The following is a 57,373-nucleotide window of genomic DNA, read 5'->3' as shown; positions in this document are numbered from 1 at the left end:
GCAAGGGCTACTTCGACAGCCAGTTCAATAAAAGCCAGCTGGGCATCGCGCTGGAGCGACGTCAGGCCTTCTGGGATATTGACTACGACAGCGGCGAACGCTACCGCTTTGGCGATGTAACGTTTGAGGGTTCGCAAATTCGTGAAGAGTATCTGCAAAACCTCGTGCCGTTTAAAAAAGGCGATTACTACCAGTCGAGCGATCTGGCGGAGCTGAACCGTCGCCTCTCCGCTACCGGCTGGTTTAACTCCGTGGTTGTCGCACCGGAATTTGATAAGTCTCGCAAAACCAAGGTGTTGCCGCTGCATGGCGTTGTCTCGCCGCGCACCGAGAACACCATTGAGACCGGTGTTGGCTACTCGACAGACGTCGGTCCGCGCGTGAAGACCTCCTGGAAAAAGCCGTGGATGAACTCCTACGGCCACAGCCTGACCACCAGCGCCAGCATTTCCGCGCCGGAACAGCAGCTTGATTTCAGCTATAAAATGCCGCTGCTGAAAAACCCGCTTGAGCAATATTATCTTTTGCAGGGCGGCTTTAAGCGTACCGATTTGAACGATACCGAGCAGGACTCGACAACGCTTGCGGTTTCACGCTTCTGGGATCTCTCCAGCGGCTGGCAGCGCGCCATTAACCTGCGCTGGAGCCTTGATCACTTTACCCAGGCAAACGTCACCAATACCACTATGCTGCTTTATCCGGGCGTGATGATCAGCCGCACCCGCTCGCGCGGCGGCCTGATGCCAACCTGGGGTGATTCACAGCGTTACTCTATCGACTACTCCAATACGATGTGGGGCTCTGACGTCGACTTCACGGTGGTGCAGGCGCAAAACGTCTGGATCCGCACGCTGTATGACAAACACCGCTTTGTGATGCGCGGCAATCTCGGCTGGATTGAGACGGGTGATTTCGAGCGCGTTCCGCCGGATCTGCGCTTCTTCGCCGGGGGCGACCGCAGCATTCGCGGGTATAAGTACAAATCGATCTCACCTGAAAACGAAAAAGGCCAGCTGACCGGGGCATCCAAACTGGCGACCGGATCGCTGGAGTATCAGTACAACGTCAGCGGCAAGTGGTGGGGCGCCATGTTTGTTGACGGTGGTGAAGCGGTGAACGATATCCGCCGCAGCGACTTTAAAACTGGTGCAGGCGTGGGCGTACGCTGGCAATCACCCGTCGGGCCCATCAAGCTCGATTTCGCCGTGCCGGTGGGCGACAAAGATGAACACGGATTACAGTTTTACATCGGTCTGGGGCCTGAATTATGAGTTTATGGAAGAAAATAAGCCTCGGGGTACTGATTTTTATCGTGCTGCTGCTCGGTACGGTGGCGTTTCTGGTGGGAACGACGACCGGGCTGCATCTGCTGTTTAACGCCGCGAACCGTTGGGTGCCGGGGCTGGAAATTGGTCAGGTAACGGGCGGCTGGCGCGACCTGCGTCTGAAGAACATCCGCTACGAGCAGCCGGGCGTGGTGGTCAACGCCGGGGAATTTCATCTCGCGGTGAAGCTGGGCTGCCTGCGGGACAGCAAGCTCTGCGTAAACGATCTGTCGCTAAAAGACGTCAACGTGGCGGTAGACTCAAAGAAAATGCCGAAGTCTGCGCCGGTTGAGGAAGAGGACAGCGGCCCGCTGAATCTCTCCACGCCGTACCCGATTGCGCTCTATCGGGTGGCGCTCGATAACGTCAATATCAAAATCGACGACACCACCGTTTCGGTGATGGATTTCACCTCCGGTCTGCGTTGGCAGGAGAAAAACCTCACCCTGACGCCAACCTCGCTGCAAGGGTTGCTGATTGCGCTGCCGAAAGTGGCGGACGTGGCGCAGGAAGAGATCGTCGAACCGAAGATCCAGAACCCGCAGCCGGAAGAGAAGCCGCTGGGCGAAACGCTGAAAGAACTCTTCTCGAAGCCTGTCCTGCCTGAAATGACCGACGTGCATCTGCCGCTGAACCTCAACATTGAGGAGTTCAAAGGCGAACAGCTGCGCCTGACCGGCGACACCGATCTGACGGTCTTTAACATGCTGCTGAAAGTCAGCAGCATTGACGGCAACATGAAGCTCGACGCGCTGGATATCGACACCAACCAGGGCTCGGTGAACGCGTCAGGCAACGCCCTGCTGCGCGACAGCTGGCCGGTGGATATCACCCTCAATAGCGCCCTGAATATCGACCCGCTGAAGGGCGAAAAAGTGAAGGTTAAAGTGGGCGGGGCGCTGCGCGAGAAGCTGGATATCGGGGTGAATCTCTCCGGCCCGGTAGACATGGCCCTGCGCGCGCAAACCCAGCTGGCGGAAGCCGGGCTGCCGCTCAATCTTGAGGTTGTCAGCAAGCAGCTTTACTGGCCGTTTACCGGCGAAAAACAGTATCAGGCCGACGATCTGAAGCTGAAGCTGAGCGGCAAAATGACCGACTACACGCTCTCGTTCCGCACTGCGGTGAAGGGGCAGGGCGTGCCGCCCGCGACCATCACGCTGGATGCAAAAGGCAACGAACAGCAGGTTAACCTCGACAAGCTGACCGTCGCGGCGCTGGAAGGCAAAACGGAACTGACCGCGCTGCTCGACTGGCAGCAGGCGATCAGCTGGCGCGGCGAGCTGAAGCTGACGGGAATTAACACCGCCAAAGAGGTGCCGGACTGGCCGTCGAAGCTGGACGGGCTGATCAAAACCCGCGGCAGCCTCTACGGCGGCACGTGGCAGATGGACGTGCCGGAAATCAAGCTCACCGGGAACGTGAAGCAGAACAAGGTGAACGTTGAAGGCTCGGTGAAGGGCAACAGCTACCTGCAGTGGATTATCCCGGGACTGCACGTGGCGCTGGGCCGCAACACGGCGGATATCAAAGGCGAGCTGGGGGTAAAAGATCTCAATCTTGACGCCACCATCGACGCGCCGAATCTGGATAACGCCCTGCCGGGTCTGGGCGGTACGGCGAAAGGACTCGTGAAAGTGCGCGGCACCGTGGACGCGCCGCAGCTGCTGGCAGATATCACCGCCAACAATCTGCGCTGGCAGGAGCTGAGCGTTGCCCGCGTCCGCGTGGAAGGGGATGTGAAATCCACCGATCAGATCGGCGGCAACCTGAACCTGCGCGTGGAGCGCATTTCCCAGCCGGACGTGAACATTAGCCTGGTGACTCTGGACGCCAAAGGGAACGAGAAGCAGCACGACCTCCAACTGCGCGTGCAGGGCGAGCCCGTCTCCGGCCAGCTTCACCTGACCGGCAGCTTTGACCGGAAGGAAACGCGCTGGAAAGGAACGCTGGACAACACTCGCTTCAACACCCCGGTGGGGCCGCTGGCGCTCTCGCGCTCCATTGCGCTGGACTACCGCAACGCCGAGCAGAAGATCAGCATCGGGCCTCACTGCTGGACCAACCCGAACGCGGAGCTGTGCGTGCCGCAGACCATTGATGCGGGGGCGGAAGGGCGCGCGCAGATCAACCTGAACCGCTTCGATCTGGCGATGCTGAAACCGTTTATGCCGGACACCACGCAGGCCAGCGGCGTCTTCAGCGGGAAAGCCGATGTCGCCTGGGACACCACCAAAGAGGGGCTTCCACAGGGCAGCGTCACGCTTTCCGGGCGCAACGTGAAGGTGACGCAGGAAGTCAACGACGCGCCGCTGCCGGTGGCCTTCGACACTCTGAACGTGAGTGCAGACCTGCATAACAACCGTGCGGAGCTGGGGTGGCTTATCCGTCTGACCAACAACGGCCAGATGGACGGGCAGATACAGATTACCGATCCGCAGGGGCGGCGCAATCTGGGCGGCAACGTCAATATTCGTAACTTCAACCTGGCGATGGTCAACCCGATCTTCGCCCGCGGGGAAAAAGCCGAGGGCATGGTAAATGCCAACCTGCGCCTGGCGGGCAACGCGCAAAGCCCTCAGCTGTTCGGCCAGCTGCGGCTCAGCGGTGTGGATATCGACGGTAACTTTATGCCATTCGATATGCAGCCCAGCCAGATTGCGATGAACTTCAACGGCATGAGCTCGACGCTGAACGGCTCGGTATTAACTCAGCAGGGGCAAATCAACCTGAGCGGCGACGCGGACTGGAGCCAGCTCGACAACTGGCGCGCCCGTATTGCCGCGAAAGGCAGTAAGGTGCGCATTACCGTACCGCCAATGGTGCGCCTGGACGTCTCGCCGGACGTGGTCTTTGAGGCGACGCCAAGCCTCTTCACCCTGGATGGCCGCGTGGACGTGCCGTGGGCGCGTATCGTGGTTCACGAGGTGCCGGAAAGCGCGGTCGGCGTCTCCAGTGATGAAGTTATGCTCAATGAAAATCTGAAACCTGTCGAACAGAAGAGCGCTGGCATACCGATTAATAGTAACCTTATCGTGCACGTGGGAAATAACGTGCGGTTGGATGCGTTTGGGCTGAAGGCGAGGCTCACGGGCGACCTGAAAGTGGCGCAGGATAAACAAGGGCTTGGCCTCAATGGGCAGATCAATATTCCTGAAGGGCGTTTCCATGCCTATGGTCAGGATCTGATTGTCCGTAAAGGCGAGCTGCTGTTCTCCGGCCCACCGGATCAACCGCTGTTGAACATCGAAGCGATTCGTAACCCGGAAGCGACGGAAAACGACGTCATTGCTGGCGTACGCGTCACCGGCTCTGCCGACGAACCGAAGGCGGAGATCTTCTCCGACCCGGCGATGTCGCAGCAGGAAGCCCTCTCTTATCTGCTGCGCGGACAAGGTCTGGACAGCGGACAAAGCGACAGTGCGGCGATGACCTCAATGTTGGTCGGTCTGGGGGTTGCACAAAGTGGGCAGGTTGTGGGTAAAATCGGCGAGACGTTCGGCGTAAGCAATCTGGCGCTGGACACCCAGGGCGTGGGTGACTCCTCGCAGGTGGTGGTCAGCGGCTATGTACTGCCGGGTCTGCAGGTAAAATATGGTGTGGGGATCTTTGACTCACTGGCAACACTCACGTTACGCTATCGCCTGATGCCTAAGCTATATCTGGAAGCAGTGTCCGGCGTAGACCAGGCACTTGATCTGCTCTATCAGTTTGAGTTTTAGCAATGCGAATATTTGTCTACGGCAGTTTACGAACCAGGCAAGGCAACAGTCACTGGATGACCAATGCCCAGCTACTGGGGAATTACAATATCGAGAACTACCAGTTGTACAGCCTGGGCCACTATCCAGGCGCGGTTCCCGGCGAAGGAACAGTACAGGGTGAAGTTTATCGTATTGATAATGCTACACTTGCCGAACTTGATGCCTTGCGCACCAGGGGCGGTGAATACGCTCGCCAGTTGATCCAGACACCGTACGGAAGCGCGTGGATGTATGTCTACCAGCGTCCGGTCGACGGGTTAACGCGGATTGTAAGCGGTAACTGGTTAGACAGAGACCAGTACTGAAAAACGACAACGCCACCGTGAGGTGGCGTTGTTTTTTGTGTCTGGCAGTAAGAATTACTTCTTAGCAGCGCGTTCGAAGGAGGCGATGATTTCTGCTTTCGCCGCTTCTGCGTTGTCCCAGCCGTCAACCTTAACCCATTTACCTTTTTCGAGGTCTTTGTAGTGCTCGAAGAAGTGGGCGATCTGCGCTTTCAGCAGCTCTGGCAGGTCATTCACATCTTTAATGTGATCGTACTCTTTGCTCAGCTTGGTGTGCGGTACCGCAACCAGCTTCGCATCTTCACCCGCTTCGTCAGTCATCTTCAGCACGCCAACAGGACGGCAGCGAATGACGGAGCCTGGCTGCAGTGGGTATGGCGTTGGAACCAGTACGTCAACCGGGTCACCGTCCAGAGACAGGGTGTGGTTGATGTAGCCGTAGTTGCACGGATAGAACATGGCGGTAGACATGAAACGGTCAACGAACAGCGCACCGGTGTCTTTGTCGATTTCGTATTTGATTGGATCTGCGTTGGCCGGGATTTCAATAACAACGTAGATGTCTTCTGGCAGTTCTTTACCCGCTGGGACGTTGAGTAAGCTCATGTCGGTGTCCTTTAAAATGGATGGTAAACAAGTGGCAGGTATTATAGCCAACTCACGCTGAATGTCTCCGCCTCTTTTCGCTTTCTCTCCCCGCAAGCCCCACTTTTCAGACCGTTTCCATGACAGGAAAATCCATAAACTCAGCCGCATTTTTAATGGTGAAATGAAAGCGATTACAAACTTGTGATTAACATTTTATTCACTTTCCTGAAGTGTGATGTAACGCAATTCGTTACATATTTCATTGGCTATAGTCATTTCGCAGAACATCTTTTAACCAACAATAAACACCCCTACGAGGACGCTCATATGTGGAAGCGCTTACTTCTTGTCACAGCAGTTTCGGCAGCCATGTCGTCTATGGCGATGGCCGCTCCCTTAACCGTAGGTTTTTCGCAAGTTGGCTCTGAATCCGGCTGGCGTGCGGCGGAAACCAACGTTGCGAAAAGCGAGGCTCAGAAACGCGGCATCACCCTGAAAATCGCCGATGGTCAGCAAAAGCAGGAAAACCAGATCAAAGCCGTGCGCTCGTTTATCGCCCAGGGCGTGGATGCCATCTTTATTGCGCCAGTGGTGGCGACCGGCTGGGAACCGGTTCTGAAGGAAGCGAAAGACGCTGAAATTCCGGTTTTCCTGCTCGACCGTTCCATCGATGTTAAAGACAAATCTCTCTATATGACCACCGTCACCGCTAATAACGTGCTTGAAGGGCAGTTAATTGGCGACTGGCTGATTAAACAGGTCGACGGCAAGCCGTGTAACGTCGTTGAACTGCAGGGCACCGTCGGCGCGAGCGTGGCCATCGACCGTAAGAAAGGCTTTGCTGAGGCCATTGCCAAAGCGCCAAACATCAAGATTATCCGCTCCCAGTCCGGCGACTTTACCCGCAGTAAGGGTAAAGAGGTCATGGAGAGCTTTATCAAGGCTGAAAACAACGGCAAGAATATCTGCATGGTTTACGCCCACAACGATGACATGGCGATCGGGGCGATTCAGGCGATTAAAGAAGCGGGCCTGAAGCCGGGCAAAGATATCCTCACCGGCTCTATCGACGGCGTGCCGGACATCTACAAAGCGATGATCGACGGTGAAGCCAATGCCAGCGTCGAGCTGACGCCGAACATGGCGGGCCCGGCATTCGACGCGCTGGAGAAATTCAAGAAAGACGGCACGATGCCTGAGAAGGTGACCGTCACCAAGTCCACGCTCTACCTGCCTGATACAGCGAAAGAAGAGTTAGAGAAGAAGAAAAATATGGGCTACTGATCCAGTGAAATTGCCGGGTGGCGCTGCGCTTACCCGGCCTACGGGAACGTGCCGGGGACGTGAATATGAAAACTGAACAACACCAGGAAATCCTCCGCACAGAGGGCTTGAGTAAATTCTTCCCCGGCGTAAAGGCGCTGGATAGCGTTGATTTCAGCCTGCGGCGCGGTGAGATCATGGCGCTGCTGGGCGAGAACGGCGCGGGAAAATCGACGCTGATCAAATCGCTGACCGGCGTTTATCACGCCGATCGCGGCACCATCTGGCTGGAAGGCAATGCCATTTCGCCAAAAAATACCGCCCACGCCCAGCAGTTGGGGATCGGGACGGTTTACCAGGAAGTGAACCTGCTGCCGAATATGTCGGTGGCAGACAACCTGTTTATTGGCCGCGAGCCACGCCGCTTTGGCCTGCTGCGCCGCAAAGAGATGGAGGCGCGCGCCACGAAGCTGATGGAGTCCTACGGCTTCTCCCTCGACGTCCGCGAGCCGCTGAACCGCTTTTCCGTGGCGATGCAGCAGATCGTCGCCATCTGTCGCGCGATCGATCTCTCTGCGAAGGTGCTGATCCTCGATGAACCCACCGCCAGCCTCGATACCCAGGAAGTGGAGATGCTCTTCACCCTGATGCGCCAGCTGCGCGATCAGGGCGTGAGCCTGATCTTCGTCACGCACTTTCTCGATCAGGTGTATGAGGTGAGCGACCGCATTACGGTGCTGCGCAACGGCAGCTTTGTCGGCTGCCGCGAAACCCGCGAGCTGCCGCAGATCGAGCTGGTGAAAATGATGCTGGGCCGCGAGCTGGAAACCAACGCGCTCCAGCGTGCGGGCCGCACGTTGCTGAGCGAAAAACCGGTTGCCGCGTTCAGCGATTACGGCAAGAAAGGCGTGATATCGCCGTTTAACCTTGAGGTGCGTCCCGGCGAAATTGTCGGGCTGGCGGGCCTGCTGGGCTCGGGCCGAACCGAAACCGCCGAGGTGATCTTCGGGATCAAGCCTGCCGACAGCGGCACCGCGCTGATCAAGGGCAAACCGCAAACCCTGCGATCGCCGCATCAGGCCTCCTGTCTGGGCGTTGGCTTCTGCCCGGAAGACCGGAAAACGGACGGCATCATTGCCGCCGCCTCGGTGCGGGAAAATATCATCCTGGCCCTGCAGGCCCAGCGCGGCTGGCTACGCCCGATCCCTCGTAAAGAACAAAACGCCATCGCCGAGCGCTTTATCCGCCAGCTCGGCATCCGCACCCCGAGCGCGGAACAGCCGATTGAATTTCTCTCCGGCGGTAACCAGCAGAAGGTGCTGCTCTCCCGCTGGCTGCTGACCAAACCGCAGTTCCTGATCCTTGACGAGCCGACGCGCGGTATCGACGTGGGCGCGCACGCCGAAATTATCCGGCTTATCGAAACGCTCTGTGCGGACGGGCTGGCCCTGCTGGTTATCTCATCCGAGCTGGAGGAGCTGGTGGGCTATGCCGATCGCGTCATCATCATGCGCGATCGCAAACAGGTGGCAGAGATCCCGCTGGATAAACTGTCCGTTCCGGCAATCATGAATGCCATCGCGGCGTAAGGAGTGAATCGTGATGTCCCGTTCGCTTTCGCAAACCGGTGAGTCAAAGCGCCGCTTTAGCTGGCCAACCGGCACGCCGCAAATTGCAGCGCTGCTGGTGGTGCTGCTGGTAGATAGCCTTGTCGCACCGCATTTCTTCCAGATTATTGTTCAGGATGGCCGCCTGTTTGGCAGCCCGATCGATATTTTAAACCGCGCCGCGCCCGTGGCGCTGCTGGCGATTGGAATGACGCTGGTGATCGCCACCGGCGGAATAGATCTCTCCGTCGGCGCGGTGATGGCTATCGCCGGGGCCACGGCAGCCTCCATGACCGTGGCCGGTCACAGCCTGCCGGTGGTACTGCTGGCGGCCTTAGGCACCGGCGTGCTGGCCGGACTATGGAACGGCATTCTGGTGGCGGTGCTTAAAATTCAGCCCTTTGTCGCTACGCTGATCCTGATGGTGGCCGGGCGCGGGGTCGCACAGCTGATCACCTCGGGGCAGATTGTTACCTTCAACTCTCCGAGCCTGGCATGGCTTGGCAGCGGCAACCTTCTGTTCTTCCCGACGCCGGTGATTATTGCCCTGGTCACCCTTGTTGTCTTTTGGCTCTTCACCCGCAAAACGGCGCTCGGGATGTTTATTGAGGCGGTGGGGATCAACATTCGCGCCGCGCGCAACGCCGGGGTCAACACCCGCCTGATGGTGATGCTGACCTACGTGCTGAGCGGCGTCTGCGCCGCCATTGCCGGTGTCATCGTCGCCGCCGATATTCGCGGGGCCGATGCCAATAACGCCGGACTCTGGCTGGAGCTGGATGCGATCCTCGCGGTGGTGATCGGCGGCGGATCGCTGATGGGCGGGCGCTTTAACCTGCTGCTCTCGGTGATCGGCGCGCTGATCATTCAGGGCATGAACACCGGGATCCTGCTGTCGGGATTCCAGCCGGAACTCAACCAGGTGGTAAAAGCGGTAGTTGTACTCTGCGTGCTGATCGTCCAGTCGCCGCGCTTTGTCAGCATCATTAAGGGGATCCGTGGCCATGATAAAACGTAATTTACCGTTAATGATCACGCTGGGCGTGTTTGTGCTGGGGTATCTCTACTGCCTCACGCAGTTCCCCGGTTTTGCCTCAACGCGCGTGATCTGCAACATTCTGACGGACAACGCCTTTTTAGGCATTATCGCCGTCGGCATGACCTTTGTGATCCTCTCCGGCGGGATCGATCTCTCCGTCGGCTCGGTGATCGCGTTCACGGGGGTATTCCTCGCGAAGGCGATCGGTTTCTGGGGCATCTCGCCGCTGGTGGCGTTTCCGCTGGTGCTGGTGATGGGCTGCGCGTTTGGCGCCTTTATGGGGCTTCTGATCGACGCGCTGAAAATTCCGGCCTTTATCATCACGCTGGCCGGGATGTTTTTCCTGCGCGGCGTAAGTTATCTGGTTTCTGAGGAGTCGATTCCGATTAACCATCCGGTGTATGACACGCTCTCCAGCCTGGCGTGGAAAATTCCCGGCGGCGGGCGTTTAAGTGCGATGGGGCTGCTGATGCTGGGGGTGGTGGTGATTGGTATTTTCCTTGCCCACCGAACCCGGTTTGGCAATCAGGTTTATGCTATTGGCGGCAACGCCACGTCGGCCAACCTGATGGGGATCTCAACCCGCAGCACCACCATCCGCATCTATATGCTCTCGACCGGCCTGGCAACGCTGGCGGGTATTGTCTTCTCAGTTTATACCCAGGCGGGCTATGCCCTTGCAGGCGTCGGCGTCGAGCTGGATGCGATTGCCTCGGTGGTTATCGGCGGCACGCTGCTCAGCGGCGGGGTAGGGACGGTGCTGGGGACGCTGTTCGGTGTCGCGATCCAGGGGCTGATACAAACCTATATCAACTTTGACGGCACGCTCAGTTCGTGGTGGACGAAGATCGCCATCGGCATTCTGCTGTTTATTTTTATTGCCCTGCAGCGCGGTCTGACGGTGCTTTGGGAGAATCGTCAGAGTTCGCCTGTAACACGTGTATAAATATTCTCCGGTAGCGGCCGATAATCTTCTTTTATGCCCAGAAATATCTCGCTACCGGAAATAATATCATGCTTAAAACGCTATCGATTCGTACCGGCTTGCTCTCTTTACTGGCCGTTATGACCCTTCTGCTGCTGATTGTCAGCGGCATCGGCATTTATGCCCTCACACAGAGTTCTTCCTCACTGCAGCGCATTAATCACCTTCAGGGTGAGCAGATGGTGCAGCTGAATACCGGCTATACGCTGATCCTGCGCGCGCGCAATGAGGCGGGTCAGGCCGTCCGCATGATGGAAATCGGCATGCTGGACGATGCGGCCAAAGCGGTAAAAAACATCAATCAGGAAGTCGCTCTGGCCCGGAAAACGTTAAAAGGCGTGATTGACGGCGGCGTGGCTGACGAACAGGGGCAGCAGCTCCTCGACAAAGTCGCGGCCAGCCTGGCGACATATAACCAGCAGGGGATCGGCCCGATGCTGAAAACCCTGAATGACCAGAGCGCAGACAGCTATTACGATCTGCTGGAGAACACGCTGATTCCGGTGGCGAAGCAGTTCGATAACGACATGCAGGCGTTTCAGAAATGGAGCGAAGCGCGAGGTCAGGCGGAAGTGAGCGCCGTGCAGGCGAGTAAAACCCGCGTGCTGATCCTGATTATTGTCGCCGCGCTGCTGACGGCGGGCATTATCGCGCTCGCCTGGCTGGCGCTGCGCCATATGCTGCTCAAGCCGCTCTCGGCGTCGATTGCTCAGCTGGAGAACGTGGCAGCGGGCGATTTAACCCACACGCTGAATGCCCCGGCGAGCCAGGAGTTTAACCGCCTCAACGCGGCGATAGAGGAGATGCGTCAGTCGCTGATGAGCTCGGTTCTGCGGGTTCGCGATGCCAGCTCGCAAATTGATACCGGCAGCCGCGAGCTGACGGCGGGGAACCGGGATCTTGCCGAGCGCACCGAATCCACCGCCACGTCGCTGGAGCAGACCGCCGCCAGCATGGAGCAGATCACCGCCACGGTGAAGCTTAACGCCGACAACGCCGAGCAGGCGCACCAGCTGGCGAAGTCTGTTTCCGACACCGCCGATCACGGCAGCGAAATGGTCTGCTACGTGATTGAAAAAATGCGCGATATCTCCGGCAGTTCGGCGCGCATCGCCGACATCCTGAGCGTGATTGACGGTATTGCCTTCCAGACCAACATTCTGGCGCTTAACGCCTCCGTGGAAGCGGCGCGCGCGGGCGAGCAGGGACGCGGGTTTGCCGTGGTCGCCGGTGAAGTCCGCAACCTTGCCAGCCGCAGCGCCGACGCGGCGAAAGAGATCCGCTCTCTGATCGGCGATTCGCAGGCCCACGTTAACGAGGGCAGCGAGCTGGCCCAGCAGGCGGGTGAAACGATGGATGAGATTGCCACCGAAGTGCTGCGCATGACCAAACTGATGCGCGAAATTGCCACCGCGTCTCAGGAGCAGAGCCGCGGCATCGAGCAGGTGAATATTGCGGTGAACCAGATGGATGAAACCGCGCAGCAGAATGCGGCGCTGGTGCAGCAATCCTCCGCCGCGACCCGCTCCCTTGAGGAGCAGTCGCGTCAGCTGATGGAAGCCATGTCATCATTTAAAGTGACGGCTCAGACTGCGGCATAATATTTCCCAGCCCCGGTGCGTTCTGTGCCGGGGCTTTATTTCTCGCGGAATTTACTGCCGCAATATTATCGTGAATATCACCCATTAATAATTCCAGCGAGTTGGTTAACGCTAACGCTTTTTCAGTCGGCTCGAGATATAAACCTTTGCGAAAAAATAATGGCTCATCAAACAGTTGATTAAAACGCTTCAACGCCAGGCTCACCGCAGGACGGGACATCTCCAGGCGCAAAGAGGCTTTTGCCATACTGCCGCAGCGGACGACTTCAATAAATACAGGGATAAGATTTAAATCAATGCCGGTATTAGCCCGGGAATAATTTTTCATTGCAATTCTGCTCCAGGAAATAAATGTCAAACTGTTATGGAAATAATGCAGGAGCAGGGGGGAAGATTAAAGCGTGATTTTTATAAACACTTATACGGTAAAATATATAAATGTGTTGGGGAGCCAGACTGGCTCCCCGGGAGAGATATTACGCGTCCGGGTACTCACGGATAAAACGTTCAACGTCTTCAACCATATGGTTGTTGCCAACGAAGAACGAACGACGCTGGTGAAGGCTTTCCGGCACGATGTCCAGAATACGCTGTTTACCGTCGCTCGCCTTGCCGCCCGCCTGTTCGGCCAGGAACGCCATCGGGTTGCATTCGTACAGCAGGCGCAGCTTCCCGTCCGGGTGGCTGGCGGTGCTTGGGTAAAGGTAGATACCGCCCTTCAGCAGGTTACGGTGGAAATCCGCGACCAGAGAGCCAATGTAGCGGGACGTGTAAGGGCGCTGGGTCGCTTTATCTTCTTCCTGGCAGAATTTGATGTACTTCTTCACGCCGTTCGGGAACTTGATGTAGTTGCCTTCGTTGATGGAGTAAGTGCTGCCTTTCTCCGGGAAGCGCATACGTTCCTGGCACAGGCAGAAGACGCCCAGCGACGGATCGTAGGTAAAGGCGTGAACCCCGCATCCGGTGGTGTAGACCAGCATGGTGGACGAGCCATAAACGACGTAACCGGCCGCAACCTGGTTACTGCCCGGCTGCAGGAAATCTTCTTCGGTTACCGGCGTACCAACAGGCGTGACGCGGCGGTAGATGGAGAAAATGGTACCGACAGAAACGTTAACGTCGATGTTGGAGGAGCCGTCGAGCGGATCCATCAGTACGACGTATTTCGCGTGTTCACACCCTTCGAATACAACAATTTCATCTTCTTCTTCGGAGGCGATACCCGCAACGATGTCGCGCGCGCGCAGTGCAGCTTTCAGTTTTTCATTTGCGAACAGATCGAGTTTCTGCTGAACCTCGCCCTGAACGTTCTCGGCACCGCTGGCACCCAGGATATCGACCAGACCGGCCTTGTTGATATCACGGTGGATGATCTTAGCGCCCAGCTTTATTGCCGACAGCAAAGCAGTGAGTTCACCCGTAGCATGAGAGAACTCGTGCTGCTTTTCGACAATAAATTCACCTAACGTTTTCATAACACTTTCCCTGCATCTTTGTGAGTAGAGCGATTGTATGTTCACTAAAACGACTAAAGCCCAACAATCTTAACAAATATTCAAATAGTAGCGCAGAGGTGAATCGCGCCAGCAACATACGGATTTACCTGAAATGCGTTTCACAGCCGCTAACATGTGAGTAAAATGTGCGCCACATTAAAGAAGGATAGTGACGTATGCGCATTCATATATTGGGGATTTGTGGCACTTTCATGGGCGGACTGGCAATGCTGGCGCGCTCGCTGGGCCATGAAGTGACAGGTTCGGACGCCAATGTGTATCCGCCGATGAGCACGCTTCTGGAAAAACAGGGTATCTCTTTAATTCAGGGCTACGATGCCAGCCAGCTGGATCCCGAGCCGGATCTGGTCATCATTGGCAACGCCATGACCCGCGGTAACCCGTGCGTTGAAGCGGTGCTGGAACGCAATATTCCGTTCATGTCCGGCCCGCAGTGGCTGCATGATTTCGTGCTGCGCGACCGCTGGGTGGTTGCCGTAGCCGGTACCCACGGCAAAACCACCACCGCCGGCATGGCGACCTGGATCCTTGAAGCCTGCGGCTACAAGCCGGGCTTCGTGATCGGCGGCGTGCCGGGTAACTTCGACGTCTCTGCGCGTCTCGGCGACAGCCCGTTCTTTGTGATTGAAGCGGATGAATACGACTGCGCATTCTTCGACAAGCGTTCCAAATTCGTGCACTACTGCCCGCGCACGCTGATCCTCAACAACCTTGAGTTTGACCACGCGGATATCTTTGACGACCTGAAAGCCATTCAGAAACAGTTCCACCACCTGGTGCGCATTGTTCCGGGCCAGGGCCGCATTATCCTGCCGGAGAACGACATCAACCTGAAGCAGACCATGGCGATGGGCTGTTGGAGCGAGCAGGAACTGGTGGGCGAGCAGGGCCACTGGCAGGCGAAAAAACTCAACGCTGATGCCTCCGAGTGGGAAGTACTGCTCGACGGTGAGAAAGTGGGCGAGGTGAAATGGGGCCTGGTGGGCGAGCACAATATGCACAACGGCCTGATGGCGATCGCCGCGGCGCGCCACGTGGGCGTGCTGCCTGCGGATGCGGCCAATGCCCTGGGGACGTTTATCAACGCCCGCCGCCGCCTGGAGCTGCGCGGCGAAGCGAACGGCGTGACGGTGTATGACGATTTCGCGCACCACCCAACCGCCATTCTGGCGACGCTTGCTGCGTTACGTGGCAAGGTTGGCGGCACCGCGCGCATTCTGGCGGTGCTGGAACCACGCTCGAACACCATGAAAATGGGCATCTGCAAAGACGACCTCGCACCGTCCCTGGGACGTGCCGACGAAGTCTTCCTGCTGCAGCCGCAGCATATTCCGTGGCAGGTGGCTGAAGTGGCCGACGCCTGCATTCAGCCTGCGCACTGGAGCGCGGACGTGGATGTCTTAGCGGATATGGTGGTGAAAGCCGCACAGCCTGGCGACCACATTCTGGTGATGAGCAACGGCGGGTTCGGTGGGATCCATCAGAAGCTGCTGGACGGTCTGGCGAAGAAAGCCGCGGCCGCAGAGTAAAAAAAGCCCGGTGGCGCTAGCGCTTACCGGGCTTACATTATCTCTTCTCCCTCTCCCCTTTGGGGTGAGGGGCTTACTCTGCGTTCTCAGACAGCTCGCGCAGATACTGGAAAATCAGACGCGCGGATTTCGGCGGCTTATTCCCCTCTTTCTCTTTCTTCGCGTTGCGGATCAAAGAACGCAGCTGCTGGCGGTCGGCATCCGGCCACAGGTTCAGCACTTCCGGTACCGCATCATCACCCTGTTCAATCAGACGATCGCGGATCTGCTCCAGCTTATGGAACAGCGCAACCTGCTGGTTGTGGCGGTTCTTCAGCTTGTCCAGCGCCTGACGGATCGGATCCACGTCGCGCTGACGCAGCATTTTACCGATAAGCTGAAGCTGGCGACGACGGCCTTCTTTCTTGATTTTCTGTGCCAGTTCAATGGCATCACGCAGATCCTGGTCGAGCGGGATCTTATCCAGCGCGTTTTTACCCAGTTCTACCATTTCTGCGCCAAGCTGTTTTAACTCTTCGGCGTCACGTTTAATTTCACTTTTACTGACCCAGATGATCTCATCATCTTCGTCTTCGATGTCATCACCGGGAACGTCGTCGAGCCAGTCTTCGGGCTGCTTAGTCATGTCAGGCTCCTTAAAAAAAGAGGCTAATGTTACCAGTTAAGACGCGCACTGAAAAACGGTTCTCTGTTAGACTTCACTTAACTCTCTCTTACAGTATGGCATTTGCGATGAAAGTAACCTCACAAGTTGAAGCGCAGCGTAAGATTCTGGAAGAAGCCGTCTCCACCGCGCTGACGCTCGCTTCAGGTAAATCAGATGGCGCCGAAGTGGCGGTCAGCAAAACCACCGGCATTAGCGTGAGCACCCGCTATGGCGAAGTGGAGAATGTAGAATTTAACAGCGATGGCGCGCTTGGGATCACGGTGTATCACCAGAACCGCAAAGGCAGTGCGTCATCCACCGATCTCAGTCCGGATGCCATCGCCCGTACGGTGCAGGCGGCGCTGGATATCGCCCGTTACACCTCTCCGGATCCTTACGCAGGCGTGGCGGATAAAGATCTGCTGGCGTTTGACGCGCCGGATCTCGATCTGTTCCACCCGGCTGAAGTCACGCCGGATGAAGCGATTGAGCTGGCCGCGCGCGCCGAGCAGGCGTCTTTGCAGGCTGACAAGCGCATCACGAATACCGAAGGCGGCAGCTTCAACAGCCACTACGGCATCAAAGTTTTCGGCAACAGCCACGGCATGCTGCAGGGCTACTGCTCCACCCGTCACTCGCTTTCAAGCTGCGTGATTGCCGAAGAGAACGGCGACATGGAGCGTGACTACGCCTACACCATTGGCCGCGCGCTGGGGGATTTGCAGTCTCCTGAGTGGGTGGGCAAAGAGTGTGCCGAACGCACGCTGTCTCGCCTGTCGCCGCGTAAGCTCTCCACCATGAAGGCCCCAGTCATTTTTGCTAATGAAGTGGCGACCGGCCTGTTTGGCCATCTGGTGGGCGCTATCGCGGGCGGCTCGGTGTACCGTAAATCGACCTTCCTGCTCGACTCGCTGGGCAAGCAGATCCTGCCGGAGTGGCTGACTATCGAGGAACATCCGCACCTGCTGAAAGGGCTGGCCTCCACGCCATTCGACAGCGAAGGCGTGCGCACGGAACGCCGCGATATCGTTAAAGACGGCATTCTGACCCAGTGGCTGCTGACCAACTACTCCGCGCGCAAGCTGGGGCTGAAAAGCACCGGACATGCGGGCGGGATCCACAACTGGCGCATTGCCGGTCAGGGCCTGAACTTCGAGCAGATGCTGAAAGAGATGGGCACCGGTCTGGTGGTCACCGAGCTGATGGGCCAGGGCGTAAGCGGCATCACCGGTGACTATTCTCGCGGTGCGGCAGGCTTCTGGGTCGAAAACGGCGAAATTCAGTATCCGGTGAGCGAAATTACCATCGCCGGTAACCTGAAGGACATGTGGCGCAATATCGTTACGGTCGGTAACGATATTGAAACACGTAGCAATATACAGTGTGGTTCTGTATTACTGCCGGAAATGAAAATCGCCGGCCAGTAATACCCGACAAGCGTTTCAATAATAAAAAAGGAAGTGAGCAATGCGTAAACACCTGTTAGCGATCGTCGCGGCTTCAACGCTGGTTCTTGGCTCTTCTGCGTTTGCTGCCGATCTCGAAGACAACATGGACATCCTCAGTCAAAACCTGAAGGTAGTGCAGAAAACGGACAATGCGGCGGAAATGAAAGGCGCACTGACCAAAATGCGTGAAGCGGCGCTGGACGCGCAAAAAGCGACGCCGCCAAAGCTGGAAAGCAAAGCGGCAGACAGCGCAGAGATGAAAGACTATCGCCACGGCTTTGACGTACTGGTCGGTCAGATCGACGGCGCGCTGAAGCTGGCTAACGAAGGCAAAGTGAAGGAAGCCCAGGCGGCGGCCGACCAGTTTGTGGCGACGCGCAACACGTATCACAAGAAATACCGTTAATTGGGTGCCTGAGCTGTACGTCCTTCCTCCGTATGCGGAGGCGCACTAAGCGCCCCCGCATCCTTGCTCCCTACTGGCCGGAGCGACAATCCATCCGCGCTGTCACTTCAAGCGAGCCGTTTCGAAAACGGATCTCGCACAGTGTTTTCCTCGTCACCAGCGTTAAGATGATTATTGTCAAAGCAAAAATCATCGAAACCCGGATAATTGGGGATTGGCGTTTCATGGATGCCTCCTTGCTTTAAAGCGGGCGAGGTAGCGAACTCCACGGTCGTGACGTGTCGTTTCGAGCCCCCGCCCTGATTTTCTATCAGGCGGGGCTTTCCACTTTCCGTCCCATGCCTGAGACGGTCAGTCTCAAGCACCCGCAGCCACTCTAGCGAATCCCCATAAGAAAACCTTATCCACGTCACATTTCTACGAGCCTGCTCGTAAACTTTTCCACTCCGCTTACCTGTTTAGTGCCGCTTAATAGCGTGATATTCATCACGTAAATGCGGCCGTTAATCCAGATTCACCATATTTATGTGGCACAGATCACTGCTGCGGCTCGCCTTTCCACTTCGAAGTGGAAAACAACTCGCTACAAACCCTTCACGCCCAACGTTAGTTTTATTCCAGAGCCATTAACGGGGTAAGACGAGTGATTAACGGAGCGGTAATGAACGACGTTGGGGAACAGGCGGTGCAAACAGAACAGCTCGCGAACACCATGCTGCAGCAGGTTTATGCCCTGCTGGCCCGGCACAACATCATCCCCAATGCGGTACAGGAGCAGATGCTCACCTCCCACGTTCGCGCAATGGCGCACCGGTCCGTGACCGGCGAGCCGCTGCCGGAGGTTGAAGCAGAGCTGTTCGACGAAATTTCACCAGATTCAATGCAGCTTGCCCGTGAAGTGGTGGCGCAGTTTGGCAACCTTCCTGATGAAGAGGCCTGGCTGCTCTCCGTTCACTTTGAAGTCGCGAAAGACAACCTTTAAGGAGCAACACATGGAACAGATTACAGTCGTGATTGGCGATCGCCTGGGTAAAGGTCAGAAAGTGGCTGCGGGTGTGGAAAAAGCAGGTGGACGCGCAGTGGTTGTGCCGGGCATGGCGGCGGACATGAAGCTCGGCGACGTAATGAAAGCGGAAAACGCCACCTTCGGCATCTCCTTCTGCGGCAGCGGCGGCGCGGGGGCCATCACCGCCCAAACCAAATATGGCTACAAGGCCAAATACGGCATGCGTTCCGTGGAAGAGGGCGTGACCGCCATCAACGAAGGCTGCAACGTGCTGGGCTTTGGCTTTATGGATAAAGAAGAGCTGGGCGAGCGTCTGGTGCAGGCGTGGCAGAAGAAATACGGCGCATAAGCATGAAAGAACAGTTCACAACCACGGTGAGAGTGAAGGGGAAGGGCGACGCCAAAGCGCGCGCCTTTGCCGACGCGCTCAACCACGTTCAGGCCGCGGTGATGAAAGCCTCACCGCATATCTTACTGCGTATTGAGCCACAGGATGTGCAGGTTGTTCAGGCGCAAGAAGCGGTGCGTAAAGAAGCGTTTCTGTTCTTCTTTTTGCGCCGGGAAAGACGCACCTACAGCGTGGAGCTGGATGTGACCGTCAACGTGACCGCCATCAATCTTGACCGGGTGGATTTCGTCACGCAACGCTGATTATTCATAAAAGGGCAGACTGATGTTCTTAATTATATTAATAAAATCGCTCATCATTGGCGGCCTGGTTGGCGTCGGTGTCGGAGCCGGGGCTGCACGCATGTTTCATGCGCCTACCACTCAGGGTATGGGCGCGTTTCGTACGTTGGGGGAACTGAACTCCTGTGAAGGGGATCCGGCGTCCCACTTCTCCTTTGGGTTAGGTTTCTTCTTTAACGCCTGGGCCTCTTCCGTGGCTGCAGGTGCCTTCACACAGGACGTTGACCACCGCATCATCCCGAACTGGGGTGCTGCTGCACTGATGATCAAAAACCGTAACGTCGGCGAAACGCTGCACGATCCCCGCAAAATGGCGATTGCCTGCGGCGTGATTGGCATGCTCGTCGTCACCTTCCTGAACCTGACCGCCTCCTCCGTGCCGGCAGCGCTGCAGGTTACCGCCGTGAAGGTGCTGGTGCCTGCCGCGAACCTGCTGGTTAACACCGTGATGCCGGTGATCTTCTGGCTGGCGGCCATCGACGCGGGTAAAAAATCGGGCTTCTGGGCCACCATCTTCGGCGGCGCGGCGCAGCTGATCATGGGGAACGCCGTACCGGGTCTGGTTCTCGGCATCCTGATCGGTAAAGGCGTTGAGGAGAGCGGCTGGAACCACGTCACCAAAGTGATGATGGCGGCGATCGTGCTGCTGTTCGTGTTGAGCGGCTTCTTCCGCGGCTTCGACATGAAGATGATCGAATCCTTCCATCTGACCGTGCCGAACTGGCTCGACATGATCCACAACTCGCTCAGCGGTAAATAACAGGAGCCTCTAAATGGAACAGAATAAAGGTTTTTGGTATGCCGACTGGTCGTTCCCGATCTTCGTTGGCCTGCTCTCCTCCGGCGTCTTCGCCGGGACGCACATGTACTACCTCTACGGCATCGGCGCGTTTAACGAAGTGGCCTTCGTGGCGATGCTGAAAGCGGGCATCGATACCGGCGTCTACGGCGCGGTGGCGGCGTTCGGCGCGAGCTTCCTGTTCGCCCGCATTATTGAAGGGTCGCTAGTCGGTATTCTCGACATCGGTGGGGCGATCCAGACCGGCGTGGGCCTCGGCGTACCGGCGCTGCTGCTGGGCGCGGGGATCATGTTCCCGGTGACCAACTTCATTGCCTCGCTGATTACCGGCCTGGTGATTGGTCTGGCGATTGGCTACGTCATCATCCTGGCGCGTAAGTTCACCATCAACCAAAGCAACTCCACCTACGGCGCAGACGTGATGATGGGCGCGGGTAACGCCTCCGGCCGCTTCCTCGGGCCGTTGATTATCCTCAGCGCGATGACCGCCTCCATTCCAATCGGCGTCGGTTCGCTGGTCGGCGCGCTGCTGTTCTACATCTGGCAGAAGCCGATTACCGGTGGCGCCATCCTCGGCGCAATGATTTTGGGCTGGCTGTTCCCGGTCGCCCTTTAATACTCGCGGGCGCTCCGGCGCCCGCCATATCAGGAGATCCTCATGTTTGATTTACTCCTGCGCCGTGCGCGCCTCGCCGACGATACCCTGACCGATATCGCCATTCAGGACGGGAAGATCGCCGCGACGGGCGAAATTGACGCTCCCGCCCGTAAAACGGTTGAGCTTAACGGTGACGTGTACGTTAGCGCGGGCTGGATTGACTCCCACGTTCACTGCTACCCGAACTCACCGATTTACCACGACGAGCCGGACAGCGTGGGCATTGCCACCGGCGTCACTACCGTGGTGGACGCGGGCAGTACCGGGGCCGACGACGTGGACGATTTCTACGCGATTACCCGCAAGGCCTCCACCGAGGTCTTTGCCCTGTTGAATATCTCCCGCGTGGGGCTGATTGCCCAGAACGAGCTGGCCAACATGGCAAACATTGACGCCGATGCGGTGAAGCAGGCGGTGAAGCGCCACCCGGATTTTATTGTCGGCCTGAAGGCGCGCATGAGCAGCAGCGTGGTCGGTGAAAACGGCATCACGCCGCTGGAGCGCGCCAAAGCCATCCAGAAAGAGAATGGCGACTTGCCGCTGATGGTGCACATCGGCAATAACCCGCCGAACCTCGATGAAATCGCCGAGCTGTTAAGCTCCGGCGACATCATTACCCACTGCTATAACGGTAAGCCTAACCGCATTCTGACGCCGTCCGGCGAGCTGCGCGCCTCCATCACCTCCGCCCTGAAGCGTGGCGTGCGTCTGGACGTCGGCCACGGCACGGCGAGCTTCAGCTTTGAGGTGGCGAAACGCGCCATCGCGATGGGCATTCTGCCGCACACCATCAGCTCGGATATCTACTGCCGCAACCGCATCAACGGCCCGGTTGGCTCGCTGGCAAGCGTGATGTCGAAGTTTCTCGCCATCGGCATGTCATTGCCGCAGGTGATTGACTGCGTGACCTCGAACGCCGCCGACGGCCTGCGCCTGACGCGTAAGGGTCGCATCCAGCCGGGTCTCGACGCCGACCTGACGCTGTTCACGATTAAACGCCAGCCAACGGTGCTGACGGACGCTGAAAACGACAGTCTGCAGGCTGAACACATTCTGGTGCCGCTTGCCGCGATCCGCGCGGGCAAGGGCTACATGACCGAACAAGGGAGCACGGAACATGCCTTCGATTTATGAGAAGTATAATTTAAAGCAGGTTATCAACACCTCTGGCCGCATGACGGCGCTGGGCGTCTCCACGCCGCGCCCGGAAGTAGTGCAGGCGGCGATGGACGGCATGAATCATTACTTCGAGATGAAGGATCTGGTTAACAAAACCGGGGAATACATCGCGAAGCTGCTGGATGTGGAAGGCGCGACGGTGGTCTCATGCGCGTCGGCGGGCATCGCCCAGTCCGTGGCGGCGGTGCTGGTAAAAGACAGCGACTGGCTGCTGGAAAACCTGCACGTCACGCCAATCGAGAACAATGAAATCGTCCTGCCGAAAGGCCACAACGTTAACTTTGGCGCGCCGGTCGGCACCATGGTGGCGCTGGGCGGCGGCAAGCTGGTGGAAGCGGGTTACGCCAACGAATGTTCCGCCGACCAGCTGGCGGCGGCCATCACCCCGCGCACGGCGGCGATCCTCTACATCAAATCGCACCACTGCGTGCAGAAAAGCATGCTCAGCGTCGAGCAGGCGGCAGTCGTCGCACGTAAACACTCCCTGCCGCTGATCGTTGATGCCGCGGCGGAAGAAGATCTGCACGTGTACTACCGCTCCGGCGCGGATCTGGTGATTTACAGCGGCGCGAAAGCGATCGAGGGGCCAACCAGCGGCCTGGTGATCGGCAAAACCCAGTACGTCGAGTGGGTGAAACGCCAGACGGCGGGTATTGGCCGCGCCATGAAGGTGGGTAAAGAGGGGATCCTCGGCCTGACCTGCGCCATCGAACACTACCTGACGGCCACCAAGGAAAGCGGCGCCGAGATGGTGGCAAAAATGACGCCGTTTATCGACGCGCTCAACACCCTGAACGGCGTCACCGCCCGCGTGGTCTGGGACAGCGCGGGTCGCGATATCGCCCGCACCGAAATTAAGTTCGACGAAGCCACCACAGGCGTCGGCACGGGTGACCTGGTGAACGCGCTCAAGCAGGGCGAATACGCCATCTATTTCCGTGGCTACAAGGCCAACGAAGGGATTATCGAAGCGGACGTGCGCAGCGTAAGTGCTGACCAGCTGAACATCGTCTACCGCCGCATTAGTGAAGTATTAGGACAGGAGAAAAACGTATGAAACTGACCCCCAATTTTTACCGTGACCGCGTCTGCCTGAACGTGCTGGCCGGCTCGAAAGCCAACGCCAGCGCCATTTACGAGGCGGCGGAAGGTCACGTGCTGGTGGGCGTGCTCTCCAAAAATTACCCGGACGTGGCGAGCGCGGTCGCGGATATGCGTGAATACGCGGCGCTGATTGATAACGCGCTCTCCGTAGGGCTGGGCGCGGGCGATCCGAACCAGTCGGCAATGGTGAGCGAGATCTCCCGCCAGGTGCAGCCGCAGCACGTTAATCAGGTCTTCACCGGCGTGGCCGCGAGCCGCGCGCTGCTGGGGCAGAATGAATCGGTGGTCAATGGCCTGGTCTCTCCGACCGGTACCGTCGGCATGGTGAAAATCTCCACCGGCCCGCTGAGCAGCAAAGCGCCGGACGGTATCGTGCCGGTTGAAACGGCGATTGCCCTGCTGAAAGACTTCGGCGGCAGTTCGATTAAGTACTTCCCGATGGGCGGCCTCAAGTGCCGTGACGAATACCAGGCGGTGGCGGAAGCCTGCGCCCGTCACGACTTCTGGCTGGAGCCGACGGGGGGTATCGATCTGGAAAACTATGAGGCGATCCTGCAGATCGCCCTCGACGCGGGCGTGAGCAAAATCATCCCGCATATCTACAGCTCGATTATCGACAAAGCCAGCGGCGATACGCGTCCCGAAGATGTGCGTACGCTGCTGGCGATGACGAAGAAGCTGGTGAAGTAGAACTCACACATATAAAGGAGCCACCATGCACACCCGTAACCTGCTTGTCGCTTCACTCTCAATGCTCGCCACCGCCGCCATCGCCCAGACGCAATACGCCTGGGTGGGCACCTATAATCCGAACGGTGAAGGGCTGTACCGTTTTACCGTCGACCCGCAAACCGGCGCGCTGGACGATAAAACGCTGGTGAGCAAACTGCCGAATGCGGCGCAGTTGACCCTTTCGCAAGACGGTAAAACGCTGTATCTGGCAAGCGAAGTGGAGCAGGGCGTGGTGCAGGCGCTGCGCGTCGGCGATAACGGTGAGCTGAGCGAGCTGAATCAGGTGGCCTCCGGCGGCGCCGGGCCGGTGTATCTTTCGCTAACGCCAAACGGCAAGCATCTGCTGGTGGCGAACTACGTCAGCGGATCGATTGCCGTTTTGCCCGTCAACGCGGACGGCAGCCTGGGTGACGCGACGGACAGATATCAGGACCAGGGCGAACCGGGCGTGGCGAAGCCGGAAGCTGCCGTTGAGGGCAGTTTCGCGATCAGCGATCACAACGGCCCGCATGCGCACATGATCGCCGCCGATCCGGGCGGGAAGTACGTTTTTTCCACCGATCTTGGGCTGGATCGTATCTATCAGTACCGCTTTGACGATCGAACCGGAAAGCTAACGCCGAACGATCCGCCGTTTATCAGCGCCTCCTCAAAAGGCGCCGGTCCGCGCCACTTCGTCTTTACGCCGAAAGGCGATGCCCTGTGGCTGATTAACGAAGAGGCGTCGACGCTCACCCATTATGCGCTGGACAGCAGCGGCAGGCTGAAAGAGGGCAAAACGATCACTGCCCTGCCGGACGGCTATAAAGGTACCAGTTTTGCTGCCGGGCTGGCGCTAAGCGCCGATGGTAAACAGCTGTATGTGGCGAACCGTTTGCATAACAGTATCGGGCACTTTACCGTAACAGCGGAGGGCACGCTGACGCATCAGGAGGATGTCTGGACGCGCGGCGACTACCCGCGCACCCTGACGCTCGATAAGCAGGGCCGCTGGCTGTACGTCATGAACCAGCGCAGCGACAACATTACCCGTTTCCGCGTGGCGCAGGACGGCAAGCTGAGCTTCGAGCCAGACTATACCCCGGTCGGCAGCCCATCCCAGATGGTCATTTCACCCTGAGCAGTAAGAGGACAACGACGTGCGATTTCCGAACCAACGTTTAGCGCAACTTTTCGATCTGTTGCAAAACGAGACGCTGCCGCAGGATGAGCTGGCGCAGCGGCTGTCGGTCTCCACGCGAACCGTCCGCGCAGATATCACCGCCCTGAACGCGCTGCTGGCGAGCCACGGCGCGCAGTTTATTCTGAGCCGGGGTAACGGCTACCAGCTTAAAATTGACGATGCCGAGCGCTATCAGCAGCTGCAGGCATCGCACCCGCGCGCGCTGCGTATTCCCCGAACGGGACCGGAGCGCGTGCACTATCTGGTGGTGCGTTTCCTGACGTCGGCGTTTTCACTTAAGCTTGAAGATCTGGCCGACGAGTGGTTTGTCAGCCGCGCCACCTTGCAGAGCGACATGGTGGAAGTGCGCGAGTGGTTCCAGCGCTATAACCTGACGCTGGAAACCCGCCCGCGCCACGGCATGAAGCTGTTTGGCAGCGAGATGTCGGTCCGCGCCTGCCTGACCGATCTTCTGTGGGAGCTGGCGCAGCAGGACAGCCTTAACCCGCTGGTGACGGAGGTCGCGCTCAACGCCGGGGTACCGGAGCAGATGGTGGTCGTGCTTCACGACGCGCTCACCCGCCATCACATTCGTCTGACCGACGAAGGCGAACTGTTCCTGCGCCTGTACTGCGCGGTGTCGGTGCGGCGCATCAGCGAGGGGTATCCGCTGCCGGAATTCCACGCGGAAGACGTGGAAGAGAACGTGCGCGAGGCGGCGAAGGATATCGCGGTGGCCATTCAGGAGCTGGCGGGCAAGGCGCTTGCGCCATCGGAAGAGAGCTGGCTGTGCGTCCACATCGCGGCGCGGCAGATTCAGGAGATTGCCCCCAGCGCGATTAACGCCGACGACGACGAAGCGCTGGTCAACTATATCCTGCGCTACATCAACACCCACTATAACTACAACCTGCTCAGCGACGCGCAGCTGCACGCCGATCTGCTCACGCACATCAAAACCATGATCACCCGCGTGCGCTATCAAATCATGATCCCCAATCCGCTGCTGGACAACATCAAGCAGCACTATCCGATGGCGTGGGATATGACTCTCGCGGCGGTGTCGAGCTGGGGGAAATATACGCCGTATGCGATCAGCGAGAACGAGATTGGTTTTCTGGTGCTGCACATCGGCGTGGGGCTGGAGCGCCACTACAACATCGGCTACCAGCGCCAGCCGCGCGTGCTGCTGGTGTGCGACGCCGGTAATGCGATGGTGCGCATGATCGAGGCGGTGCTCCAGCGCAAATACCCGCAGATCGAGGTGACGCGCACGCTCACTCTGCGCGAGTACGAGCTTGCGGATGCCATCGGCGAAGACTTTGTCATCTCCACCGCCCGCGTGAGTGAAAAATCTAAACCGGTGGTGACGATCGCCCCGTTCCCGACCGATTATCAGTTAGAGCAGATCGGCAAGCTGGTGCTGGTGGACCGCACCCGCCCGTGGATGCTGGAGAAATACTTCGACGCGGCCCATTTCCGCATTCTCAACAAACCTGTTGACCAGCAAACGCTGTTCCGCGAGCTGTGTGACCAGCTTGAACGCGAAGGCTTTGTTGGCGCGGAGTTTCTGGATTCGGTCGTTGAGCGTGAAGCTATCGTCAGCACCATGCTCGGCGACGGCATCGCGCTGCCGCACTCCCTCGGCCTGCTGGCACAGAAAACGGTGGTCTATACGGTGCTGGCTCCGCAGGGTATTCAGTGGGGGGATGAAACGGCGCACGTCATCTTCCTGCTCGCCATCAGCAAAAGCGAGTACGAAGAGGCGATGGCGATTTACGACATCTTCGTCACTTTCCTGCGAGAACGCGCAATGACGCGCCTGTGCCAGTGCGAGGATTTTGCGGCGTTTAAGGCTGAGGCGATGGAGAGTTTGAGCCGGTTTTGAGAGGCGTTATCCAGAATTCGATGTAATGCGAATGTAATGCTAAACTGCATTACACATTCGATTTTACTGGAGGCATAATGGCCACGCTTAACGTCCGTCTGGATGACAAACTCAAAAATGAGGCGTATGCCGTGCTGGAAAAACTCAATATTACCCCAACGGAAGCCGTGCGGTTACTGTTTCAGTACGTTGCGGAAACAGGGCGTATGCCGGTGAAAACTGTCACCATCAGTGACAGTGAAGATGAACTGATACAGACAGTCCGGGAGCGACTGGCGAATCCACAAAAGGGAATTAAGGTTAGTCTGGATGATTTATGAACTGGAGTTCGACCCTAGGGCTTTAAAGGAGTGGCATAAGCTGGGCGATACGGTGAAATGCCAGTTTAAAAAGAAACTTGCTGACGTCTTAGTGAACCCCAGAATTGAATAGGCCCGCCTGCACGGCCTGCCGGATTGCTACAAAATAAAACTCAGATCTCTGGGTTATCGTTTGGTTTATCAGGTTCAGGATAACGTAGTTACGGTATTTGTTATCGCTATCGGAAAGAGAGAGAAATCAGCCGTTTATCATGAAGCAAATAAACGGCTTTAGCATTTAACGCAGATGATGCACAACCTGGTTGCTGCTGCCGCGCCAGATCAGGGCCGGATCTTTTAAATCCTGCACGAACTTGCCGTCCACCAGCACGTTAATCAAATCCACGACTTCCCTCTGAGCAGCATTCAGCTCTTCCAGCTTATATCCCGTCCAGACCCAGATATCTTTTCCCGCACACTCGCGGTGAATGCGCTTCACCAGCTTCAGGATCTCCGGCACGTTTTGCGGATGGAGCGGATCGCCGCCGGAGAGCGAAATCCCCTGGCGTTTGATGCGCGTGTCGTTCAGGTCGTCGATGATGCGGTCTTCCATTTCGGCGGTAAACGGCATGCCGGAATTTACGCGCCAGGTGCTTTTGTTGTAGCAGCCTGGGCACTCATGAACGCAGCCTGAAACGAACAGGGTGCAGCGGGTACCGGGGCCGTTGACGATGTCGACGGGGTAGTACTGATGGTAGTTCATAGCGGTTAACCAAGCCGGGTACAGTGTGAGTGAGGATTGTAGGCCCGGTAGGCGTAGCGCCACCGGGCATAAATGTGGCAGTGGCTCAACCGATCTGCCCATTCCCCAGATGTTTCACCCGGCGCTTCACCTCTTCCTGCTTGCCGGCGTTAAACGGACGGGCATCCGGGCTGCCGAGATAGCCGCACACGCGGCGGGTCACGGAGACACGGGCTGCATCGTGGTTGCCGCATTTCGGGCAGGTAAAGCCTTTGCTCGTACACTCGAACTCACCGGTAAAGCCACACTCGTAGCATTCGTCGATTGGCGTATTGGTCCCGTAATACGGCACGTGCTGATAGCTATAATCCCACACGTCTTCCAGCGCCTTCAGGTTGTGCTGGATGTTCGGGTACTCGCCGTAGCAGATGAAGCCGCCGCTGGCGATGGGCGGATAGGCCGCTTCGAAGTCGATCTTGTCGTACGGGTTTACCTTTTTCTCCACGTCGAGGTGGAAGCTGTTGGTGTAGTACCCTTTGTCGGTCACGCCTTCCACAATCCCGAACTCGGCGGTGTCCAGACGGCAGAAGCGGTCGCACAGGTTCTCGCTCGGCGTACTGTAGAGGCTAAACCCATAGCCAGTTTCCTCTTTCCACTGGTCAACCGCGTCGCGCAGGCGCTGGACAATCGCAATGCCTTTTTCGCGCAGGGCCGCGCTGTCGTACATATGCGCGTCGCCAGACAGGGCGTTGATGGTTTCGTGGATGCCGATATAGCCCAGCGAAATCGACGCGCGGCCGTTTTTGAAGATCTCGGACACGTCATCGTCCGCCTTCAGGCGCACGCCGCAGGCCCCTTCCATATAGAGGATGGGCGCCACGCGGGCTTTCACCCCTTCAAGGCGTGCGATACGGGTCATCAGCGCCTTACGCGCCAGCTGCAGGCGTTCATCCAGCAATTTCCAGAATTCAGCTTCATTGCCTTTGGCCTCCAGCGCGATGCGCGGCAGGTTCAGGCTGATGACGCCCAGGTTGTTACGCCCGTCGTGGATCTGCTCGCCGTTTTCATCCTCGTACACCCCGAGGAAGCTGCGGCAGCCCATAGGCGTTTTAAACGAACCGGTGACTTTTACCACCTGGTCGTAGTTCAGAATGTCCGGGTACATGCGCTTGCTCGCGCACTCCAGCGCCAGCTGTTTGATGTCGTAGTTCGGATCGCCCAACTTGTGGTTCAGGCCGTCGCGGATGGCAAACACCAGTTTCGGGAACACCGCGGTTTTGCGGTTCTTGCCGAGGCCGGAAATACGGTTGCGCAGAATGGACTGCTGGATCAGGCGTGATTCCCAGCTGGTGCCCAGGCCAAAACCGAAGGTTACAAACGGCGTCTGCCCGTTGGCGGTGTGCAGCGTGTTCACTTCATATTCCAGCGACTGGAACGCGTCGTAGCACTCTTTTTCGGTACGGGAGTGCGCATAGCCGTCCGCGTCCGGGATCTGCCACTCTTCGGCAGTTTTCCGATGCTTGTTGAAGCTCGCCGTCACGAACGGGGCCAGCACTTCGTCAATGCGGTTTATGGTGGTCCCGCCATAAATGTGGCTCGCCACCTGAGCGATGATCTGTGCCGTTACCGCTGTCGCCGTGGAGATCGACTTAGGCGGTTCAATCTCGGCGTTACCCATTTTAAACCCCTGGGTCAGCATGCCTTTCAGGTCGATCAGCATGCAGTTGAACATCGGGAAGAACGGCGAGTAATCGAGGTCGTGATAGTGGATCTCGCCGCGCTCGTGTGCCGAGACCACGTCGCGCGGCAGCAGATGCTGGCGGGCATAGTGTTTGGCGACGATACCGGCCAGCAGATCGCGCTGGGTCGGGATCACTTTGCTGTCTTTGTTGGCGTTTTCATTGAGCAGGGCAGAGTTGGTCTGCTCCACCAGGCCACGGATCTCCTGATTCAGGCGACCGCGCTTCTCACGCTGCACGTCGCGATCGTGGCGATACTCAATGTAGGCGCGGGCTAACTGTTTGTAGGGGCCAGCCATCAGCTGGTTTTCAACCGCGGTCTGGATCTCGTTGATATCGACCTGGCTGCGTTCAGTCATCTGGCTGCTAACGACTTCTGCGACGGTGGCGCAGTAATCTGCGTCATCGACTCCCGCTGCTTTAGCTGCACGCAGAATGGCTTCCTGGATGCGCTCTGATTTAAACGGCACTTTACAGCCATCACGTTTCATCACATGCGGTGTCATGATCACTCCATTTTTAAAAACAGGTTATCCACAGAGGTGGAGAAGTATTCACCGGACGTATTCCCCGCCAGGCCAAAGACTTCCCCCGTTCCCAGCTCATGTTATCCACAATTCCGGCCAGCGTAAGCGCCGTCTTGTTGTTGGAATAGTAGACGATTAATACAATATGTTGGGTCGGCGTGCATTTTAAGTTCTACATATAGTGATTTGCATCAAACAAGTTTGCGATTTATTTGACGCAGAACAAAGTAAAAAGACGAGAGTACAAACGGCGGGCGCTTCAGCCTTTGTAAAGACGCGAAGGAAAAATCTGATTAATTATTCAACAAAAACAAGCGCTCAACGTGGTACATGCTGAGCGCCGTTCGGTTAACTCACCGCGCAGGCCCAGCTCAATCCTGCCTGTAAAAAGGCTGCGGTAGCGATACTGCCCAGTATCACCGGAATGAGAAGGGAGCGGTCAGGGGCCGCATCCTGTTTTTGAGGTTCTTCAGCACTCAGGGCGGACATCGCCTCTTCCCGGGTGCGCGCCGCCAGAAGCTGCGCGCGCACTTGATCTTCTGTCAATAAACTGGTCAGCGTCGTCAGCAGCTGCATATGGGTACTGCCTGCTTCCGCGGGCGGAATGGCGAGCAGGAAAACCATTCTGACCTCTTCATCACCGTCCAGCCCCGGCCAGCGTATCGGGTCGTCAAAGAGTGCCAGACAAAACGCCGCCTGCTGCACCGCCTCGGTTTTACCGTGCGGAACGGCGAGCGCTTCACCCAGCGCGGTAGGGCCTTCGCTTTCGCGCTGTAACACGCTCTGGATGAATGTTTCTTCATCGCAGATGATTTTTCGCCTGGCGAGCGGTTCGGCGAGCCAGCGGATCAGCGCTTCAGGCGTACGGTGCGGCGGGTTGATAAAAACCAGATCGGGGTGCGTCAATGCAAGCAAGTTCATATTATGCCTCCTTCAAAAAATCGCAGGTTGCGAAAGGGGGGATTGCCGTTACCGGCGGCACAGGCTCTTCCAGATAGTTGATCTGACGTAGCCCCGCCAGACTTTCCGGGACGGGAACCGGCTGCGTCCCGGCGTTAAACACCCGGACGACGGTGCCATTCGACCGTTGCGCATGGGGCAGGGCAGAAAGGACTAGCGGCTCCGGCAGGGTCAATAATGAGAATTGTGCCGGAAGCTGATGCTCGGGCAGACGCAACGCAAAGCGCTCAAGGCGGTGATCGAGCGTGTGCAGCGTTTGCCGCTGATAGGTGAAGGGCTGTCCCGCTGTCTGGTTTTCCAGCTGGCGAAGCGTGAGATGATCGGCGCTGTCGGCCAGCGCGACGGTAAATGAAAAGTGCAGCGGTTTCAGCAACTGCGCATCGGGGGTCTCAACCACCGTATTATTAATGCCGGACGCACGGCCCGGTCGCCAGTCGAGATCGTTGCGCCCGAGCACGCCCGTCGCTTTAAACAACGTCAGAGCAATCGCCGCGGGTTCACTGCCGATAATCTGAAATTCCTTCATACCGCGACTATTCACCACCAGCGCTTTGCCCGCTTCCGCGACAGCAATAATGCCTTCGGTGGTTTCGATATCCACGGGCATCTCGCGATAGCGCTTCTGCCAGTTTCCACTCTCACACCCCGTATCGCGCTGGATTATCGCGAAGGGCTGGGAGGCGATAGCGTGACGGGTGCGAATATCGCTGCCGATCAGTAAACGTAGCCGGTGATCGCAGTGGCTGTTTTCCAGCGAAGCCTCGACGTACAGGTTCGGATCGTCTTCGCGTAATGTGCACTCCAGACGAAGGGATAACGGCGTTCGGGCAGTATCCTGGCGTCCGGCGAGATCTGGCGGAAGAAACAGGGTGGCTTCAACGATCAGCTTTTCGACAAGCGGCGTTTTCAGGCAGCCGACGAGCGTGAACTGGTCGCACAGCGTCGGGGTATCGCCCGCAAGCGGTGAGAAATCGTAGCTGTCGCCCGCATCCGCACAGTCTTCAAGGGTAAAGAACGAGGGGATGCATCTGCCGCTGCGTTTGTCGTGCAGAGTTAGCGTTCCGTCGTCCAGCGTTAATCGATAATGCGCATTCTCTATCTCGCTGCCCGTTGTCTGTTCAGGCTGCCGGAAAGGCGCCGGGTCATCTTCAACGTTAACGCTGAGATAGCCGACTGGCGGCAGAACCGGTGTTTTCACAGCAACGTGCCAGCGGTAATAAGGGGGAAGGGGCGTTTCACATTCGCCTTCGGCGTTAAGGGAGATCGCCGTTCCGCCGGGCAACACGTCTCTTTTCAGGACGTCGAAGGGGATGGCCTGCCCCTGATACATCAGGGCGATATTTTCAGCGCGGCTATAGAGAGTGGTTTTCACCACGCGCTGCGTTTGCGTGGCCAGCGGGTTAAAAATCAGCAGATCGCCTTCCCGGGCGCAGGCGGCGGCCAGGGGTTTCACCACCAGATTCCACAGGCTGTGGCACAGCTGTTCGGTTTGCTCCAGTCGATGCAAAATATCGCGGTTGGTGGCATCGCTATTACAGCCGCCGATGGAGTCATGGGCATGGCTTCGCAACAGCTTCTTCCAGAGCGTATCGACCACCGAGAGGTTGACCGGGAGCCCCTGATGACGCGCCATGGCGATTGTCGGCTCCAGCTGCCGCAGGATGAACTGCTCAACTGCATCATTTTTCTTTTTAATGTCGTAGCGCACGGAGCCGATCGTTTTATGGATGCGGGTGTAGCGCGGCGATTTCAGCTCTCCTTCCCAGAATTCAAACTGCTCACGCTGCGCGCGCAGAATGTCGACGTAGCGCTCCAGCGAACTGATGACGTAATGGTCCTCATCCGGGGAGCGTGCGCTGGCGACCTGCAGGATTTTCGGCAGCGCCGGGTCGATGCTGACCTGATCGCCGCCGCAGGGCAGCAGCAGGTCATTTATTCCGGCCCGCGAGCGCAGGAGATTGACCATCGGGAAGATTTTTCCCTGCAAATGGCTCGCGTCTGAAGAGATGTTTTTAGCCGCGCCATAACCGAGCGCCATCGCGCAGGCGATAACGGTCGCCCCTGACGGCGCGCGCCAGAGAAACTGGCTGCTTTTCGCCTGTCTGTCGTGATCGATGCCGCGCCAGAAGACGATGTTGTCGATATTGCAGCCCTGCAAAATCGTGGGCATCTGCGCATTGTGGCCGAAGGTATCCGGAAGATACCCAACCTGCATGGCGTGCCCCAGCTTACGGGCAGAGAAGATGCCGTATTTGAGGTTGCGGATAATGGATTCGCCATGCACGTTGTAGGTGTCCGTCTGGGTATACCACGGCCCCACAAAAATCCTTTTCGCTCTGACCAGCGTCTCCAGCCTGGTGCGATAATCGGGATTGATAGCGAGAAAGTCCTCTACCACCGCCATCTGTCCATCAAGGTGATAGCAGCTGTAAGCCGGGTCGTGCTCCAGCGTGTCGATGACGTCCGCAAAGTTATATGACGCCAGCACCATGCTGTCCTGACGGGTGAAATACCACTCTTGATCCCAGTGCGTATGGGCAATGACGTGGATCTGATTCATGACCTTCCCCTTAGCTGGCGTTCTTTGGGCTGACGTAAAGCACGCCCAGGGCGCAAATCAGTGCGCCAATAAAGACGCTCGCCAGGTAGCCCGCCACGTTGGTTGCCAGCGGCCAGCCCCAGATGGCCGGCAGCGGCAGCGTCTGCTTCACGCCGAGTGCAATGGCGACCAGCGCGCCGGCGACGGCACCGGTCATGAACACCGGGATCAGACGTGGGTTTTTCAGGATGAACGGGATCGCGCCTTCGGAGATCCCAATCACGCCCAACAGCAACGAGGTGCTGCCAACGGTTTTCTCTTCCCGGCTAAAAACATCCGGTAGTCCAAAGCGGCCGTTGAGGAACGCGGCAAAGCCGACGCCAACAGAGGGGATCACGATGGAGAGTTCGCGGGCGGTGAGATCAAACGTTTCGCTCATGCCATTCAGGCCGAGCGCGACTGAGCCTGCCGCCTTGTTGACCGGGCCGCCCAGGTCAAACGCGGTGCCTGCGGCGATCATCGCGGAATAGAATCCGCGCCCGGTGTCACCTGCCGAGGTAAAAAAGACCACCATCAGCTGGTTAAGCGAGCCAAAAATCGGGTTAATCAAATATTCCATGACCATCACCAGCGTAATGCCGGTGATGAGCGGGACGACCAGCATGGTCTTGATGGTGGTGAGCTGCTGGCGGACGTGAATGGAATCATTCAGCCAGCGCACCAGATAGCCCACAAAAAAGCCAATGCCGATCGCGCCGAAAAAGCCGGACGGCATAAAGCCTTCGATATCAAAGAAGCGCTTGTAGACCTCGTCTGACATGATGCCGCCGATAAGTCCGGGGATCAGCGCCGGTTTGCCGGCAATGGAAAACGCCAGAAACATGGCGAAAACCGGATACATGAACTTAATGGTCATAAAGCCCACTTTATCCAGCACGCTGAACGGCGAATGGTCGATGTTAATAAACTGGCCGGTAATTTTGGCCGTTGCCATCATCAGACCGCCCATGACCACCACCGGCAGCATATAGCTGATGGCCGCCATGATATGGCCGATAAAAATCTGGTAAGCCGAAGGCTGGAGTTCGTCTTCATGTACGACAGTCGTGACGTTTTTTTCCATGGCAAGCGCCTGACGCAGATAGCGATCGGTATGCTTGATCAGCTCTTGCGTGCGGGTCTGAAGGTGGGGAATGTTTTCAAAGCGCTCGGCATCCTGAATGGGGACGTCGGTTGCCAGAATAATGGCCGTGGCGGAGGCGATATCCTGCTTCGTTAAGCGATTTTTAACGCCGTCGCTGCCCTGCGTTTCGACCTTAACCTCAATATTATGCTCTTTAGCCCATGCAATAATTTTATTCGCCGCCATAAAGGTATGTGCAATGCCCGTCGGGCAGGCCGTTACCGCGACAACTTTCTGTTTCGTCATTGTCATAATTCCCTGGATGTGAAAACAGGGAAAGTATAAAGAGAACCTAAAACAGTTTTTAACGTTTGCTAATACTAATTACGTATCGCGATACGCGTAAATGCAATGTGTGAAGCGCCTTCCAGAGACTATTTTTCTGTTGTGTTAATATCATGCCGGGATTAAACAGGGTGTAATATATGAATTCATTCCAGGGAAGTGAACGCTTGATATTTGAATACATTCAGCATCACGCGTGTAATATTTCTAATATTTCGGCAAAAGAGATTGCCCGTGATACCTTTACAACGACAACATCCGTTAATCGTGTGTGTAAAAAAATGGGGTATAAAAGCTATACCGAGCTTCGGTATCGTTTTTTACGCGATCATTTTACCCCTGCGCCTGCAGTGCCCGACGCGGGTCCGCAGGCGGACGACATTGTGGCGGAGGTGTCCAGGCTGCTCATCCATTCCAGCCATATCTATCTGTACGCACGCGGCGCCTCGCTTACCAGCCTCAACTACCTGTCGCGCTTTTTATCGCTGGCGAGCCTGCCGCATCTTATTTTGAATGACATGCACCAGCTGACACGGGTATCGAAGGGGACGCTGGTGCTGATCAGCAAATCCGGGGAGACACAGTCGCTGATAGAAATGGCGCGAAACGCGCTGCGCAAGGGCTTAAAGATTATTGCAATTACCCGTCAGGGGGCGACGCTGGCGTCAATCTCAACGCTATGCTGGCCGTTATCGATCGACATTAACGCGGTATCGCTGTATCAGCGGGAGGGACAGCTTGAACTGTTAAGCGCCGTGGACCGTATCGGCTGCAGGCTGCTGCAGCACGATACGGTGTAGTCAGGCCGTCAGAGCTGCTTCACTATCCCCAGACGTACGGCATAATCATTTTCATGGTTGCCGTCATTGTTGATATAGGTTTTATCCAGTGACACCAGCTCGACGTAAGGCGTCCAGCCATCGTCGAGCTGGTAGTTGAACGCAACGGTATGCTCCCAGTAGGTATCATCCCCGGTTCCCTGATCGACATTATCCTGCCAGCGGAAGCGCGGGTTGTAGGACATACCGAATTTGCCAATGTTGTACGCGAACCAAATGTCGAACTGGTGTGACTGGCGGCGGGTGTAGCCGCTGCCGTCTAATTCTTTGTCGCTGTGTGCGTCATTGACGGTGTTATAACGGTAACGGGCGGAGAGGTTCAGACCGTTATCAAACGCTTTCCAGCCCTGAATGAAGGGGCGATAGTGGGTATTACTGGGGGTGAAAACCGTCACCATGCCAGGCGCAACGGCAAAGCCATTGCCCAGATTGAAGCGCCAGCGCGTTTCAATCTCCTGTGCCGCCTCCGTTAATCCTTTGTCATCGGGATTATTTCGGTCGGTATCACCAAAAAAGGTGTCGTTATGGTTTTGTGCGGCTTCAACGGAGAAGTAAAAACCGTTATCCGCCTGATGCATAACCTTAATACGTGAATCATTTACGTCAGAGCGCGTATTATGGCCAAAGCGAAGGTCGACGGACGTATTTCCGCACCATCCCTGTGTGCTCAATAATAATGCGCTAATACACGTTACTTTAATAATTGTCTTTTTCATCATGTCCTGCCGAGGTTATTTAATTGGCAGGGCTATTTTTATTTTCGGTACGCCGTGATGTAAAAGTTATCGTCGTACATTTAGCGTATCGCTAAACATAAAAAAAGGAGATACAGCATGCTGTATCTCCTGACGTTTATTCCTGCACCCACCAGATGGCTTCAAACGGGCGCAGTTGCAGCGTATCGGGACGAGAGGGGACGTCCTCATAGTTGCTGAGTGCGACCTGCCATGCGCCCTGTACCGGGTCCGGCTGCCACTGCTGGCGCTCTCGGCTCAGGTTCGCCACCACCACCAGCGTCTGGTTCTGCCACTGGCGGCGATAGCACCACAGGGAAGGGTGTTCCGGCAGCAGATCGTCGTAATCCCCCCACGTCAGCACGGGCAGGGTTTTACGCAGGCTAATCAACGACCGATAGGTGTAGAACACTGAATCCGGGTCGTCCAGCGCCGTACGGGCATTCACGGTTTCATAGTTATCGCAGACCCCAATCCACGGCTCGCCCTCGGTAAAGCCCGCATTGTGCGACGCGTCCCACTGCATTGGGGTTCGCCCGTTATCGCGGGATTTACTCGCCAGGATCGCCAGTAATTCATCCGGCTCACGGCCATTGGCCCGCAGTTCGGCGAACATGTTCAGGCTTTCCACGTCGCGGTAGTCGGTGATGCGGCTGAAGTGCGGGTTGGTCATGCCCAGCTCTTCACCCTGGTAGATATACGGCGTGCCCTGCATGCCGTGCAGCACCATGCCGAGCATCTTTGCAGCGTGAACGCGGTGTTCCCCTTCGTCGCCAAAGCGCGACACGATGCGCGGCTGGTCGTGGTTACACCAGAACAGCGCGTTCCAGGCTTTGTTGTGCATGCCCTGCTGCCAGTGACGGAAGAGGGCTTTCAGCGCCACAAAGTCCGGCTTTGCCTTCGTCCACTTTTCGCCGCCGGGGTAGTCCACCTTCAGGTGGTGGAAGTTAAAGGTCATCGACAGCTCGCGCCCGTCGAGCGACGCGTACTGCTGGCAGTTCTCCAGCGAGGTTGACGACATCTCGCCCACCGTCATCAGGTTGCGCGGGGTGAAGACGTCGCGGCTCATCTCCTGAAGATATTCGTGGATGCGCGGCCCGTCAGTGTAGAAGCGGCGACCGTCGCCAATGGTGTCGTCCGGGAAATCCTGATCTTTAGAGATGAGGTTAATCACGTCCAGACGCAAGCCGTCCACGCCGCGATCGGCCCAGAACTCGCATACCTTTTTCAGCTCGGCGCGCACCGCCGGGTTTTCCCAGTTGAGATCCGCCTGCTCGGGCGCGAAAAGGTGAAGATAATACTGCTCGCTCTCGGCGTGCCAGCGCCAGGCGTTGCCGCCAAACTTGGAGCGCCAGTTGTTGGGGAGCTGCTCCGGCGTGCCGTCGCGCCAGATGTAGAACTGGCGGTACGGGCTCTCTTTGTTCAGCGATTCGCGGAACCAGGCGTGCTGCGTGGAGGTATGGTTAAACACCATATCCAGCACGATGCGAATGCCGCGTTCGTGCGCTTCGGCAACCAGCTCGTCAAAGTCATCCAGCGTGCCAAAGGACGGGTCGATGGCGGTGTAATTCGCCACGTCGTAGCCGTTATCCACCTGCGGGGAAATATAAAACGGCGTCAGCCAGATGGCGTCGATGCCGAGGGTTTTCAGGTAATCCAGCCGCTGCGTCACGCCGCGCAGATCGCCGGTGCCGCTGCCGGTGGTGTCCTGAAAACTCTTTGGGTAAATCTGGTAGATGACGCCGTTCTGCCACCAGTGAGGAAGGGTATTCATAGTGCGTACCTGCAAATGCGAAGGGGCGCAACTGCGCCCCGAAAGATGAAGTTAAACAATCTGCAGCGTGCCCTGACGGAACTTACGCTGGTAAACCACGGTGGTGAGCGCCATGGGGACGATAATCGCCACCGCCATTGCCAGGGCAAACACCTGCCAGAAAGTAGGCTGGATGGAGAGGATGCCCGGCAGGCCGCCGACGCCAATCCCGTTCGCCATCACGCCGTTCAGGCCGCACAGCAGGCCCGCCAGGCCAGAGCCGATCATCGCGCAGAGCATCGGGAAGCGGTACTTCAGGTTGATGCCGTACATCGCCGGTTCGGTGACGCCGAGATAGGCGGAGATGGCCGCCGGAACGGAGATCTCACGCTCGTTGTGCTTACGACTAACGATAATGATGCCGGTCACCGCAGAGGCCTGTGCGATGTTAGAGAGGGCGATAATCGGCCAGACCGGGGTACCGCCGAGGCTCTGGATCATCTGCATATCGATGGCCAGCGTGGTCTGGTGCACGCCGGTGATCACCAGCGGGGCATACAGGAAGCCAAACAGCGCGGCACCGATTGGCGCGAAACTGCCGGTCATCAGATGACGCACCGCGAAGGCCACGCCGTCGCCGATCATGCGGCCAAACGGACCGATAAAAGCGTGCGCCAGGAAGACGGCCAGGATCAGCGAGCAGACCGGCACTACCACCAGGTAGAGGTAATCCGGCACGATGCGCTTCAGTCTCGTCTCAATAAAGCCCAGCGCCAGACCCGCCAGCAGGGCCGGAATGACCTGCGCCTGATAGCCCACCTTGGCGATGGTAAACAGGCCGAAGTTCCACACTTCCGGCACCTGCTGACCAAGTAAGTAAGCGTTCATTAACTGCGGAGAGACCAGCGTGACGCCCAGTACGATACCGAGAATTGGCGTACCGCCCATCTTGCGCACGGCGGACCAGCAGATCCCGACCGGCAGGTAGAAGAAGATCGCTTCGCCAATCAGCCACAGGAAGTCATAGATGCTTTGCAGCGCCGGGTACATCTGCGCCAGGGTTTTACCGTCGCTCATTGGCACATCGCCGATGACGTTACGGAAGCCCAAAATTAAGCCCCCGCTGATCAGCGCCGGCAGCAGCGGGAAGAAGATTTCTGCAAAGTGGGAAATCAGCTGCTCGTGCCACTTCATATTCTGGCGCGCCGCCTTCTTCGCCTGCTCTTTATCGGCAGAAGAGTGTCCGGTGGTCGCCAGCAGAGCCTGATAGTAATCGCCCACTTCGGTACCAATCACCACCTGGAACTGTCCGGCGTTGGTGAAGCAGCCTTTCACCATGGAAAGCTCTTCAATCGCCTTCGGGTTGGCCTTGGCCGGATCGTTCAGCACGAAGCGCAGGCGGGTAATGCAATGGCTGACGGTGGCGATGTTTTCGCGGCCGCCGACCAGGACGATCAGCCGATCGATATCTGCTTGTTTGACTTTACTCATCATGAAACCTCATGACAGATGTTGAGGGGGGTAATGACCTGAGCGCAAGCCTACTCCTTCAGCGTGACGGCGAAAATGGGAACGTTCCCGAAATCGGGCGAAGATCACAATAAACGATTCAGGGGGGTTATGAGAGACGGGCAGGAATAACGATCTGGCGCGGCTCGCTCCGCCCGTTGATCTGCTCGATCAGCTGTGCGGCGGCCTGTCTGCCGGACTCGGCGTAGCCCGGATCGACGGTGATAATTTCAGGGTGCAGGAACTTCATCAGCGGCGTGCTGCCGACGCTCGCCACCTGCAGGTTATCAATGCGCTGCTCCTGCAGATACTTGCTGGCACCCAGCGCAAGGGTGTCCGTGGCGCACACCAGCGCGGTGGTCTGCGGCGTCAGGACGCTGGCGACCTGCTCGTAGCCCTGCTTCATGCCCAGCCCCGGCAGGGAGGCCACGGCAGGGAGATTGTGCTTTTTGCAAAAGGCCAGATAGGCCTCGTGGCGGCGCTTGCCGGTGGTAACGTCCGCGTGCGGCACGCCAAGATAGCTGATGTGGCGGTGGCCTTCTTCGTACAGGCGCTGCATCAGGGTGATAATCGCCCCCTCATCGTCATAACAGACGGAGGCAAAGCCGTGGGCATCGCGCGCCAGCAGCACCAGCGACGGCTGCCAGTGTTTCAGCATCTCCTCGTCAATGCCGGTAAAACCAAACAGCACCACGCCGTCAATGTTACGGCGCTGGAGCATGCCGAGATGTTCTTCCACCAGCTGTGGCGAGAACTGGCTCTCCATCATGATCGGATCATAGCCCTGCTCGTAGAAGGCAGGCAGCATGGTCTGAACGGCGAGGTTTTCGGAGAGGGAATCCAGACGCGAAACGATGATCGCAACCACTTTATCGCTCTGCCCGCGCATGGCGCGCGCGGAGCGGGAAGGGGAAAAACCGTGCTGATTCATGACCGCCTCAACGCGCTCGCGGGTGCGTTCGCTGACGCCGCTTTCGTTGTTCAGCACGCGTGAGACGGTTGATTTCCCCACGCCGCTTAAACGCGCGATGTCTTTAATTGTAAGGCGGTTCTGCATGCTGTTTTCCCTGTAACAACGACAAAATGGTCAATTGAGCCTAATGCTATAGCGCGATTTCGCTATGGGCAAAGTCTGGTTTACGTACTGTTTATTTGCAGGCGCGTATAATACCGCCCGAATCGTCACAAAGGGTACGCTTAAATCTTTATACTGCGCGGCGACACCCTGTTTTTTTACTTACCGGAGGCTTTATGGATCCCGATCCCGCACCTCTCCTGAACGGGAGAATTTGTTCTTTCCGGTAAGCCAGCTTTTGCTGTCTCACCGGTAATGTGAGGCAGCAACGTCCCAAACGTTCCTGCTTGAAAAATTGAGTGCCTGACAGGTACGGCTTTGCCACGCCTGAAGGGAATACTGCGTCCGCCTGGCGGATGCGGAGGAATGTCTATGTTTAAAAATATCACCCGGCAGCTGCAGGCGCTGCTGAGCCGCCATCTGCCACACCGTCTTGTTCAGCGCGATCCGCTGCCCAATGCCAAAAACATGGCGGGAGCGGCGATCCCGGCGTCCCTGACCGAACGCTGCCTGAACGTGGCGGCGATGGATGAAAACGAAGTCTGGCGCGCCTTTGGCGGCCATCCGGAAGGGCTGAACGCGTCTGAAGTGGAAAAAATCCGCGCCGTGCACGGCGATAACCAGATCCCGGCGCAGAAGCCCTCTCCGTGGTGGGTGCATCTGTGGCTCTGCTACCGCAACCCGTTCAACCTGCTGCTGACCGTGCTCGGCATTATCTCTTACGCGACGGAAGATCTCTTTGCCGCGGGCGTGATTGCCCTGATGGTGGGTATCTCCACGCTGCTGAACTTCATTCAGGAAGCCCGCTCCACCAAAGCGGCGGACGCCCTGAAGGCGATGGTCAGCAACACCGCAACCGTCTCGCGCGTGATTAACGACCTCGGCGAAAACGCCTGGGTGGAACTGCCTATTGACCAGCTGGTGCCGGGCGATCTGGTGAAGCTGGCGGCGGGAGACATGATCCCGGCGGATTTACGCATCATCCAGGCGCGGGATCTGTTCGTGGCGCAGGCCTCCCTGACCGGGGAGTCCCTGCCCGTTGAGAAGGTATCGCGCAGCCGCGACCCGCAGCAGATGAACCCGCTCGAGTGCGACACCCTGTGCTTTATGGGCACCACGGTGGTTAGCGGCACGGCGCAGGCAATTGTCACCGCCACCGGCGGCAATACCTGGTTTGGACAGCTTGCCGGGCGCGTCAGCGAGCAGGAGAGCGAGCCGAATGCGTTCCAGAAAGGGATTGGCCGCGTCAGCATGCTGCTGATCCGCTTTATGATGGTCATGACGCCGATTGTCCTGCTGATCAACGGCTACACCAAAGGCGACTGGTGGGAGGCGGCGCTGTTTGCGCTCTCCGTGGCCGTCGGCCTGACGCCGGAAATGCTGCCGATGATCGTTACCTCCACGCTGGCGCGCGGGGCGGTCAAACTCTCTAAACAAAAGGTGATCGTCAAACACCTCGACGCCATCCAGAACTTTGGCGCGATGGATATTCTCTGCACCGATAAAACCGGCACCCTGACGCAGGATAAAATCGTGCTGGAGAACCACACCGACATCGCCGGTAAAACCAGCGAGCGCGTGCTCCACAGCGCGTGGCTGAACAGCCACTACCAGACCGGGCTGAAAAACCTGCTCGACGTGGCGGTGCTGGAAGGCGTGGACGAGGAGGCCGCCCGTACGCTCTCCGGCCGCTGGCAGAAGGTGGACGAAATCCCGTTCGACTTCGAGCGCCGCCGCATGTCGGTGGTGGTGAGCGAGCAGCCGGACGTGCACCAGCTGATCTGCAAAGGCGCGCTGCAGGAGATTCTGAACGTCTCCACGCAGGTGCGCCACAACGGGGAGATCGTGCCGCTGGACGACACCATGCTGCGCCGCATCAAGCGCGTCACCGACAACCTGAACCGTCAGGGGCTGCGCGTGGTGGCGGTGGCGAGCAAATTCCTGCCCGCGCGGGAGGGGGACTATCAGCGTATCGACGAATCCGATTTGATCCTCGAGGGTTACATCGCATTCCTCGATCCGCCGAAAGAGACCACCGCACCGGCGCTGAAGGCGCTGAAGGCGAGCGGCATCACCGTCAAAATTCTCACCGGTGACAGCGAGCTGGTGGCGGCCAAAGTGTGCCACGAAGTGGGGCTGGACGCGGGCGACGTGGTGGTGGGGAGCGACATTGAGCACCTCACCGACGACGAACTGGCGCAGCTTGCCCAGCGCACGACGCTGTTTGCCCGCCTGACGCCGATGCACAAAGAGCGCATTGTGACGCTGCTGCGTCGTGAAGGGCACGTGGTGGGCTTTATGGGCGACGGCATTAACGATGCGCCCGCGCTGCGTGCGGCGGACATTGGCATCTCCGTGGACGGCGCCGTGGATATCGCCCGTGAAGCGGCGGATATCATCCTGCTGGAAAAGAGCCTGATGGTGCTGGAGGAGGGCGTCATCGAAGGGCGTCGCACCTTCGCCAACATGCTCAAGTACATTAAAATGACCGCCAGCTCCAACTTCGGTAACGTCTTCAGCGTGCTGGTGGCGAGCGCGTTTCTGCCGTTCCTGCCGATGCTCCCGCTGCACCTGCTGATCCAGAACCTGATGTACGATGTCTCTCAGGTAGCGATCCCGTTTGATAACGTTGACGACGAGCAGATCCAGAAGCCGCAGCGCTGGAACCCCGCCGATCTGGGCCGCTTCATGCTGTTCTTTGGGCCGATCAGCTCCATCTTCGACATTCTGACCTTCTGCCTGATGTGGTTTGTGTTCCACGCCAACACCCCGGAACACCAGACGCTGTTCCAGTCCGGCTGGTTCGTGGTAGGGCTGCTGTCCCAGACGCTGATTGTGCACATGATCCGCACGCGCCGCATTCCGTTCATCCAGAGCCGTGCCGCGTGGCCGCTGATTGTAATGACGGGCATTGTGATGGCGCTGGGTATCGCGCTGCCGTTCTCACCGCTGGCAAGCTACCTGCAGCTGCAGGCGCTGCCGCTGAGCTACTTCCCATGGCTGGTGGCGATTCTTGCGGGTTATATGGTGCTGACGCAGATGGTGAAAGGATTCTATGCGCGTCGATATGGGTGGCAGTAAGCTCATTTTGCCACAATCCAAACGTAGGCCGGGTAAGGCGAAGCCGCCACCCGGCATCTGGCTTTCCTCCCAAATTCAACAACCTGTGATCTCCGTCGGCGCATTCGCTTGACGACAATTTGTACGCATGTTAACAGAATGTTTTGCCTGTATTTGGCCCGTCAGATAAGGAACATTCATGTTACGATACAGTCTCTTAACCGCCGGGCTTATGCTCGGCGCCTCCGCATTTGCCGCGCCGGCAGGCGACCTTCCCCTGATGCCCTGGCCTGCGAAGGTTGAACGCCCGACGACGCAGGGCGCGCTGGTGCTTAACAATCAACTCTCCGTGAGCGTCAGCGGCGACGATCTGGGGGATGCGGTCAACCGCCTGCGCCAGCGCATAGCGCTGCAAACCGGCTGGACGCTACAGCCACAGGCCGAAAAACCTGACAAGCCGACCATCCGTATCGCCATCGCTAAAAAGGTGAAGCCGCAGCCGCTGCCGGACAGCGATGAGAGCTACAAACTCACGGTGGATGCCAACGGCGTGAATATCTCCGCTAACACCCGCTTTGGCGCATTGCGCGCAATGGAAACCTTGCTCCAGCTGATGCAGAACGGTGCCGAAAACACTTCGATTCCGTGGGTTACCATCGAAGATTCGCCGCGCTTCCCGTGGCGCGGGCTGCTGCTCGATTCGGCGCGCCATTTCATCCCGTTACCCGATATCAAACGCCAGATCGACGGTATGGCCGCGGCCAAGCTCAACGTCCTGCACTGGCATCTGACTGACGATCAGGGCTGGCGCTTTACCTCGAAGCGTTATCCAAAATTAACCCAGCTTGCCAGCGACGGGCTGTTCTACACCCCTGAGCAGATGCGCGAGATTGTGCGTTACGCTGCCGAACGCGGCATACGCGTGGTGCCGGAAATCGATATGCCGGGCCACGCCTCAGCGATTGCCGTCGCCTATCCAGAACTGATGAGCGCGCCGGGGCCGTACGCTATGGAGCGCCACTGGGGCGTACTAAAGCCTGTGCTGGATCCCACCAAAGAGGCGACTTACACCTTTGCCGACGCGATGGTCAGCGAACTGGCGGCGATCTTCCCCGATCCGTATCTGCATATTGGCGGCGATGAGGTGGACGACAGCCAGTGGAAGGCAAACGCGGCGATCCAGAGATTTATGCGCGACAATAAACTGGCGGACAGCCACGCGCTGCAGGCGTATTTCAACCGCAAGCTGGAGACGATCCTTGAGAAGCACCACCGGCAGATGGTCGGCTGGGACGAGATCTACCATCCCGATCTGCCGAAAAGCATTCTGATCCAGTCCTGGCAGGGACAGGACGCGCTGGGGCAGGTGGCGCAGAACGGCTATAAGGGCATTCTCTCAACCGGCTTCTACCTCGACCAGCCCCAGTCCACCGCCTATCACTACCGCAACGAAATCGTGCCGCAGGGGCTGAGTGGCGTGGACGTGATAGCGGACACCGACAGCGCCCAGAGCTGGGCTTTCTCCATGCCGCGCCTGAAGGGCAAGCCGGTGGAAGGCAGCTTTACGCTGGTGAAAGGCGACGCCGGGTGGCGCGGATTTATTGATTTTGCCGGGAAATCGCGTCGGGCGGTGAATAACATTCAGTGGCGCGACGACAACCAGGTGACCTTTACCGTCGACACCTGGATGGGTGAAACGCGCCCGGTGGTCAACGTTGATAACGACAAACTCACCGGCTATTTCCTGGTGGGAAACACCCGCTACCCGATTAGCGGCGCGCGTCTGGACGACGTGCCGAAAGGTACCCCTCCGGTCGTGCCGGACGTGGCGAATCAGGCCAACCTGCTCGGCGGCGAAGCCGCGCTGTGGGCGGAAAACGTGGTCGCGCCGGTGCTGGACATCCGCCTGTGGCCGCGCGCCTTTGCGGTGGCGGAGCGGCTGTGGTCCGCGCAGGACGTCAACGACGTCGATAACATGTATACCCGCCTGCAGGCGATGGACAGCTGGTCGACGGTGTCCGTCGGGCTGCAGCAGCATACCCAGCAGCAGGTGCAGTTCACGCGCCTCGCTAACAATGCCGACACCCTGCCGCTGCAAATCCTCGCTCAGGCGCTCGAGCCGGCCCAGTATTACACCCGCCAGCACCTGAAGTTCCAGGCCGGAAACTACCATCAGTTTGAGCCGCTTAACAGACTTGCAGATGCGTTGAACGCCGAAAGCGCCACCGTGCGCCAGATGCACAAGTGGGCGGACCGTCTGGTGAGCGACGCGGAAGACACGGAGAGCGCCGAGGCGCTGCGCCACGTCTTTAACCGCTGGCAGAACAACACCAGCGACGTGCTGGCCTTGAGCGAAAACAGCTATCAGCTGAAGGCCATTAAGCCGGTCATTCTGGAGGTGGATAAGCTGGCCTCGATTGGCCTGAGGCTGACGGATCTGGTGGCGCGTCAGGGGACGCTGGACGACAAAGAGATCGCGTCGATCCAGAGCGAGCTGGACAGCGCGGCGAAGGTGCAGGATGAGGTGGTGATTGCGGCGGTCTATCCGCTGGAGACGCTGCTACGCGCCACGCGAAATCAGTAACACACATGCCCGGTGGCACTGCGCTTACCGGGCCTACGTGGTGTAGGCCCGGTAAGCGCAGTGCCGCCGGGCATAAAGGCCACTCAGTTCTTCAGAACCCACGCCTCTTTCCAGTGTGCGCCAACGCCTGGCTCATACTGGTTTGCGGTTGGGCTGTACTGCACGCAGAAGCCGCTGTACGGGAATGGCTTACATTCGTAGGTCTTACCGTCTCTAGGCTGAAGCACCACGGTACCTGCCTTGTACGACGCGATATTGTCCGGGAAGGTAAAGTCGTGGTGGCCGGTACTGTCCGCAGCGGCATCGCCTTCCAGCATCAGGTTCAGGACGTCCTGCGCGAACAGGGTGCCGTCTTTATTGGTCGCGTAGTATTTCAGCATGTGGTGGCCGGCGGTCACGTCGGTCAGGGTCATGGTGACGTCCTGATTGCTGTTGTTCATGTCCTGCTTCAGGTAGCCTTTTTCCGCACCGTGGTGGTTCATCACGTGTGCTTCAAAATTCACGTCACCCTGCGTATTCACGTGGAAGGTCACGGTCGCGTTGCCATGTTCGATTTTGCTGTATTGCAGATCGGTAACGGCGATGGTTTCGCTCACCTGCGCTTTTTGCTCTTCATAAGAGATAGCAACGGACTGCAGCGTGCTGCCGTCTTTCACGAATACGCTGTTGGCGCCGTGAACCGGGCTGATGTCACCGGCTTCATCCTTCACGCCGACGCGCACGTCGTGCTGCGCGGTGTTGATCTTCTGCGCCAGATCCCAGGACCACTGGTTAGCGTCGCCTTGTTCAGCAGAGCCGATGGTCATCTCGGTGCGCATGGCGGTCACTTCGCCGTGGGCGTCGAAGAAGCGTGCGATAACTTTATCGCCCACGTTCAGGTTATTACCGGCAATCTGGCCGCTCAGGGTTTTGCTCCACTCGGACACAACCGCAGGCGTTTCGTCCGGGGTAACGTTGCCGCCGTTCCCGAAATCAACGTCGATAGCCTGATAGAAGCTGTTTGTGGTATCTGCAATTTCCCATACGCCGTAAATTACCTGATAGCCTGTGCGTTCAGGAACATTACAGGTCATGGATTTAGTTACGGCTGGCGCCTGGCTATTTCCGTTAATTGTACAGAACGGGGTTAATTCAAACTGATCGCGAGTTAGCGGCTTATTTGGGTCCCAGTTTTGTTTGGTAATGTAATAACGCCAGTTGGTGGTTTTGTGCGGCGCAGTATGGTGCCAGACAAATTCATGCGGGCCCGCGGTCATCGGGTTTTTAGTCCACGCATTCAGGCTCTGCTTATCCAGCTGAGAATATTGAGAGATACCCGCGCTGGCGAGGTGTCCGTCTGCTGGCTCTGCCCCGGTCGGGAAGCCGGAGGTTTTCTCTACGCTCTGCGGTTCATACTGTACGGAGCCGCAATCAATATTTTGACCCAGCTTACACATATAGGCGCGGCTGGCAGGAGATTCGATATATCCGTGTGCAAGTGCTGAAGACGCCACCGTTAATGTGGTCACGGCCAGCGCAATTTTAGAAAGTTTCATTCTTCGTCCATTAATTAGAATATAACAAGGCAGCGCCAGTCTATTAATGGACAGCACACGACGTCATGGAATACCGGGAGTAAAAATGGTCGAAATAAAAAAGGCAGCCTCAGCTGCCCTCTAAAAATGGAAATGAATTAACGACGTACGGCAATCGCTTCAATTTCAATTTTCACGTCTTTTGGCAGACGCGCCACTTCCACGCAGGAGCGCGCCGGGAAGGTGGCGTTATGCTCGGTGAAGAACGCTTCGTAGGTAGCGTTAACGGTTGCGAAATCGTTCAGATCTTTCACGAACACGGTGGTTTTCACGATATCGCCCACTTTCAGGCCGGCAGATTCAACGATAGCCTGCACGTTCTCCAGCGACTGACGCGCCTGCGCCGCCACGTCGGCCGGTACTTCACCGGTTTTCGGGTTTACCGGGATCTGGCCCGAAGTGATGATCATGCTGCCCAGATCAACGCCCTGAACGTACGGGCCGATAGCCGCTGGTGCATTTTCCGTCGCGAGTACTTTGCTCATTTTTTCTCCAGAATTACAGCGTTAAGAATGTTCCCGGCCATTATAACAGCCGGGATTTCATTACCAACCTCAATTAGTTGGCCAGCACCACATAATGGGAAAACTCTTTTTCGCAGTATTTGCATTTGAGCGCGATGTCGTTGGCGCGCTTTTTCACTGCAAAGCTGGAGGAAACCGGCTCGGCATGGCTGATGCAGTTGCTGTTCGGGCAGACCAGCACGCTTTCGATGCGCTCCGGCAGGCTCGGGCGGGATTTGCCCACCACGTCGTAATCGTCGATGCGGTTAACCGTGGCGTCCGGCGCGTACAGCGACAGCTGGTTGACCTGCTCGTCGGTCAGGAAGGTGTTCTCGATCTTGATCAGATCTTTACGGCCCATTTCGCCGGACGGCAGGTTCAGGCCGATGGTAATGCGCTGGTCGGTTTCGGTCAGTTTGAACAGCGTCAGCAGCTTAAAGCCCACCTGCGCAGGGATGTGGTCAATCACGGTGCCACGCTTGATGGCTTCAACCTGGAGTTTGTTATCGTGTGTCATGGTCGTCTCCCCTTACAGAGCTAATTCGCGATTCAGAACCAGTGCCAGTAACGCCTGGCGAGCGAAGATGCCGTTCCCGGCCTGCTGGAAGTACCAGGCGTGCGGCGTTTTATCCACGTCGGTGGCAATCTCATCGATGCGCGGCAGCGGGTGCAGCACCTTCATGTTGTCGCGTGCGCCGTCGAGATCGCTGGCGCGCAGCACGAACTGCGCCTTCACGTTGGCGTATTCGGACGGATCCAGACGCTCTTTCTGCACGCGGGTCATATAGAGAATATCCACGTTGCCCACCACCTCTTCGATGCTGGCGTGCAGGCTCCACGTAATGCCTTTCTCGTCCAGCATGTCGAGGATGTACTGCGGCATCGCCAGCGCGTCCGGGGCGATGAAGAAGAAGCGGTTGCCGCTAAATTTCGCCAGCGCCTGGGTCAGGGAGTGGACGGTGCGGCCGTACTTCAGGTCGCCGACCATGGAGATGTTCAGATTTTCAAGCGTGCCCTGGGTCTCCTGAATGGTGAACAGGTCCAGCAGGGTTTGCGTCGGATGCTGGTTGGCGCCGTCACCGGCGTTCAGCACCGGAATGCCGCCGGAAAACTCGGTCGCCAGACGCGCCGCGCCCTCCTGTGGGTGGCGCATCACAATCGCGTCCACATAGGTGCTGATCACTGAAATGGTATCCGCCAGGGTTTCGCCTTTTTTGCCCAGCGACGTGTTGCTGCTGTCCGAGAAGCCCACCACGCTCGCGCCCAGGCGGTGCATGGAGGTTTCAAAGGAGAGGCGGGTGCGCGTCGAGGCTTCAAAGAAACAGCTCGCGATCACCTTGTGCTTCAGCAGCTCCGGCTGCGGATTGGCCTTCAGTTTTGCCGCGGTTTCCAGAACCAGTTCCAGCTCTTCGCGGCTGAGGTCGTTTATGGAAATGATGTGTTTTTGATAAAGCGGATTCATGTTTATCTCCTGACGCCGGGCAAAAAAAAGCCCCTCAAATGAGGGGCTCTGGGAATAGGTTTAGCAACGGGAAGAAAAACGGCAGGCCAGCGTCTGATTTCAGACGCGGTAAGACGTTATGTCGTACACGCTTGACCATGCTTCCTCCCGGCAAATTGTCGGGCATTATACGCAGCTCGTTTTTGGGATCAAGCGATTTAATGCACGCTTTACTCAATGCAAACGGTTCTTTATGAATATTAATGCATTCTGAGTAAATAATTAATTTGCTTGTGCACCAGCGCGGTACGCTTCACCACCCGGGGAGCGACCCAGACGATACTGCTTCCCGCCACCACGCCTAAAATTTCCGGTAACTGGTGATAATCCAGAATACGCGCCACCGCGCGGCCATATCCGGCAACGGTATGAATAAGGATAAATTCGCTGTTGTGCTCCACGCTCACCACCATTTCGGAGACGGTACGCGCGGCGTCGGGGGCAGGGCGCAGCTGGGGATTCAGCGAATAAATCTTTAGCCCTTTGGCATTGCGAATTTTTATGACGCCAAGCAGCTTGAGCAGACGTGAAACGGTGGACTGGCTGATGGTCTCAAAACCCCGCTCCTGCAAGTCGCGGCGGATCTCTTCCTGAGAGAGATAGCTCTTTTCCGCGATCAGACGCTGGCAGACCGTTAGCTGTAGTTGCTCTTTGGGAGAGTACTCTTCGTAATCCATCATAGTTCCCATATCAGTTCCCGAAATAACCGGTGGCACCGCACCGATCCGTAGGCCGGATGAGCGCAGCGCCATCCGGCAAATCACAACAACGCGCCCAGGCTTAACGCCACCATAATCACCACCGTCAAAATCCCCAGCAGCGGCGCGACCCATTTCAGATAACGCACGTAGGGCACGCGGGCGATAGCCAGCCCGCCCATCACGACGGCAGAGGTGGGGGTGATAAGGTTAACGATGCCGGACGCCGACTGGTAAGCCGTAACCACCAGGTCGCGGTTGACGTTAGCGAAATCGGCAAGGGGCGCCATGATCGGCATCGTCAGAACGGCCAGGCCGGACGAAGAAGGCACAAGAAACGACAGCACCACCTCCAGCCAGTACATCACGTTAATGAACGCCACCGTCGACAATCCGGTGACCATCCCCTCGGCGCTGTGCAAAATGGTGTGGGTAATCATGCCCTTATCCATAATCACTACGATACCGCGCGCGATGCCGATAATCAGCGCGACGCCCAGCAAATCTCGCGCGCCGTTGATAAAGGTTGAGGTCAGCTCCTCTTCGCTCATGCGGGCGATAAGCCCAACGATAATGGCGCTGGCGAGGAACACCGCCGAGATCTCCGCCATCCACCAGCCCAGCACCGCCACGCCGTAGATCATCACCGCGAAGGCGAGGGCGAAAATCACCAGGATGAGTTTGCGCACCGGGGTAAATTCCAGCGACTGCTCGCCCTTGTTGCCGAGGAAGTGGGCGAAGTTCTCCTCCTGTTTATCCGCCACGATCGACAGCGACGGATCTTTGCGCACCTTACGGGCATAGCGCATCACCCACGCCACGCAGATGATCCAGCCGATGACCAGCAGCGCGATGCGCAGCATGATCCCATTGGTGAAGGGGATCCCGGCGGCGTTAGCGGCGATCACCGTCGCGAACGGGTTAATAGTAGAGCCGAGCGTGCCGATCCCCGCCCCGAGCAGTACGGTGGACGCGGCAACCACCGGATCGAACCGCGCCGCCAGCATCACCGGCACCAGTAAGGTATAGAAGGGCAGCGACTCTTCGGCCATGCCGTAAATCGTGCCGCCTGCGGCAAACAGCGCCATCAGGATCGGGATCATCCACTCTTCGCGCCCGCGCAGCTTAGTGGTGACGCGCTCGATCCCGGCGTCAATCGCTCCGGTTTTGGTGACGATCCCGAGAAATCCCCCGATGATCAGGATAAACAGCGCGACGTCGATCGCCCCGGCCTGGCCGGACTCCGGATCGTACAGTCCGGCAATCGGGGCCATCAGCACCGACACCAGCCCCTGCGGGTGCGATGCCACGTGCGCATAGGTGCCGGCAACCGGCACCTCTTTGCCGAGCGCCTCGTTCATCGCCATATGGTACTGCCCGGCCGGAACAATCCACGTCAGCACGGCAACCACGGCAATCAGAAAAAAGAGAATGGTGTAAGCGGAGGGAAACTTGAACTTGCCCATGATGTTCTCCTGAAACCCGGCGCACCCCGCGGCGCGCCGGGCGGTGATTAGTCGCCGAGTGTCGCCACCATGACCGCCTTGATGGTGTGCATGCGGTTTTCTGCTTCGTCAAAGACGATGGAGTTCGGTGATTCAAAGACCTCTTCCGTCACCTCCAGCCCCTTCAGGCCGTACGCCATCTCGATCTCGCGGCCCACTTTAGTGTGCTCGTTGTGGAACGCGGGCAGGCAGTGCATGAACTTGACGTTCGGGTTGCCGGTGGCCTTCATCACGTCCGCGTTGATTTGATACGGCTTCATCAGGCTGACGCGCTCGGCCCACGCCTCCTTCGGCTCTCCCATGGAGACCCACACGTCGGTGTAGAGGAAATCGGTGCCGTGCACGCCTTCTTCCACATCGTCGGTGAGGGTGATGCGCGCGCCCGTTTCTTTGGCGATGGCGCGGCACTGCTCAACCAGCCCGGCTTCTGGCCAGAAGGATTTCGGTGCCACGAGGCGGATATCCATCCCCATCTTGGCCGCGCCGACCATCAGGGAGTTGCCCATGTTATTCCGCGCGTCGCCGAGATAGGCAAAGCTCAGCTCCGGCAGGGTTTTGCCCGGAGAGTGCTCCAGCATGGTCATCAGGTCGGCGAGGATTTGCGTTGGGTGGAACTCGTCGGTCAGGCCGTTCCACACCGGCACGCCCGCGTACTCGCCCAGCTCCTCGACGATGGCCTGGCCGTAGCCGCGATACTCGATGCCGTCATACATGCGGCCCAGCACGCGGGCGGTGTCTTTCATCGACTCTTTATGGCCAATCTGCGAGCCGCTTGGGCCGAGATAGGTGACCTGCGCGCCCTGGTCGAACGCGCCCACCTCAAAGGCGCAGCGGGTGCGGGTGGAGGTTTTTTCAAAGATCAGGGCGATGTTTTTCCCGACCAGGGTTTGTTTTTCGCGCCCGGCTTTTTTGGCGGCCTTGAGTTCGATGGCGAGGTCAATAAGGTACTGGATCTCCGCCGGGGTGTAGTCCAGCAGTTTCAGGAAGTTGCGGTTTTTCAGGTTGATGGTCATGGGTAAATCCTTTTTAAATGAGTGATCAGTTACGAATCAGCGTGCCTTTCTCGCCCGCCAGGATCTCCGCGCCGTCGGCCAGCGCGCCGATCCCGGCAATGCCGTTGCAGGCCTCAACAAATTCGCGGCAGGCGGCCACTTTCGGCCCCATCGATCCGGCGTCGAACGGCATGTCTTTAAGCAATTCCGGCGTCACCTGCGCCAGCGGGCGCTGGGTCGGCTTGCCCCAGTCGAGGTACACCGCGTCGGCATCGGTGAGGATCAGCAGGGCGTCGGCCTCGATCTGGCGCGCCAGCAGGGCGGCGGAGAGGTCTTTGTCGATCACCGCCTCAACGCCGCGATAGCCGTTGGCGTTTTCCACTACCGGCACGCCGCCGCCGCCGTTGCAGATGACCAGGTGGTCACGCTGGATCAGCGCCGTGATGGCGTCGCTCTCAACGATGCGTTTGGGCTGCGGAGAGGGCACCACGCGGCGGAAATAGGTGCCGTCGGCCCTGAACGTCCAGCCTTTTTCTGCGGCCAGCGCTCTCGCCTGCGCTTCGCTGTACACCGGACCGATGTACTTGGTCGGGTTGCTAAAGGCCGGATCGGCGGCGTCCACTTCCACCTGGGTGAGCAGGACGCTCACCTCACGCTGAGGCAGGCTGTTTTTCAGCGCCTGCTGGAGCATGTAGCCGATCATCCCCTGGCTTTCCGCGCCGAGAACGTCCAGCGGGTAGGGCGTCACTTTGTCGTAGGCGCTGTTCTGCAGCGCCAGCAGCCCGACCTGCGGGCCGTTGCCGTGCACCAGCACCACGCGCCACTGTTCTGTTAATCCGGCGATGATGCGGGCGGCCTGCTCGATGTTCTGGCGCTGGATATCCGCTTCCAGCGGCTCGCCGCGCTTGAGCAGCGCGTTGCCGCCCAGGGCCACAACCAGAGTGGGTTTTCGTTCCATGATGGCTCCTTAAATTCCTTCGCGTTCCAGTGGGCAGCTCATGCAGCGTGCGCCGCCGCGACCGCGTCCCAGCTCGTCGCCGGGGATCGGCAGCACGGTAATGCCCGCTTTGTCGTACTTCTCGTTGGTCCAGACGTTGCGTTCGTAGCCAATCACCACGCCCGGGCGGATGGTCAGAACGTTGTTGGCGTCGTTCCACTGCTCGCGTTCGGCTTCAAAGGCGTCGCCGCCGGTGGTGATCAGGCGGACCTGGTTAATGCCGAGGGCTTTCTCGATGGCGTGCAGCAGGTCGGTTTCCTGCGTGCGCAGCAGGCCGCCGCGCCCGTCCGGCGTGAGCGTCCAGCACTGGGCATCTTTGCGCACCACTTCCGGATAGACGGAGAAAGTGTCCACGTCGATGTGGGTCATCACCGTGTCGAGGTGCATGCAGGAGCGGTGTTTTGGCAGCTCAACGGCGATCACGCGCTCGGCCTGACGGTGTTTAAACAGGCTGTTGGCGAGGAACTCCACGCCCTGCGGGGTCGTGCGCTCGGACATGCCGATCAATACCGACCCGCGGCCAATCACCAGTACGTCGCCGCCTTCTAAGGTGGCGTGGTCGTAATTAATATTCTCGTCGCCGAAATACTTAATAAAATCGCCGTCGGCAAATGCCGGATGCCAGCGATATATCGCGCGCAGATTATTGGTTTCACGCTGGCGGGCGGGTTTCGCCATTGGGTTAATGGACACGCCGTTATAAATCCAGCAGGAGGTATCGCGGGTAAATAAATGGTTCGGCAGCGGCTTCATAATAAAATCATTCGCCGTGTGAGTATCCACTACCATATTTTTAATGGCTGCCGGAATTTCGCCGTAGGTTAATCCCCCGCTTAATCGCCGCGCCAGTTCGCGGTGCGGCATATCCGCCAGCCAGCCGCGCACGTCGCCGGCAAAGGTTGGCCCGAGGCGATAATCGGAGATTTGCGTTTCGAGAAGCCAGGCTTTCGCTTCTGCGATATCAAGGGTTTGCGTGAGCAGGTCGGTCAACAGCAGGACTTCCACACCCTGCTCGCGCAACGTGTTTGCGAAGATGTCATGCTCCTCACCCGCCCGTTCAACCGACAGTACATCATCAAATAACAGCTCCTGACAGTTTGAGGGCGTTAACCGCTTCAGACTTAAATTAGGGCGGTGCAGCATAACGCTACGCAATTGACCAATTTCAGAACCGACGTAATGCTTTTCCATAATTATTCCTTTAACTGTTTTTCAGAATAAAAAGGGCATGCGCCATGTGGTGTGTTTAATTACATGGCGGCTTAGCTCAATTGATTTCGTGATTTATAGTAGGCAGTTAAATAATCCGTAATGTGATATTGCTCACGCGAAAATGGATATTAATGAGTTTGTTTTCATTTGCATGATTCGCATCAGATAATGATTAATTTCATATTATTGGGAGTTGAATAGCTAAGCAGGATTCGGTGGCATTATTTGAGGTTGTTATTATTTTGTGGATATTAATCTTTTGAAATAAGTTGTTATGTGTCTGATTTTAAATGATAAAAATCATATGCAAGAATGGCTATGCAAATAACGTAATTAACTATTTTTGACTTAAGAAAAATCAATAAATAATTATGGTTTTTTAGAGCAAATTATCAAAACAGTAAAGTGTGAGGCGGCAACAGGTTTTGTTAATTAGAGAGCACGATCAAGAGGTTAGAACAGCCGTGCGATAAGCGCGGATCGAGGTTATGCATAACCTCTGCATAATTGCCTGGGCAGGGTTAACAGCAAATTAACATCTTTCCCGATAAACATGCGCTCGCGCAAACCTCTTCGAAAAAGGGCTGGTATGGCAGCCGGTATTCTCGTATAAAAGATGAAAATGAAACGTTGTTTTACATTGAGGGTTGAAACATGATTATCGGCAACATCCACCATCTCCAGTCCTGGCTGCCTGACGATCTGCGCCAGGCCATTGAGTACGTAAAAGCCCACGTTACCGACGCCACGCCGCCCGGGAAACACGACATCAATGGTAACAGCCTGTTCTATCTGGTCTCTGAAGACATGACCCAGCCATTCGCCGAGCGCCGCGCCGAGTACCACTCGCGCTATCTGGATATCCAGATTGTGCTGAAGGGCCAGGAAGGAATGACGTTCAGCACCCTGCCGCACGGCACGCCGGACACCGACTGGCTGGCGGACAAAGACATCGCGTTCCTGCCGGAAGGCGAGCAGGAGAAAACCGTGGTGCTGAGCGAAGGGGATTTTGTGGTGTTCTGGCCGGGCGAAGTGCATAAGCCGCTGTGCGCGGTGGGGGAGCCTGCTAAGGTCAGGAAAGTTGTGGTGAAGATGCTTGTAGAGTAACCACTCTCCCAAGGGGGGAGGGTGTAAAAGTTCCCTCTCCCTCTGGGGTGAGGAATTCCCAGTAATTTTTTTCCTGAAGCGATGAACATAGCTTCAGAGAAATGAATAACTTACAGCGATGTCCTGGTCCGGCTGTAAATCGCTGAGGCGTTTCCTGTAGGCCGGGGCGAGGCGCATGGATGCGCCGAGAGGGCGGGCTTTACAGGGACGTTACCTCCGCCCGTCCCCGACAAGCCGGA

At 57.6% G+C, this 57,373-nt stretch carries 50 protein-coding genes and 2 pseudogenes (1 of these 52 cut by a window edge); 28 read left to right on the top strand and 24 right to left on the bottom strand.

The window, feature by feature from the left end:
- The 3 genes in view from tamA to APT89_RS21275 are tightly spaced (at most 2 nt apart) and all read left to right on the top strand, a layout consistent with a single transcriptional unit that may run on beyond the window.
- On the top strand, positions 1-1,271 hold the 3' portion of the coding sequence (tamA, locus tag APT89_RS21285; RefSeq protein ID WP_045631255.1) for an autotransporter assembly complex protein TamA. Its footprint begins 463 nt before the window's first position; only the last 1,271 of its 1,734 coding nucleotides appear in the window; its start codon lies beyond the left edge, outside the window; the stop codon is at positions 1,269-1,271.
- Positions 1,268-5,044, top strand: a complete 3,777-nt coding sequence (gene tamB, locus APT89_RS21280; RefSeq protein WP_060573516.1) for an autotransporter assembly complex protein TamB — start codon at positions 1,268-1,270, stop codon at positions 5,042-5,044. The genes tamA and tamB overlap by 4 nt, the downstream gene beginning before the upstream one ends.
- A 2-nt stretch (positions 5,045-5,046) precedes the next feature.
- Positions 5,047-5,391 (top strand): gamma-glutamylcyclotransferase family protein, encoded by a 345-nt coding sequence (locus APT89_RS21275; protein ID WP_008501424.1) that lies wholly within the window; start codon positions 5,047-5,049, stop codon positions 5,389-5,391.
- 54 nt (positions 5,392-5,445) lie between these two features.
- Here the strand turns inward: APT89_RS21275 and ppa are convergent, their stop codons facing one another.
- Positions 5,446-5,976 (bottom strand): inorganic diphosphatase, encoded by a 531-nt coding sequence (ppa, locus tag APT89_RS21270; protein WP_041911466.1) that lies wholly within the window; start codon positions 5,974-5,976, stop codon positions 5,446-5,448.
- Positions 5,977-6,285: 309 nt separating this feature from the next.
- Between ppa and ytfQ the strand changes: the two genes are divergently transcribed.
- The 5 genes from ytfQ to APT89_RS21245 all read left to right on the top strand — a co-directional run bounded on the left by ytfQ (position 6,286) and on the right by APT89_RS21245 (position 12,453).
- Positions 6,286-7,242 carry a galactofuranose ABC transporter substrate-binding protein YtfQ gene (ytfQ, locus tag APT89_RS21265; RefSeq protein ID WP_021240696.1) on the top strand — a complete coding sequence of 319 codons (957 nt, stop codon included), beginning with the start codon at positions 6,286-6,288 and terminating at the stop codon, positions 7,240-7,242.
- A 65-nt stretch (positions 7,243-7,307) separates the two neighbouring features.
- Positions 7,308-8,810, top strand: coding sequence for a galactofuranose ABC transporter, ATP-binding protein YtfR (gene ytfR / locus APT89_RS21260; protein ID WP_041911465.1), 1,503 nt, complete (start codon positions 7,308-7,310; stop codon positions 8,808-8,810).
- A 10-nt stretch (positions 8,811-8,820) separates the two neighbouring features.
- Positions 8,821-9,846, top strand: coding sequence for a galactofuranose ABC transporter, ATP-binding protein YtfT (gene ytfT, locus APT89_RS21255; protein ID WP_162196517.1), 1,026 nt, complete (start codon positions 8,821-8,823; stop codon positions 9,844-9,846).
- A complete protein-coding gene (yjfF, locus tag APT89_RS21250) occupies positions 9,833-10,813 on the top strand; it encodes a galactofuranose ABC transporter, permease protein YjfF (protein WP_041911463.1) in 981 nt (326 codons plus the stop codon). Before ytfT ends, yjfF begins: the two co-directional genes overlap by 14 nt.
- A gap of 68 nt (positions 10,814-10,881) precedes the next feature.
- Entirely contained in the window at positions 10,882-12,453 is a 1,572-nt protein-coding gene (locus tag APT89_RS21245) for a methyl-accepting chemotaxis protein (protein WP_045631253.1), read from the top strand.
- Here the strand turns inward: APT89_RS21245 and APT89_RS21240 are convergent.
- The gene (locus APT89_RS21240) at positions 12,425-12,781 is read right to left on the bottom strand and encodes a helix-turn-helix domain-containing protein (protein ID WP_041911461.1); all 357 of its coding nucleotides are present in this window, start codon (positions 12,779-12,781) and stop codon (positions 12,425-12,427) included. The two genes, APT89_RS21245 and APT89_RS21240, sit on opposite strands and share 29 nt — an antisense overlap.
- A 148-nt stretch (positions 12,782-12,929) precedes the next feature.
- Entirely contained in the window at positions 12,930-13,928 is a 999-nt protein-coding gene (gene fbp, locus APT89_RS21235; RefSeq protein WP_028015293.1) for a class 1 fructose-bisphosphatase, read from the bottom strand.
- Between the two features lie 197 nt (positions 13,929-14,125).
- Between fbp and mpl the strand changes: the two genes are divergently transcribed.
- The gene (gene mpl / locus APT89_RS21230; protein ID WP_028015294.1) at positions 14,126-15,499 is read left to right on the top strand and encodes a UDP-N-acetylmuramate:L-alanyl-gamma-D-glutamyl-meso-diaminopimelate ligase; all 1,374 of its coding nucleotides are present in this window, start codon (positions 14,126-14,128) and stop codon (positions 15,497-15,499) included.
- A gap of 73 nt (positions 15,500-15,572) precedes the next feature.
- Here mpl and yjgA read toward each other — a convergent pair whose 3' ends face one another.
- The gene (gene yjgA / locus APT89_RS21225; RefSeq protein ID WP_028015295.1) at positions 15,573-16,124 is read right to left on the bottom strand and encodes a ribosome biogenesis factor YjgA; all 552 of its coding nucleotides are present in this window, start codon (positions 16,122-16,124) and stop codon (positions 15,573-15,575) included.
- 95 nt (positions 16,125-16,219) lie between these two features.
- Between yjgA and pmbA the strand changes: the two genes are divergently transcribed.
- Both pmbA and cybC read left to right on the top strand, forming a co-directional pair.
- Positions 16,220-17,572 (top strand): metalloprotease PmbA, encoded by a 1,353-nt coding sequence (pmbA, locus tag APT89_RS21220; protein ID WP_032644960.1) that lies wholly within the window; start codon positions 16,220-16,222, stop codon positions 17,570-17,572.
- A 40-nt stretch (positions 17,573-17,612) separates the two neighbouring features.
- Complete coding sequence (gene cybC, locus APT89_RS21215; protein ID WP_028015297.1) at positions 17,613-17,999, top strand: cytochrome b562; 387 nt, start codon at positions 17,613-17,615, stop codon at positions 17,997-17,999.
- A 70-nt stretch (positions 18,000-18,069) separates the two neighbouring features.
- On the opposite strand, the gene APT89_RS21210 is transcribed toward cybC, so the two are convergent.
- Positions 18,070-18,225, bottom strand: a complete 156-nt coding sequence (locus tag APT89_RS21210; protein ID WP_060573514.1) for a Hok/Gef family protein — start codon at positions 18,223-18,225, stop codon at positions 18,070-18,072.
- Positions 18,226-18,642: 417 nt separating this feature from the next.
- On the opposite strand from APT89_RS21210, the gene APT89_RS21205 reads away from it, so the two are divergent.
- From APT89_RS21205 to APT89_RS21150, 12 genes and pseudogenes are all read left to right on the top strand, one after another.
- Entirely contained in the window at positions 18,643-18,981 is a 339-nt protein-coding gene (locus APT89_RS21205; protein WP_026080657.1) for a PRD domain-containing protein, read from the top strand.
- 10 nt (positions 18,982-18,991) lie between these two features.
- Positions 18,992-19,354 (top strand): SFCGS family glycine-rich protein, encoded by a 363-nt coding sequence (locus tag APT89_RS21200; RefSeq protein WP_023293430.1) that lies wholly within the window; start codon positions 18,992-18,994, stop codon positions 19,352-19,354.
- 2 nt (positions 19,355-19,356) lie between these two features.
- Complete coding sequence (locus tag APT89_RS21195; RefSeq protein ID WP_008501409.1) at positions 19,357-19,656, top strand: DUF4312 family protein; 300 nt, start codon at positions 19,357-19,359, stop codon at positions 19,654-19,656.
- A gap of 22 nt (positions 19,657-19,678) precedes the next feature.
- Positions 19,679-20,455 carry a DUF4311 domain-containing protein gene (locus APT89_RS21190; protein ID WP_023310182.1) on the top strand — a complete coding sequence of 259 codons (777 nt, stop codon included), beginning with the start codon at positions 19,679-19,681 and terminating at the stop codon, positions 20,453-20,455.
- 13 nt (positions 20,456-20,468) lie between these two features.
- Positions 20,469-21,110 carry a DUF4310 family protein gene (locus APT89_RS21185; protein WP_003856081.1) on the top strand — a complete coding sequence of 214 codons (642 nt, stop codon included), beginning with the start codon at positions 20,469-20,471 and terminating at the stop codon, positions 21,108-21,110.
- A gap of 42 nt (positions 21,111-21,152) precedes the next feature.
- Positions 21,153-22,286 carry an amidohydrolase/deacetylase family metallohydrolase gene (locus tag APT89_RS21180; RefSeq protein WP_048960841.1) on the top strand — a complete coding sequence of 378 codons (1,134 nt, stop codon included), beginning with the start codon at positions 21,153-21,155 and terminating at the stop codon, positions 22,284-22,286.
- The gene (locus APT89_RS21175) at positions 22,270-23,388 is read left to right on the top strand and encodes a DgaE family pyridoxal phosphate-dependent ammonia lyase (RefSeq protein ID WP_060573512.1); all 1,119 of its coding nucleotides are present in this window, start codon (positions 22,270-22,272) and stop codon (positions 23,386-23,388) included. The genes APT89_RS21180 and APT89_RS21175 overlap by 17 nt, the downstream gene beginning before the upstream one ends.
- Entirely contained in the window at positions 23,385-24,125 is a 741-nt protein-coding gene (gene dagF, locus APT89_RS21170) for a 2-dehydro-3-deoxy-phosphogluconate aldolase (protein WP_041911457.1), read from the top strand. Before APT89_RS21175 ends, dagF begins: the two co-directional genes overlap by 4 nt.
- A gap of 25 nt (positions 24,126-24,150) precedes the next feature.
- Positions 24,151-25,287, top strand: a complete 1,137-nt coding sequence (locus APT89_RS21165; RefSeq protein WP_060573509.1) for a lactonase family protein — start codon at positions 24,151-24,153, stop codon at positions 25,285-25,287.
- Between the two features lie 19 nt (positions 25,288-25,306).
- The gene (locus tag APT89_RS21160) at positions 25,307-27,217 is read left to right on the top strand and encodes a BglG family transcription antiterminator (protein ID WP_060573507.1); all 1,911 of its coding nucleotides are present in this window, start codon (positions 25,307-25,309) and stop codon (positions 27,215-27,217) included.
- A 77-nt stretch (positions 27,218-27,294) separates the two neighbouring features.
- Positions 27,295-27,537, top strand: coding sequence for a type II toxin-antitoxin system RelB/DinJ family antitoxin (locus APT89_RS21155; RefSeq protein WP_023331889.1), 243 nt, complete (start codon positions 27,295-27,297; stop codon positions 27,535-27,537).
- A pseudogene (locus APT89_RS21150) lies at positions 27,527-27,811 on the top strand (type II toxin-antitoxin system RelE family toxin). The gene APT89_RS21155 and the pseudogene APT89_RS21150 overlap by 11 nt, the downstream one beginning before the upstream one ends.
- Positions 27,812-27,814: 3 nt before the next feature.
- On the opposite strand, the gene nrdG reads toward APT89_RS21150, so the two are convergent.
- The 5 genes from nrdG to APT89_RS21125 form a co-directional block, all read right to left on the bottom strand.
- Complete coding sequence (nrdG, locus tag APT89_RS21145) at positions 27,815-28,279, bottom strand: anaerobic ribonucleoside-triphosphate reductase-activating protein (RefSeq protein WP_060573503.1); 465 nt, start codon at positions 28,277-28,279, stop codon at positions 27,815-27,817.
- 85 nt (positions 28,280-28,364) lie between these two features.
- Entirely contained in the window at positions 28,365-30,503 is a 2,139-nt protein-coding gene (gene nrdD / locus APT89_RS21140; protein ID WP_060573501.1) for an anaerobic ribonucleoside-triphosphate reductase, read from the bottom strand.
- Positions 30,504-30,872: 369 nt separating this feature from the next.
- On the bottom strand, positions 30,873-31,445 hold the full coding sequence (locus APT89_RS21135; protein WP_060573498.1) for a fructose PTS transporter subunit IIA: 573 nt from the start codon (positions 31,443-31,445) through the stop codon (positions 30,873-30,875).
- Position 31,446: 1 nt separating this feature from the next.
- Positions 31,447-34,044, bottom strand: coding sequence for a glycoside hydrolase family 38 N-terminal domain-containing protein (locus APT89_RS21130; protein WP_060573495.1), 2,598 nt, complete (start codon positions 34,042-34,044; stop codon positions 31,447-31,449).
- Between the two features lie 10 nt (positions 34,045-34,054).
- Positions 34,055-35,452 (bottom strand): PTS fructose transporter subunit IIC, encoded by a 1,398-nt coding sequence (locus tag APT89_RS21125; RefSeq protein WP_072059933.1) that lies wholly within the window; start codon positions 35,450-35,452, stop codon positions 34,055-34,057.
- Positions 35,453-35,631: 179 nt separating this feature from the next.
- On the opposite strand from APT89_RS21125, the gene APT89_RS21120 reads away from it, so the two are divergent.
- Entirely contained in the window at positions 35,632-36,291 is a 660-nt protein-coding gene (locus tag APT89_RS21120) for a MurR/RpiR family transcriptional regulator (protein WP_041911449.1), read from the top strand.
- 8 nt (positions 36,292-36,299) lie between these two features.
- Here the strand turns inward: APT89_RS21120 and APT89_RS21115 are convergent, their stop codons facing one another.
- The 4 genes from APT89_RS21115 to treR form a co-directional block, all read right to left on the bottom strand.
- Positions 36,300-37,046 (bottom strand): oligogalacturonate-specific porin KdgM family protein, encoded by a 747-nt coding sequence (locus tag APT89_RS21115; protein WP_045259644.1) that lies wholly within the window; start codon positions 37,044-37,046, stop codon positions 36,300-36,302.
- 136 nt (positions 37,047-37,182) lie between these two features.
- Positions 37,183-38,838, bottom strand: coding sequence for an alpha,alpha-phosphotrehalase (gene treC / locus APT89_RS21110; RefSeq protein ID WP_060573492.1), 1,656 nt, complete (start codon positions 38,836-38,838; stop codon positions 37,183-37,185).
- Positions 38,839-38,889: 51 nt separating this feature from the next.
- On the bottom strand, positions 38,890-40,308 hold the full coding sequence (treB, locus tag APT89_RS21105) for a PTS trehalose transporter subunit IIBC (RefSeq protein ID WP_045259643.1): 1,419 nt from the start codon (positions 40,306-40,308) through the stop codon (positions 38,890-38,892).
- A 127-nt stretch (positions 40,309-40,435) separates the two neighbouring features.
- Positions 40,436-41,383 (bottom strand): trehalose operon repressor TreR, encoded by a 948-nt coding sequence (gene treR / locus APT89_RS21100; protein ID WP_028015312.1) that lies wholly within the window; start codon positions 41,381-41,383, stop codon positions 40,436-40,438.
- Positions 41,384-41,773: 390 nt separating this feature from the next.
- Between treR and mgtA the strand changes: the two genes are divergently transcribed.
- Both mgtA and APT89_RS21090 read left to right on the top strand, forming a co-directional pair.
- Complete coding sequence (gene mgtA, locus APT89_RS21095) at positions 41,774-44,482, top strand: magnesium-translocating P-type ATPase (protein WP_048957647.1); 2,709 nt, start codon at positions 41,774-41,776, stop codon at positions 44,480-44,482.
- Positions 44,483-44,660: 178 nt separating this feature from the next.
- On the top strand, positions 44,661-47,045 hold the full coding sequence (locus tag APT89_RS21090) for a beta-N-acetylhexosaminidase (RefSeq protein ID WP_060573490.1): 2,385 nt from the start codon (positions 44,661-44,663) through the stop codon (positions 47,043-47,045).
- A gap of 83 nt (positions 47,046-47,128) precedes the next feature.
- Here the strand turns inward: APT89_RS21090 and gbpA are convergent, their stop codons facing one another.
- The 5 genes from gbpA to APT89_RS23705 form a co-directional block, all read right to left on the bottom strand.
- A complete protein-coding gene (gene gbpA / locus APT89_RS21085) occupies positions 47,129-48,580 on the bottom strand; it encodes an N-acetylglucosamine-binding protein GbpA (RefSeq protein ID WP_060573488.1) in 1,452 nt (483 codons plus the stop codon).
- Between the two features lie 137 nt (positions 48,581-48,717).
- Positions 48,718-49,104 (bottom strand): 2-iminobutanoate/2-iminopropanoate deaminase, encoded by a 387-nt coding sequence (gene ridA, locus APT89_RS21080; protein WP_003863373.1) that lies wholly within the window; start codon positions 49,102-49,104, stop codon positions 48,718-48,720.
- Between the two features lie 73 nt (positions 49,105-49,177).
- Entirely contained in the window at positions 49,178-49,639 is a 462-nt protein-coding gene (pyrI, locus tag APT89_RS21075) for an aspartate carbamoyltransferase regulatory subunit (RefSeq protein WP_010427352.1), read from the bottom strand.
- Positions 49,640-49,651: 12 nt separating this feature from the next.
- On the bottom strand, positions 49,652-50,584 hold the full coding sequence (gene pyrB, locus APT89_RS21070) for an aspartate carbamoyltransferase (RefSeq protein ID WP_041911443.1): 933 nt from the start codon (positions 50,582-50,584) through the stop codon (positions 49,652-49,654).
- A gap of 34 nt (positions 50,585-50,618) precedes the next feature.
- A complete protein-coding gene (locus tag APT89_RS23705; RefSeq protein ID WP_022646880.1) occupies positions 50,619-50,723 on the bottom strand; it encodes a pyrBI operon leader peptide in 105 nt (34 codons plus the stop codon).
- Here APT89_RS23705 and APT89_RS24270 point away from each other — a divergent pair.
- Positions 50,703-50,820: pseudogene (locus APT89_RS24270) on the top strand (hypothetical protein). The gene APT89_RS23705 and the pseudogene APT89_RS24270 sit on opposite strands and share 21 nt — an antisense overlap.
- A 3-nt stretch (positions 50,821-50,823) precedes the next feature.
- Here the strand turns inward: APT89_RS24270 and APT89_RS21065 are convergent.
- The 5 genes from APT89_RS21065 to arcA form a co-directional block, all read right to left on the bottom strand.
- On the bottom strand, positions 50,824-51,303 hold the full coding sequence (locus tag APT89_RS21065; RefSeq protein WP_028015317.1) for an arginine repressor: 480 nt from the start codon (positions 51,301-51,303) through the stop codon (positions 50,824-50,826).
- Between the two features lie 80 nt (positions 51,304-51,383).
- A complete protein-coding gene (locus APT89_RS21060) occupies positions 51,384-52,787 on the bottom strand; it encodes a YfcC family protein (RefSeq protein WP_041911442.1) in 1,404 nt (467 codons plus the stop codon).
- A 47-nt stretch (positions 52,788-52,834) separates the two neighbouring features.
- Positions 52,835-53,839 carry an ornithine carbamoyltransferase gene (gene argF, locus APT89_RS21055; protein ID WP_041911441.1) on the bottom strand — a complete coding sequence of 335 codons (1,005 nt, stop codon included), beginning with the start codon at positions 53,837-53,839 and terminating at the stop codon, positions 52,835-52,837.
- A 25-nt stretch (positions 53,840-53,864) separates the two neighbouring features.
- A complete protein-coding gene (gene arcC / locus APT89_RS21050) occupies positions 53,865-54,776 on the bottom strand; it encodes a carbamate kinase (protein WP_041911440.1) in 912 nt (303 codons plus the stop codon).
- Between the two features lie 9 nt (positions 54,777-54,785).
- Positions 54,786-56,006: an arginine deiminase gene (arcA, locus tag APT89_RS21045; protein WP_041911439.1), complete on the bottom strand. Its 1,221-nt coding sequence runs from the start codon at positions 56,004-56,006 to the stop codon at positions 54,786-54,788.
- 675 nt (positions 56,007-56,681) lie between these two features.
- Here arcA and APT89_RS21040 point away from each other — a divergent pair.
- Positions 56,682-57,134 carry a YhcH/YjgK/YiaL family protein gene (locus APT89_RS21040; protein WP_060573486.1) on the top strand — a complete coding sequence of 151 codons (453 nt, stop codon included), beginning with the start codon at positions 56,682-56,684 and terminating at the stop codon, positions 57,132-57,134.
- Positions 57,135-57,373: the final 239 nt, after the last annotated feature.

This window comes from Enterobacter sp. 50588862, from assembly GCF_001462935.1.
GTDB classification, from domain to species: Bacteria; Pseudomonadota; Gammaproteobacteria; order Enterobacterales; family Enterobacteriaceae; genus Enterobacter; species Enterobacter bugandensis.
This window is presented reverse-complemented; position numbering and strand designations above follow the sequence as displayed.

What these genes read in the sequence shown, in the direction of transcription:
- tamB (WP_060573516.1), top strand. Translation starts at nt 1,268, where the DNA reads ATGAGTTTATGGAAGAAAATAAGCCTCGGGGTACTGATTTTTATCGTG.
- APT89_RS21275 (WP_008501424.1), top strand. Translation starts at nt 5,047, where the DNA reads ATGCGAATATTTGTCTACGGCAGTTTACGAACCAGGCAAGGCAACAGT.
- ppa (WP_041911466.1), bottom strand. Translation starts at nt 5,976, where the DNA reads ATGAGCTTACTCAACGTCCCAGCGGGTAAAGAACTGCCAGAAGACATC.
- ytfQ (WP_021240696.1), top strand. Translation starts at nt 6,286, where the DNA reads ATGTGGAAGCGCTTACTTCTTGTCACAGCAGTTTCGGCAGCCATGTCG.
- ytfR (WP_041911465.1), top strand. Translation starts at nt 7,308, where the DNA reads ATGAAAACTGAACAACACCAGGAAATCCTCCGCACAGAGGGCTTGAGT.
- yjfF (WP_041911463.1), top strand. Translation starts at nt 9,833, where the DNA reads ATGATAAAACGTAATTTACCGTTAATGATCACGCTGGGCGTGTTTGTG.
- APT89_RS21245 (WP_045631253.1), top strand. Translation starts at nt 10,882, where the DNA reads ATGCTTAAAACGCTATCGATTCGTACCGGCTTGCTCTCTTTACTGGCC.
- APT89_RS21240 (WP_041911461.1), bottom strand. Translation starts at nt 12,781, where the DNA reads ATGAAAAATTATTCCCGGGCTAATACCGGCATTGATTTAAATCTTATC.
- fbp (WP_028015293.1), bottom strand. Translation starts at nt 13,928, where the DNA reads ATGAAAACGTTAGGTGAATTTATTGTCGAAAAGCAGCACGAGTTCTCT.
- mpl (WP_028015294.1), top strand. Translation starts at nt 14,126, where the DNA reads ATGCGCATTCATATATTGGGGATTTGTGGCACTTTCATGGGCGGACTG.
- yjgA (WP_028015295.1), bottom strand. Translation starts at nt 16,124, where the DNA reads ATGACTAAGCAGCCCGAAGACTGGCTCGACGACGTTCCCGGTGATGAC.
- pmbA (WP_032644960.1), top strand. Translation starts at nt 16,220, where the DNA reads ATGGCATTTGCGATGAAAGTAACCTCACAAGTTGAAGCGCAGCGTAAG.
- cybC (WP_028015297.1), top strand. Translation starts at nt 17,613, where the DNA reads ATGCGTAAACACCTGTTAGCGATCGTCGCGGCTTCAACGCTGGTTCTT.
- APT89_RS21210 (WP_060573514.1), bottom strand. Translation starts at nt 18,225, where the DNA reads ATGAAACGCCAATCCCCAATTATCCGGGTTTCGATGATTTTTGCTTTG.
- APT89_RS21200 (WP_023293430.1), top strand. Translation starts at nt 18,992, where the DNA reads ATGGAACAGATTACAGTCGTGATTGGCGATCGCCTGGGTAAAGGTCAG.
- APT89_RS21195 (WP_008501409.1), top strand. Translation starts at nt 19,357, where the DNA reads ATGAAAGAACAGTTCACAACCACGGTGAGAGTGAAGGGGAAGGGCGAC.
- APT89_RS21190 (WP_023310182.1), top strand. Translation starts at nt 19,679, where the DNA reads ATGTTCTTAATTATATTAATAAAATCGCTCATCATTGGCGGCCTGGTT.
- APT89_RS21185 (WP_003856081.1), top strand. Translation starts at nt 20,469, where the DNA reads ATGGAACAGAATAAAGGTTTTTGGTATGCCGACTGGTCGTTCCCGATC.
- APT89_RS21180 (WP_048960841.1), top strand. Translation starts at nt 21,153, where the DNA reads ATGTTTGATTTACTCCTGCGCCGTGCGCGCCTCGCCGACGATACCCTG.
- APT89_RS21175 (WP_060573512.1), top strand. Translation starts at nt 22,270, where the DNA reads ATGCCTTCGATTTATGAGAAGTATAATTTAAAGCAGGTTATCAACACC.
- dagF (WP_041911457.1), top strand. Translation starts at nt 23,385, where the DNA reads ATGAAACTGACCCCCAATTTTTACCGTGACCGCGTCTGCCTGAACGTG.
- APT89_RS21165 (WP_060573509.1), top strand. Translation starts at nt 24,151, where the DNA reads ATGCACACCCGTAACCTGCTTGTCGCTTCACTCTCAATGCTCGCCACC.
- APT89_RS21155 (WP_023331889.1), top strand. Translation starts at nt 27,295, where the DNA reads ATGGCCACGCTTAACGTCCGTCTGGATGACAAACTCAAAAATGAGGCG.
- nrdG (WP_060573503.1), bottom strand. Translation starts at nt 28,279, where the DNA reads ATGAACTACCATCAGTACTACCCCGTCGACATCGTCAACGGCCCCGGT.
- nrdD (WP_060573501.1), bottom strand. Translation starts at nt 30,503, where the DNA reads ATGACACCGCATGTGATGAAACGTGATGGCTGTAAAGTGCCGTTTAAA.
- APT89_RS21135 (WP_060573498.1), bottom strand. Translation starts at nt 31,445, where the DNA reads ATGAACTTGCTTGCATTGACGCACCCCGATCTGGTTTTTATCAACCCG.
- APT89_RS21130 (WP_060573495.1), bottom strand. Translation starts at nt 34,044, where the DNA reads ATGAATCAGATCCACGTCATTGCCCATACGCACTGGGATCAAGAGTGG.
- APT89_RS21125 (WP_072059933.1), bottom strand. Translation starts at nt 35,452, where the DNA reads ATGACGAAACAGAAAGTTGTCGCGGTAACGGCCTGCCCGACGGGCATT.
- APT89_RS21120 (WP_041911449.1), top strand. Translation starts at nt 35,632, where the DNA reads ATGAATTCATTCCAGGGAAGTGAACGCTTGATATTTGAATACATTCAG.
- APT89_RS21115 (WP_045259644.1), bottom strand. Translation starts at nt 37,046, where the DNA reads ATGAAAAAGACAATTATTAAAGTAACGTGTATTAGCGCATTATTATTG.
- treC (WP_060573492.1), bottom strand. Translation starts at nt 38,838, where the DNA reads ATGAATACCCTTCCTCACTGGTGGCAGAACGGCGTCATCTACCAGATT.
- treB (WP_045259643.1), bottom strand. Translation starts at nt 40,308, where the DNA reads ATGAGTAAAGTCAAACAAGCAGATATCGATCGGCTGATCGTCCTGGTC.
- treR (WP_028015312.1), bottom strand. Translation starts at nt 41,383, where the DNA reads ATGCAGAACCGCCTTACAATTAAAGACATCGCGCGTTTAAGCGGCGTG.
- mgtA (WP_048957647.1), top strand. Translation starts at nt 41,774, where the DNA reads ATGTTTAAAAATATCACCCGGCAGCTGCAGGCGCTGCTGAGCCGCCAT.
- APT89_RS21090 (WP_060573490.1), top strand. Translation starts at nt 44,661, where the DNA reads ATGTTACGATACAGTCTCTTAACCGCCGGGCTTATGCTCGGCGCCTCC.
- gbpA (WP_060573488.1), bottom strand. Translation starts at nt 48,580, where the DNA reads ATGAAACTTTCTAAAATTGCGCTGGCCGTGACCACATTAACGGTGGCG.
- ridA (WP_003863373.1), bottom strand. Translation starts at nt 49,104, where the DNA reads ATGAGCAAAGTACTCGCGACGGAAAATGCACCAGCGGCTATCGGCCCG.
- pyrI (WP_010427352.1), bottom strand. Translation starts at nt 49,639, where the DNA reads ATGACACACGATAACAAACTCCAGGTTGAAGCCATCAAGCGTGGCACC.
- pyrB (WP_041911443.1), bottom strand. Translation starts at nt 50,584, where the DNA reads ATGAATCCGCTTTATCAAAAACACATCATTTCCATAAACGACCTCAGC.
- APT89_RS23705 (WP_022646880.1), bottom strand. Translation starts at nt 50,723, where the DNA reads ATGGTCAAGCGTGTACGACATAACGTCTTACCGCGTCTGAAATCAGAC.
- APT89_RS21065 (WP_028015317.1), bottom strand. Translation starts at nt 51,303, where the DNA reads ATGATGGATTACGAAGAGTACTCTCCCAAAGAGCAACTACAGCTAACG.
- APT89_RS21060 (WP_041911442.1), bottom strand. Translation starts at nt 52,787, where the DNA reads ATGGGCAAGTTCAAGTTTCCCTCCGCTTACACCATTCTCTTTTTTCTG.
- argF (WP_041911441.1), bottom strand. Translation starts at nt 53,839, where the DNA reads ATGACCATCAACCTGAAAAACCGCAACTTCCTGAAACTGCTGGACTAC.
- arcC (WP_041911440.1), bottom strand. Translation starts at nt 54,776, where the DNA reads ATGGAACGAAAACCCACTCTGGTTGTGGCCCTGGGCGGCAACGCGCTG.
- arcA (WP_041911439.1), bottom strand. Translation starts at nt 56,006, where the DNA reads ATGGAAAAGCATTACGTCGGTTCTGAAATTGGTCAATTGCGTAGCGTT.
- APT89_RS21040 (WP_060573486.1), top strand. Translation starts at nt 56,682, where the DNA reads ATGATTATCGGCAACATCCACCATCTCCAGTCCTGGCTGCCTGACGAT.